Source organism: Pseudomonas sp. CP-1 (assembly GCF_021213715.1).
In the GTDB taxonomy this organism is placed as follows: Bacteria; Pseudomonadota; Gammaproteobacteria; order Pseudomonadales; family Pseudomonadaceae; genus Pseudomonas; species Pseudomonas aeruginosa.
The window spans coordinates 332,744-381,662 of the sequence record NZ_JAJQKY010000005.1; the positions used below are offsets into that span (position 1 = coordinate 332,744).

General features: G+C 64.1%; 58 protein-coding genes. 47 read left to right on the forward strand and 11 right to left on the reverse strand.

Annotated features, from left to right (window positions below):
- Positions 1 to 48: 48 nt before the first annotated feature.
- Both prtN and prtR read right to left on the reverse strand, forming a co-directional pair.
- Positions 49 to 363: a pyocin genes transcriptional regulator PrtN gene (gene prtN, locus LT948_RS13335; RefSeq protein ID WP_023092358.1), complete on the reverse strand. Its 315-nt coding sequence runs from the start codon at positions 361 to 363 to the stop codon at positions 49 to 51.
- Positions 364 to 462: 99 nt separating this feature from the next.
- On the reverse strand, positions 463 to 1,233 hold the full coding sequence (prtR, locus tag LT948_RS13340) for a transcriptional regulator PrtR (protein WP_023092359.1): 771 nt from the start codon (positions 1,231 to 1,233) through the stop codon (positions 463 to 465).
- A gap of 457 nt (positions 1,234 to 1,690) precedes the next feature.
- On the opposite strand from prtR, the gene LT948_RS13345 reads away from it, so the two are divergent.
- From LT948_RS13345 to trpC, 39 genes are all read left to right on the forward strand, one after another.
- Positions 1,691 to 1,891 carry a TraR/DksA C4-type zinc finger protein gene (locus LT948_RS13345; RefSeq protein WP_023092361.1) on the forward strand — a complete coding sequence of 67 codons (201 nt, stop codon included), beginning with the start codon at positions 1,691 to 1,693 and terminating at the stop codon, positions 1,889 to 1,891.
- 47 nt (positions 1,892 to 1,938) lie between these two features.
- Positions 1,939 to 2,298: a PA0613 family protein gene (locus tag LT948_RS13350; protein WP_023092362.1), complete on the forward strand. Its 360-nt coding sequence runs from the start codon at positions 1,939 to 1,941 to the stop codon at positions 2,296 to 2,298.
- 458 nt (positions 2,299 to 2,756) lie between these two features.
- Entirely contained in the window at positions 2,757 to 3,110 is a 354-nt protein-coding gene (locus LT948_RS13355) for a phage holin family protein (protein ID WP_003085137.1), read from the forward strand.
- Positions 3,111 to 3,131: 21 nt separating this feature from the next.
- On the forward strand, positions 3,132 to 3,647 hold the full coding sequence (locus LT948_RS13360; protein WP_021263056.1) for a hypothetical protein: 516 nt from the start codon (positions 3,132 to 3,134) through the stop codon (positions 3,645 to 3,647).
- Positions 3,644 to 4,201, forward strand: a complete 558-nt coding sequence (locus LT948_RS13365) for a phage baseplate assembly protein V (RefSeq protein WP_003121844.1) — start codon at positions 3,644 to 3,646, stop codon at positions 4,199 to 4,201. Before LT948_RS13360 ends, LT948_RS13365 begins: the two co-directional genes overlap by 4 nt.
- A gap of 152 nt (positions 4,202 to 4,353) precedes the next feature.
- Positions 4,354 to 4,680 carry a GPW/gp25 family protein gene (locus LT948_RS13370; RefSeq protein ID WP_003085143.1) on the forward strand — a complete coding sequence of 109 codons (327 nt, stop codon included), beginning with the start codon at positions 4,354 to 4,356 and terminating at the stop codon, positions 4,678 to 4,680.
- Positions 4,677 to 5,564 (forward strand): baseplate assembly protein, encoded by an 888-nt coding sequence (locus LT948_RS13375; protein WP_023092363.1) that lies wholly within the window; start codon positions 4,677 to 4,679, stop codon positions 5,562 to 5,564. Before LT948_RS13370 ends, LT948_RS13375 begins: the two co-directional genes overlap by 4 nt.
- Positions 5,557 to 6,090, forward strand: a complete 534-nt coding sequence (locus LT948_RS13380) for a phage tail protein I (protein ID WP_023092364.1) — start codon at positions 5,557 to 5,559, stop codon at positions 6,088 to 6,090. Before LT948_RS13375 ends, LT948_RS13380 begins: the two co-directional genes overlap by 8 nt.
- A 1-nt stretch (position 6,091) precedes the next feature.
- Positions 6,092 to 8,209, forward strand: a complete 2,118-nt coding sequence (locus tag LT948_RS13385; RefSeq protein WP_023092365.1) for a phage tail-collar fiber domain-containing protein — start codon at positions 6,092 to 6,094, stop codon at positions 8,207 to 8,209.
- 7 nt (positions 8,210 to 8,216) lie between these two features.
- Positions 8,217 to 8,657, forward strand: a complete 441-nt coding sequence (locus tag LT948_RS13390; RefSeq protein ID WP_016852415.1) for a hypothetical protein — start codon at positions 8,217 to 8,219, stop codon at positions 8,655 to 8,657.
- A gap of 42 nt (positions 8,658 to 8,699) precedes the next feature.
- Complete coding sequence (locus tag LT948_RS13395; RefSeq protein ID WP_023092366.1) at positions 8,700 to 9,860, forward strand: phage tail sheath subtilisin-like domain-containing protein; 1,161 nt, start codon at positions 8,700 to 8,702, stop codon at positions 9,858 to 9,860.
- Positions 9,861 to 9,872: 12 nt separating this feature from the next.
- Positions 9,873 to 10,376: a phage major tail tube protein gene (locus LT948_RS13400; RefSeq protein ID WP_033996005.1), complete on the forward strand. Its 504-nt coding sequence runs from the start codon at positions 9,873 to 9,875 to the stop codon at positions 10,374 to 10,376.
- Between the two features lie 14 nt (positions 10,377 to 10,390).
- Positions 10,391 to 10,735 (forward strand): phage tail assembly protein, encoded by a 345-nt coding sequence (locus LT948_RS13405; RefSeq protein ID WP_003085178.1) that lies wholly within the window; start codon positions 10,391 to 10,393, stop codon positions 10,733 to 10,735.
- Between the two features lie 169 nt (positions 10,736 to 10,904).
- Entirely contained in the window at positions 10,905 to 13,142 is a 2,238-nt protein-coding gene (locus tag LT948_RS13410) for a phage tail length determinator protein (RefSeq protein WP_023092368.1), read from the forward strand.
- Between the two features lie 9 nt (positions 13,143 to 13,151).
- A complete protein-coding gene (locus LT948_RS13415; RefSeq protein ID WP_023092369.1) occupies positions 13,152 to 14,024 on the forward strand; it encodes a phage tail protein in 873 nt (290 codons plus the stop codon).
- The gene (locus LT948_RS13420; RefSeq protein WP_003101635.1) at positions 13,999 to 14,205 is read left to right on the forward strand and encodes a tail protein X; all 207 of its coding nucleotides are present in this window, start codon (positions 13,999 to 14,001) and stop codon (positions 14,203 to 14,205) included. The genes LT948_RS13415 and LT948_RS13420 overlap by 26 nt, the downstream gene beginning before the upstream one ends.
- A 57-nt stretch (positions 14,206 to 14,262) precedes the next feature.
- A complete protein-coding gene (locus LT948_RS13425) occupies positions 14,263 to 15,252 on the forward strand; it encodes a phage late control D family protein (protein ID WP_023092370.1) in 990 nt (329 codons plus the stop codon).
- Between the two features lie 32 nt (positions 15,253 to 15,284).
- Positions 15,285 to 15,914, forward strand: coding sequence for a glycoside hydrolase family 19 protein (locus LT948_RS13430; RefSeq protein WP_003117966.1), 630 nt, complete (start codon positions 15,285 to 15,287; stop codon positions 15,912 to 15,914).
- Positions 15,911 to 16,273: a hypothetical protein gene (locus LT948_RS13435; protein WP_023092371.1), complete on the forward strand. Its 363-nt coding sequence runs from the start codon at positions 15,911 to 15,913 to the stop codon at positions 16,271 to 16,273. Before LT948_RS13430 ends, LT948_RS13435 begins: the two co-directional genes overlap by 4 nt.
- A complete protein-coding gene (locus tag LT948_RS13440) occupies positions 16,270 to 16,527 on the forward strand; it encodes a hypothetical protein (RefSeq protein ID WP_003137395.1) in 258 nt (85 codons plus the stop codon). The genes LT948_RS13435 and LT948_RS13440 overlap by 4 nt, the downstream gene beginning before the upstream one ends.
- Positions 16,528 to 16,842: 315 nt before the next feature.
- Positions 16,843 to 17,337: a phage tail tube protein gene (locus tag LT948_RS13445; protein ID WP_003113190.1), complete on the forward strand. Its 495-nt coding sequence runs from the start codon at positions 16,843 to 16,845 to the stop codon at positions 17,335 to 17,337.
- A gap of 11 nt (positions 17,338 to 17,348) precedes the next feature.
- Positions 17,349 to 17,696: a phage tail assembly chaperone family protein, TAC gene (locus LT948_RS13450; protein ID WP_004352265.1), complete on the forward strand. Its 348-nt coding sequence runs from the start codon at positions 17,349 to 17,351 to the stop codon at positions 17,694 to 17,696.
- Between the two features lie 29 nt (positions 17,697 to 17,725).
- Positions 17,726 to 17,980, forward strand: coding sequence for a hypothetical protein (locus tag LT948_RS13455; protein WP_003113188.1), 255 nt, complete (start codon positions 17,726 to 17,728; stop codon positions 17,978 to 17,980).
- 46 nt (positions 17,981 to 18,026) lie between these two features.
- Complete coding sequence (locus tag LT948_RS13460; RefSeq protein ID WP_023092372.1) at positions 18,027 to 19,865, forward strand: phage tail tape measure protein; 1,839 nt, start codon at positions 18,027 to 18,029, stop codon at positions 19,863 to 19,865.
- Positions 19,858 to 20,199 (forward strand): phage tail protein, encoded by a 342-nt coding sequence (locus LT948_RS13465; protein WP_003113186.1) that lies wholly within the window; start codon positions 19,858 to 19,860, stop codon positions 20,197 to 20,199. Before LT948_RS13460 ends, LT948_RS13465 begins: the two co-directional genes overlap by 8 nt.
- A gap of 7 nt (positions 20,200 to 20,206) precedes the next feature.
- Positions 20,207 to 20,902, forward strand: coding sequence for a phage minor tail protein L (locus LT948_RS13470; protein WP_003118922.1), 696 nt, complete (start codon positions 20,207 to 20,209; stop codon positions 20,900 to 20,902).
- Positions 20,903 to 20,904: 2 nt separating this feature from the next.
- The gene (locus tag LT948_RS13475; RefSeq protein WP_003129219.1) at positions 20,905 to 21,675 is read left to right on the forward strand and encodes a C40 family peptidase; all 771 of its coding nucleotides are present in this window, start codon (positions 20,905 to 20,907) and stop codon (positions 21,673 to 21,675) included.
- 54 nt (positions 21,676 to 21,729) lie between these two features.
- A complete protein-coding gene (locus LT948_RS13480) occupies positions 21,730 to 22,332 on the forward strand; it encodes a tail assembly protein (RefSeq protein WP_003117974.1) in 603 nt (200 codons plus the stop codon).
- 58 nt (positions 22,333 to 22,390) lie between these two features.
- Positions 22,391 to 26,005: a phage tail protein gene (locus LT948_RS13485; protein WP_023092373.1), complete on the forward strand. Its 3,615-nt coding sequence runs from the start codon at positions 22,391 to 22,393 to the stop codon at positions 26,003 to 26,005.
- A 286-nt stretch (positions 26,006 to 26,291) separates the two neighbouring features.
- The gene (locus LT948_RS13490) at positions 26,292 to 27,029 is read left to right on the forward strand and encodes a hypothetical protein (RefSeq protein WP_009315197.1); all 738 of its coding nucleotides are present in this window, start codon (positions 26,292 to 26,294) and stop codon (positions 27,027 to 27,029) included.
- Between the two features lie 23 nt (positions 27,030 to 27,052).
- The gene (locus tag LT948_RS13495; protein ID WP_009315198.1) at positions 27,053 to 28,144 is read left to right on the forward strand and encodes a pyocin knob domain-containing protein; all 1,092 of its coding nucleotides are present in this window, start codon (positions 27,053 to 27,055) and stop codon (positions 28,142 to 28,144) included.
- On the forward strand, positions 28,144 to 28,479 hold the full coding sequence (locus tag LT948_RS13500; protein WP_023085656.1) for a hypothetical protein: 336 nt from the start codon (positions 28,144 to 28,146) through the stop codon (positions 28,477 to 28,479). The genes LT948_RS13495 and LT948_RS13500 overlap by 1 nt, the downstream gene beginning before the upstream one ends.
- Entirely contained in the window at positions 28,460 to 28,690 is a 231-nt protein-coding gene (locus tag LT948_RS13505; RefSeq protein ID WP_003118928.1) for a hypothetical protein, read from the forward strand. The genes LT948_RS13500 and LT948_RS13505 overlap by 20 nt, the downstream gene beginning before the upstream one ends.
- A gap of 95 nt (positions 28,691 to 28,785) precedes the next feature.
- Positions 28,786 to 29,838 carry a pyocin knob domain-containing protein gene (locus LT948_RS13510; RefSeq protein ID WP_009315200.1) on the forward strand — a complete coding sequence of 351 codons (1,053 nt, stop codon included), beginning with the start codon at positions 28,786 to 28,788 and terminating at the stop codon, positions 29,836 to 29,838.
- Entirely contained in the window at positions 29,838 to 30,140 is a 303-nt protein-coding gene (locus tag LT948_RS13515; protein WP_003113177.1) for a hypothetical protein, read from the forward strand. The genes LT948_RS13510 and LT948_RS13515 overlap by 1 nt, the downstream gene beginning before the upstream one ends.
- Complete coding sequence (locus LT948_RS13520) at positions 30,137 to 30,367, forward strand: hypothetical protein (protein WP_003113176.1); 231 nt, start codon at positions 30,137 to 30,139, stop codon at positions 30,365 to 30,367. The genes LT948_RS13515 and LT948_RS13520 overlap by 4 nt, the downstream gene beginning before the upstream one ends.
- Positions 30,368 to 30,785: 418 nt before the next feature.
- A complete protein-coding gene (locus LT948_RS13525; RefSeq protein WP_023092374.1) occupies positions 30,786 to 31,391 on the forward strand; it encodes an aminodeoxychorismate/anthranilate synthase component II in 606 nt (201 codons plus the stop codon).
- Between the two features lies 1 nt (position 31,392).
- The gene (gene trpD, locus LT948_RS13530; RefSeq protein WP_003085203.1) at positions 31,393 to 32,442 is read left to right on the forward strand and encodes an anthranilate phosphoribosyltransferase; all 1,050 of its coding nucleotides are present in this window, start codon (positions 31,393 to 31,395) and stop codon (positions 32,440 to 32,442) included.
- Complete coding sequence (gene trpC, locus LT948_RS13535; RefSeq protein WP_003085205.1) at positions 32,439 to 33,275, forward strand: indole-3-glycerol phosphate synthase TrpC; 837 nt, start codon at positions 32,439 to 32,441, stop codon at positions 33,273 to 33,275. The genes trpD and trpC overlap by 4 nt, the downstream gene beginning before the upstream one ends.
- Before the next feature lie 61 nt (positions 33,276 to 33,336).
- On the opposite strand, the gene crp is transcribed toward trpC, so the two are convergent.
- A complete protein-coding gene (crp, locus tag LT948_RS13540; RefSeq protein WP_003085214.1) occupies positions 33,337 to 33,981 on the reverse strand; it encodes a cAMP-activated global transcriptional regulator CRP in 645 nt (214 codons plus the stop codon).
- A 271-nt stretch (positions 33,982 to 34,252) separates the two neighbouring features.
- Between crp and LT948_RS13545 the strand changes: the two genes are divergently transcribed.
- Positions 34,253 to 34,675 carry an OsmC family protein gene (locus LT948_RS13545; RefSeq protein WP_003085219.1) on the forward strand — a complete coding sequence of 141 codons (423 nt, stop codon included), beginning with the start codon at positions 34,253 to 34,255 and terminating at the stop codon, positions 34,673 to 34,675.
- 319 nt (positions 34,676 to 34,994) lie between these two features.
- Entirely contained in the window at positions 34,995 to 35,789 is a 795-nt protein-coding gene (gene speD / locus LT948_RS13550; protein WP_003085223.1) for an adenosylmethionine decarboxylase, read from the forward strand.
- Positions 35,790 to 35,843: 54 nt separating this feature from the next.
- On the opposite strand, the gene coq7 is transcribed toward speD, so the two are convergent.
- A complete protein-coding gene (gene coq7, locus LT948_RS13555) occupies positions 35,844 to 36,491 on the reverse strand; it encodes a 2-polyprenyl-3-methyl-6-methoxy-1,4-benzoquinone monooxygenase (RefSeq protein ID WP_003085224.1) in 648 nt (215 codons plus the stop codon).
- Positions 36,492 to 36,590: 99 nt separating this feature from the next.
- Positions 36,591 to 36,929, reverse strand: a complete 339-nt coding sequence (locus LT948_RS13560) for a histidine triad nucleotide-binding protein (protein WP_003085225.1) — start codon at positions 36,927 to 36,929, stop codon at positions 36,591 to 36,593.
- Positions 36,930 to 37,007: 78 nt separating this feature from the next.
- On the opposite strand from LT948_RS13560, the gene LT948_RS13565 reads away from it, so the two are divergent.
- The gene (locus LT948_RS13565) at positions 37,008 to 38,489 is read left to right on the forward strand and encodes an AAA family ATPase (RefSeq protein ID WP_003121853.1); all 1,482 of its coding nucleotides are present in this window, start codon (positions 37,008 to 37,010) and stop codon (positions 38,487 to 38,489) included.
- Between the two features lie 39 nt (positions 38,490 to 38,528).
- Here the strand turns inward: LT948_RS13565 and LT948_RS13570 are convergent, their stop codons facing one another.
- The 4 genes from LT948_RS13570 to hemJ form a co-directional block, all read right to left on the reverse strand.
- The gene (locus tag LT948_RS13570; RefSeq protein ID WP_023092375.1) at positions 38,529 to 39,329 is read right to left on the reverse strand and encodes an SDR family NAD(P)-dependent oxidoreductase; all 801 of its coding nucleotides are present in this window, start codon (positions 39,327 to 39,329) and stop codon (positions 38,529 to 38,531) included.
- 60 nt (positions 39,330 to 39,389) lie between these two features.
- On the reverse strand, positions 39,390 to 40,472 hold the full coding sequence (locus LT948_RS13575) for a DUF805 domain-containing protein (protein WP_103119296.1): 1,083 nt from the start codon (positions 40,470 to 40,472) through the stop codon (positions 39,390 to 39,392).
- A 121-nt stretch (positions 40,473 to 40,593) separates the two neighbouring features.
- The gene (locus tag LT948_RS13580) at positions 40,594 to 41,562 is read right to left on the reverse strand and encodes an NAD(P)H-dependent flavin oxidoreductase (RefSeq protein WP_003085244.1); all 969 of its coding nucleotides are present in this window, start codon (positions 41,560 to 41,562) and stop codon (positions 40,594 to 40,596) included.
- A 16-nt stretch (positions 41,563 to 41,578) separates the two neighbouring features.
- The gene (gene hemJ / locus LT948_RS13585; RefSeq protein WP_003085245.1) at positions 41,579 to 42,001 is read right to left on the reverse strand and encodes a protoporphyrinogen oxidase HemJ; all 423 of its coding nucleotides are present in this window, start codon (positions 41,999 to 42,001) and stop codon (positions 41,579 to 41,581) included.
- 290 nt (positions 42,002 to 42,291) lie between these two features.
- Here hemJ and argC point away from each other — a divergent pair, with 290 nt between their 5' ends.
- The 4 genes from argC (at position 42,292) to erpA (ending at position 44,896) form a co-directional block, all read left to right on the forward strand.
- Complete coding sequence (argC, locus tag LT948_RS13590; protein ID WP_003101649.1) at positions 42,292 to 43,326, forward strand: N-acetyl-gamma-glutamyl-phosphate reductase; 1,035 nt, start codon at positions 42,292 to 42,294, stop codon at positions 43,324 to 43,326.
- The gene (locus LT948_RS13595) at positions 43,326 to 44,045 is read left to right on the forward strand and encodes a DUF6776 family protein (protein WP_003085249.1); all 720 of its coding nucleotides are present in this window, start codon (positions 43,326 to 43,328) and stop codon (positions 44,043 to 44,045) included. Before argC ends, LT948_RS13595 begins: the two co-directional genes overlap by 1 nt.
- Positions 44,046 to 44,468 (forward strand): bactofilin family protein, encoded by a 423-nt coding sequence (locus LT948_RS13600; RefSeq protein ID WP_003120826.1) that lies wholly within the window; start codon positions 44,046 to 44,048, stop codon positions 44,466 to 44,468.
- A 77-nt stretch (positions 44,469 to 44,545) separates the two neighbouring features.
- Positions 44,546 to 44,896: an iron-sulfur cluster insertion protein ErpA gene (erpA, locus tag LT948_RS13605; RefSeq protein ID WP_003085254.1), complete on the forward strand. Its 351-nt coding sequence runs from the start codon at positions 44,546 to 44,548 to the stop codon at positions 44,894 to 44,896.
- A 53-nt stretch (positions 44,897 to 44,949) separates the two neighbouring features.
- On the opposite strand, the gene LT948_RS13610 is transcribed toward erpA, so the two are convergent.
- Both LT948_RS13610 and LT948_RS13615 read right to left on the reverse strand, forming a co-directional pair.
- The gene (locus tag LT948_RS13610; RefSeq protein WP_003085271.1) at positions 44,950 to 46,041 is read right to left on the reverse strand and encodes an anhydro-N-acetylmuramic acid kinase; all 1,092 of its coding nucleotides are present in this window, start codon (positions 46,039 to 46,041) and stop codon (positions 44,950 to 44,952) included.
- Between the two features lie 2 nt (positions 46,042 to 46,043).
- Positions 46,044 to 47,483 carry a peptidoglycan DD-metalloendopeptidase family protein gene (locus LT948_RS13615; protein ID WP_023092376.1) on the reverse strand — a complete coding sequence of 480 codons (1,440 nt, stop codon included), beginning with the start codon at positions 47,481 to 47,483 and terminating at the stop codon, positions 46,044 to 46,046.
- 188 nt (positions 47,484 to 47,671) lie between these two features.
- Here LT948_RS13615 and tyrS point away from each other — a divergent pair, with 188 nt between their 5' ends.
- Positions 47,672 to 48,871 (forward strand): tyrosine--tRNA ligase, encoded by a 1,200-nt coding sequence (gene tyrS, locus LT948_RS13620; protein WP_023092377.1) that lies wholly within the window; start codon positions 47,672 to 47,674, stop codon positions 48,869 to 48,871.
- The last annotated feature ends 48 nt before the right edge of the window (positions 48,872 to 48,919 follow it).

Below are 48,919 nucleotides of genomic sequence, written 5' to 3' on the forward strand. Positions count from 1 at the left end.
AGGCGGAGCATGGTGTCGCTCCCTACGATGCTGGCAACGGCGGGCCGCTCAGGATGCGACGCTATCCGCACCTGGCTGTGCTCGACGGGCGCTTCCGGCTTGGTTCGCGCGCTGGTCGACGTAGGCGGCGAGGTGATCGAGGGCCACGAACTGCATGGCCTTGTGGCTATCGTCGAGGGTCGTCACTGGCAGGGCGATCCGCCCGCATGCCAGGGCCTTGCTGAAGTTTTCCTTGTTCAGGTTGCGAAACCAGCGTTCGCGAACCTGCTCCAGCGGCACCAGGACGTCGCCGAAGATGCGGTAGACCAATTCCACGGTTTCCTGGCGTGGAATCGGAGTGCTAGGGGCGATGGATGGCTGCATGGTATTCCCTCCTGCGGCTGCACGTCGTTGAGGGAAATATAGCTCAGGTTGTTTTCTTGTTCAATAGCTGAAGTTGTAGAGCGGGCGAGCGCCAGGCGCTCACCGCACCAGGGACGGGCCGCGCCGGTGGCGTACGGTGGACCACCAGAAGACCCAACCGATCATGCTGATCTGGCGGCTGCGCATGTCCTCCGGCGAGTACTCCTCGTCCGGATATTCCTCGCGGTTGAAGCTGCGCAGGCGAATGCCGCCGCCGGGCAGGCGATAGACGAACTTCACCCGCAGCATGCCGTCATGTTCGAGGGCGTAGATCTCGCCATCGGTGATATGGGTGGTGGCGGTGTCCACGCCGATGGTGGAGCCATCCATGATCAGCGGTTCCATGCTGTTGCCGGTGAGTTGGGCGCAGATCGCCGCCGACGGATCGACGCCCGAGGCACGCAGCGTGGCATAGGAAAAACGCAGCTTGCGCCCCTCTATCTCGCGTACCGCAGTGCGTCCGGCGCCGGCGGACATCTCCACTTCCTTGTACAGCGGCAGTTCCACTTCGTCTTCGTCCAGCGGTGTGTCGCTGTCCCACGGATGCAGCGGTTCCAGCACCAATGGGCTGCCATCGGCCACGGACACGGCACTGCGCGCGGCTGGAGTGCCTTCGCCGGTCTGCAGCCAGACCGGCGAGACGCCCAGGGCCGCCGCGATCTCGATCAGCTTGCGGGTGCTCTGGGCCTTGCCCGAGGTCAGCTTGTGAATGGTGTTCTGCGAAACCCCTGCCGCTTCGGCGAGGGTTTCCTGCTTCAGGTTGCGCATCGCCATGGCCTGCTTGAGGCGAGCGGCGAAGCTGTCGGGCGGGATCTGGCTGCTCTTGTCCATGCTCGGCAATCTACAGACCGATGGATTCTCTGTAAAGAGCCTAGGTGTTGACGATAAATAGCTTTGGTTGTAATTTCTCTTCCGTCAGAAAGCGGAAGGGGTGAGTTCCACAACTTCCCACCCGCCTTTCAGAGATTTCACATGGGTGCAGGGACGCACCCGGTTGTCGGCGACCGACGATGCAGGTGCCGACTGCTTGGGTGCCGGGGCCACGGGAAAGCGCTCCGGCACCTGGAGGGCCGGAGCGCCGTCCATGCAGACGCTCCGTCCCGCTCATTCATTCTGTCGCCGACCTGCTTCAGGTACGGCGGCGTCGTACAGGGAGTCATTGCCATGTCGCGAGATACGCACTCGCCATTTCCGCGCAGAGGAACGCAGGTCGCCGAACCGGCGCCGCGCATCTGTCATGTTCCATCCATTCGGCCGTCGGGCGTCGGGCACGCCAGGGAGGCTTTCCATGGCTGACCTTGCCGATCACGCCAACGAACTGGTCCTGGCTCGCCTCGACGGCCTCCTGGCGGCGCGCCCGGCGCTGGCCATCCGCGAGTCCGCGGAAGACTGCGAGGACTGCGGCGAGCCCATTCCCCAGGCGCGCCGCCGGGCGGCATCGGGTTGCAGTCGCTGCATCGACTGCCAGGACCGCCACGAGCGCCGTTGAACCGACCTCATGTCGAGCCCTCGCGGGCAGTGAAAGGAGACACGACCGTGATCAAAGCCATCGATGAAATGCTCAAGCTCTGGGCCGAGGAAATGCACGCGCCAGGCAGCAACGGAGGCGGCTACGCCGGCGGCAACCTGATCGCCATGCTGATCGCCAGCAAGGGCGAGGTGGTCCGCGGCCACCGTGGCAGCCGGGTGATCCTCGACCGTGTGGCGGAGGTCGATCGCCTGGTAAATCGCCTACCCGAGGAACTGAAGACCGTGGTGGTGGAGCACTATCTCAATCGCGACAGCTTCCCCGAGCAGAAGTACCACCACTGCGGTTGCAGCCGCAACACCTTTTATCTGCGCCTGCATGTGGCGCACCAGGGTATCCAGGACGGCCTGTTGCGGCGGGCGGCCTGAGTTCCTGGACCGGATCCTGGTCCCCCCTGGAATTTTCCAACCGGCCTTCGGGCCGGTTTTTTTATGCCTGTCGCCCATGGAGGCGGCGAGCCCCATGCACAGCAGCGGACCCTGCACGGTAGAGGCGGGGACGGGCTGGCGGATCCATCCTTTTCGTCAGTCGATGCCGGGCTTTTCCATATCGGAAGTGGGTACGCACTTGCCCGGATGCCTGGCGAAGGTTCCCAGGGCGGTATATCACCCTCATATCGTGGTGCGTCTCCCTCCTATTGCAGTGGATTGTCGAGAAGGCATTGCCGGGCTGGGAATCGGGCGGTAAAAAGTAGTCATTCTTGTAAAGGTGCGTCCCCAGGGAGGCACTCGTGAAGCACCGGAACCCGGCCCTGGCGCCGGGTTTTTTATTGCCCGGGAAAACGTTCGTGCGGACGTGCCCGGCGCTGCCTGCCAAGGAGGGACTCATGGGCAACGAACCGCAGACACTGACGGAAATGCCGCTCTGGGTACTGATCCTGCTCGCCGCGCTGGGCGGCGTCAGCGGCGAGATGTGGCGTGCCGACAAGGCCGGTCTCGGCGGCTGGGCCTTGTTGCGGCGCCTGGCGCTGCGCTCCGGCGCGTCGATCGTCTGCGGCGTGGCGGTGATGCTGTTGGCGTTGGCTTGCGGCGCCGCGCTGCTGTTCGCCGCGGCGCTGGGCAGCCTGACCGCCGCGGCCGGCGCGGAGATCGCCGTCGGCCTCTACGAACGCTGGGCCGCCCGGCGCCTGGGGGTTTGCGAGCTGCCCGAGGAACAGTCGGGCGACCGTGGCCCGCATTGAAACTGATCGAAGGAGTCAACCATGCCTGAACAGGCTGTCACGCTCGAGGCTCTGTACGCGGCCATCGAGCAGGTACTGCGTGAGCGTCTGCCGGAGGCGCAGTTGATCGGCTTCTGGCCAGGCGTGCCGGAAAATACCCCGGCGGTTTCCCTGGAAATAGCCGAGCTACTGCCCGAGCGCGATCCCGGTACCGGCGAGAGCGCCCTGCTGTGCCGCCTGCAGGCGCGGATAATGGTGCCGCCTGATGGCGATCGCCAGGCGGTATCCATTGCTTGCGGAATCGTTCGGACATTGCGCGAGCAGACCTGGAACCTGTCTCTGGAACCGGCGCGCTTCGTACGCTCGGCCGTCGACGGCAGTCGCGAGGAGCTGAAGAGCCTGCGTGTCTGGCTGGTCGAGTGGACGCAGTCGCTGCGTCTCGGAGACCCGGAGTGGGCCTGGGAGGACCAGCCGCCGGGCAGCCTGATGCTGGGCTTCGACCCGCAGACCGGCCCCGGCCATGAGCCGGACTACTTCGCTCCGGAGGCGTTGGCATGAGCTATGTCAGTGCGGAGCATGACCGCATGCTCGCCGCGATGATCCTGCCCTGCGTGGTGGTCGCCGTGGACCTGGCAGCGGCGCGGGTACGGGTGCGCTCCGGCGACTGGACCAGCGGCTGGCTGCGCTGGCACTCCCTGGCAGCCGGCAAGGTTCGCCACTGGCGTGCGCCGAGCATAGGCGAACAGGGGATACTGCTCAGCCCGTCGGGCGGAGTGTCAATGGGTACCTTTATTCCCGGTCTGTACGGCGATGCGGGCACGGCGCCGGACAACAGCGCCAGCAGTGAGACCTGGCGTTTCGACGACGGCGCCTCGTTGAGTTACGACTGGGCTGCGCATCGCTACCGCGTCGAGCTGCCCAGCGGCACCGTGGAAGTGAGGGTCGGCGCCAGCGAGGTGCGGGTCAGCGACGGGGCGGTCAGTCTCAAGGCGCCGAAGATCAGCCTGGAAGGACCGGTGGAGATCGCCGGGACACTGACGGTCAGCGGAGACATCCTCGGCGGCGGCTCGATCATCGACACCGCCGGCAACAGCAACCACCACACCCATTGAACATACGACGGGGCTGCCGAAGGGCGGTCCGTCGAACATTCAACCGGCCCGCGCGAGCGGGCCTTTTCGTTTGCGGAGTTCGCCATGGGCAACACTCACAGCCATTCGGAGCCAGGCGCGGCCTGTCTCTGCCGGAGCGGGAGGGCAGGGCGATGATCGGGATGGATCGCCGTAGCGGGCTACCCCTGTCCGGCCTGGCTCATCTTAAACAGTCCGTCGAGGACATCCTGACCACCCCGTTGGGCAGCAGGCGCATGCGCCCCGAGTACGGCAGCAAGCTGCGGCGGATGGTCGACATGCCGGTGAGCGAAGGCTGGAAAAGCGCCGTGCAGGCCGAGGTAGCCCGTTCCCTGGGGCGCTGGGAACCGCGCATCGCATTGTCTGCCGTGCGAGTCGTCGCGGTCGTCGATGGCCGCGTGGATCTGCTCCTGAGCGGCGTGTTCGAGGGCGAGAACATCAATATGGAGGTCTCGGCGTGATCATCGATCTTTCCCAGTTGCCGGAGCCAGAGGTTATCGAAAACCTCGATTTCGAGACGATTTACCAGGAGCTGTTGGGCGACTTCCGCGAAGCCATGGCTGGTGAATGGACAGCGGAGGTGGAGTCCGATCCGGTTCTCAAGCTTCTGCAACTGGCGGCCTATCGAGAACTGCTGCTGCGGGCGCGGATCAACGATGCGGCGCGGGCGGTGATGCTGGCATACGCCAGCGGTGCCGATCTCGACCAGATCGGTGCCGGCTTCAATGTGCAGCGTTTGCTGATCAGGCCCGCTCAGCCCGAGGCGGTACCGCCGGTGGAGGCGCAGTACGAGAGCGACAAGTCGCTGCGCAATCGCATCCAGCTCGCGTTCGAGCAGCTATCCGTCGCAGGACCGCGGAATGCCTATATAGCCCATGCGCTGGGCGCGGATGGAAGGGTGGCGGATGCCTCTGCGACCAGTCCGGCGCCCTGCGAAGTGCTGATCAGCGTGCTCGGGGTGGAAGGCAACGGGCAGGCACCGGAAGCGGTGTTGCAGGCAGTGCGCCTGGCGCTGAACGTGGAGGACGTGCGTCCTGTCGCGGATCGGGTAACGGTGCGCTCGGCAGGCATCGTTCCCTATCAGGTCAAGGCGCAGCTCTACCTGTTTCCCGGTCCCGAGGCCGAGCTGATCCGTGCCGCCGCCGAGGCTTCGCTGCGCGACTACATTTCCGCCCAGCGCCGCCTGGGCCGCGACATCCGGCGTTCGGCCCTGTTCGCCACCCTGCATGTCGAAGGCGTGCAGCGCGTCGAACTGCAGGAGCCTGCGGCCGACGTGGTCCTGGATGAAACCCAGGCGGCCTATTGCACGGGGTACGCGATCACCTTGGGAGGCGTCGATGAGTAGCCGCCTGCTGCCGCCAAACAGGAGTTCTCTGGAACGCTCTCTGGGTGATGTATTGCCTGCCGAGCTGCCGGTGCCGCTTCGTGAGCTTAACGATCCGGCACGCTGTGAGGCGGCCTTGCTGCCCTACCTGGCCTGGACGCGCTCGGTGGACCGCTGGGACCCGGACTGGAGCGACGAGGCCAAGCGCAATGCGGTAGCGACGTCCTTCGTCCTGCACCAGCGCAAAGGCACGCTGACCGCGTTGCGCCAAGTGGTCGAGCCAATCGGTGCGCTGAGCGAGGTCACCGAATGGTGGCAGCGAAGCCCGACCGGCGTGCCGGGGACCTTCGAGATCACCGTGGACGTCAGTGACCGTGGCATCGACGAAGGCACCGCACTGGAGCTGGAGCGCTTGCTCGATGACGTCCGCCCGGTGAGTCGACACCTGACCCGCCTGGACCTGCGCATCACCCCGGTAATCCGGTCCCGTCACGGACTGGCCGTGACCGACGGCGACACCCTGGAAATCTTCCCCTGGAAACAGTGACATGACGACCAATACTCCGAAATACGGTGGCCTGCTCACCGACATAGGTGCCGCTGCGCTGGCTGCGGCCAGCGCAGCAGGCAAGAAATGGCAGCCGACTCATGTGCTGATCGGCGATGCCGGCGGTGCGCCGGGCGACACGCCGGATCCATTGCCTTCGGCGGCGCAGAAGAGCCTGATCAACCAACGCCATCGGGCCCAGCTGAATCGGCTGTTCGTTTCCGACAAGAACGCCAATACCTTGGTTGCCGAGGTGGTGCTTCCAGTTGAGGTAGGTGGCTTCTGGATCCGCGAGATCGGCCTGCAGGATGCCGACGGCAAGTTCGTCGCGGTATCCAACTGCCCGCCCAGCTACAAGGCAGCAATGGAAAGTGGCAGTGCGCGGACCCAGACCATTCGGGTGAACATCGCACTCTCCGGGCTGGAGAATGTCCAGCTGCTGATCGACAACGGCATCATCTACGCCACTCAGGACTGGGTGAAGGAAAAGGTCGCTGCCGATTTCAAGGGCCGCAAGATCCTGGCTGGCAATGGCCTGGTCGGTGGGGGCGATCTTTCTGCCGACCGCAGCATTGGCCTGGCGCCTTCCGGCGTGACGGCGGGCAGCTATCGCTCGGTCACGGTGAACGCCAACGGGGTGGTCACCCAGGGCAGCAATCCGACCACCCTGGCCGGCTATGCGATCGGAGATGCCTATACCAAGGCCGATACCGACGGAAAACTGGCGCAGAAAGCGAACAAGGCCACCACCCTGGCCGGCTATGGCATCACCGATGCGCTGCGAGTCGATGGCAACGCCGTGTCATCCAGCAGGCTGGCCGCACCGCGCAGCCTGGCAGCCAGTGGCGATGCCTCCTGGTCGGTGACCTTCGACGGCAGTGCCAATGTTTCTGCGCCGCTGAGTCTTTCCGCTACCGGTGTGGCGGCGGGCAGCTATCCGAAGGTGACCGTGGATACGAAGGGAAGGGTGACTGCTGGAATGGCGCTGGCGGCGACGGACATTCCCGGGCTGGATGCTTCGAAGCTGGTCAGCGGGGTGCTGGCCGAGCAGCGTTTGCCTGCCTTTGCGCGTGGTTTGACTACCTCGGTTGGGTCGACGAGCGATCCGAACGTCGTAATGGTTCCACTGATGCTGACTAATCACGCGAACGGACCTGTTGCAGGGCGGTATTTCTATATCCAGTCAATGTTCTATCCGGACCAGACCGGAAACGCTTCGCAGATAGCCACCAGTTACAATGGCACTGCGGAGATGTATATGCGTTTCGCTTACACCATGCCTGTGGAGCAGAACCCGGCGAACAGGGTCTGGTCGCCTTGGCAACGTTGTGACCTGGGAGGTGCATTCACGAAGACGACTGACGGATCCATTGGAAATGGCGTCAATATAAACAGCTTCGTCAATTCCGGATGGTGGTTGCAATCGACATCGGAATGGGCGGCGGGTGGAGCTAACTATCCCGTGGGGCTGGCCGGTTTGCTGATTGTCTACCGCGCACATGCAGACCATATCTATCAGACCTACGTAACACTCAACGGAAGCACATATTCGCGCTGCTGCTATGCGGGCTCTTGGCGTCCGTGGCGGCAGAACTGGGACGATGGAAACTTCGATCCGGCCAGCTACCTGCCAAAGGTGGGATTTACCTGGGCGGCTTTGCCGGGTAAGCCGGCAACTTTCCCGCCCTCAGGGCATAACCACGATACCAGCCAGATCACCTCCGGCATCTTGCCTCTCGCTCGTGGTGGCCTTGGCGCCAATACAGCGGCCGGAGCACGCAACAACATTGGTGCCGGAGTGCCGGCCACGGCGAGCCGGGCGCTCAATGGTTGGTGGAAGGACAACGATACCGGTCTGATCGTCCAGTGGATGCAGGTGAACGTAGGAGATCATCCCGGTGGAATAATCGATCGTACCTTGACGTTCCCGATCGCATTCCCTAGCGCCTGTCTGCATGTCGTACCGACTGTCAAGGAGGTGGGGCGACCAGCGACGTCCGCATCGACCGTTACGGTCGCCGATGTCAGCGTCAGCAACACGGGATGTGTGATCGTTTCCTCCGAGTACTACGGACTGGCTCAAAACTATGGCATCAGAGTGATGGCTATCGGCTATTGAGGTGAAAATGATTTTTTTCCATGCCGCCACGGGCGGCTTTTATTCGAAGGAAATTCATGGGTCCCGCATGCCTCTGGAGGATGAAATGCATCCTCTCGAAGACGCCGAGTACCAGGCTCTTCTTCGTGCGCAGAGCGAAGGGAAACGAATTGTCACGGACCACACCGGTCGCCCTATCTGCGTCGATCCGCCGGCTCCGGCCAAGGACATTCTCGTCCAACGGGAACGCATCTGGCGCGACCGGCAGTTACAGCTCACCGACGGGCCTCTCGCTCGGCATCGTGACGAGCAGGACCTGGGAAAAACTACGACTCTGAGCCAGGAGCAGCTTCGTGAGCTAACTCTCTATCGCGCCGTTCTTCGCGACTGGCCTATTGCCGCGGAGTTTCCCGACCTGAACGCAAGGCCCGAGCCGCCTGCCTGGCTCCAATCGCTCATCACCCCCTGAACCCCGCCTCGTGCGGGGTTTTTCATTAATGGAGATCTACCTATGAGTTTCTTCCACGGCGTTACGGTAACCAACGTCGATATCGGTGCGCGCACCATCGCGCTGCCGGCCAGCTCCGTCATCGGCCTCTGCGATGTGTTCACGCCGGGGGCGCAGGCAAGCGCCAAGCCCAACGTTCCGGTGCTGCTCACCAGCAAGAAGGACGCCGCCGCGGCGTTCGGCATCGGCTCGTCGATCTATCTGGCCTGCGAGGCCATCTACAATCGTGCCCAGGCCGTGATCGTTGCGGTGGGCGTGGAAGCCGCGGAGACTCCCGAGGCCCAGGCCAGCGCCGTCATAGGTGGTGTCAGCGCCGCCGGCGAGCGCACCGGACTGCAGGCTCTGCTAGACGGCAAGAGCCGCTTCAATGCTCAGCCGCGTCTACTAGTTGCGCCGGGTCATTCGGCCCAGCAAGTGGTGGCCACCGCCATGGACGGGCTGGCCGAGAAACTGCGGGCCATCGCCATTCTCGATGGTCCCAATAGCACCGACGAGGCGGCCGTCGCCTACGCCAAGAACTTCGGCAGCAAGCGCCTGTTCATGGTCGACCCGGGCGTGCAGGTTTGGGACAGCGCCACCAATGCCGCACGCAAGGCCCCGGCTTCGGCCTACGCCGCCGGCCTGTTCGCCTGGACCGACGCCGAGTACGGCTTCTGGTCCTCGCCGTCGAACAAGGAGATCAAGGGCATCACCGGCACCAGCCGTCCGGTGGAGTTCCTCGACGGTGATGAGACCTGTCGCGCCAACCTGCTCAACAACGCCAATATCGCCACGATCATTCGCGACGATGGCTATCGCCTGTGGGGCAATCGCACCTTGTCCAGCGACAGCAAGTGGGCTTTCGTCACCCGCGTTCGGACCATGGACCTGGTGATGGATGCGATCCTCGCCGGGCACAAGTGGGCGGTGGACCGCGGCATCACCAAGACCTACGTGAAGGATGTCACCGAGGGCCTGCGCGCCTTCATGCGCGATCTGAAGAACCAGGGCGCGGTGATCAACTTCGAGGTCTATGCCGACCCGGACCTGAACAGCGCCAGCCAGCTGGCCCAGGGCAAGGTGTACTGGAACATCCGCTTCACCGATGTGCCGCCTGCCGAGAACCCCAATTTCCGTGTCGAGGTGACCGACCAGTGGCTCACCGAAGTTCTGGATGTCGCCTAAGGAGCGCCCGTGATGATTCCGCAAACCCTGACCAATACCAACCTGTTCATCGACGGCGTGAGCTTCGCCGGTGACGTGCCATCCCTGACCCTGCCCAAGCTGGCTGTGAAGACCGAGCAATACCGTGCCGGCGGCATGGATGCGCCGGTATCCATCGACATGGGCCTGGAGGCGATGGAGGCCAAGTTCTCCACCAACGGTGCCCGCCGAGAAGCACTGAATTTCTTCGGCCTGGCCGACCAGAGCGCTTTCAATGGCGTGTTCCGCGGCTCCTTCAAGGGCCAGAAGGGCGCCAGCGTGCCAGTGGTGGCTACCCTGCGCGGCCTGCTCAAGGAGGTCGACCCGGGCGACTGGAAGGCCGGCGAGAAAGCCGAGTTCAAGTACACCGTTGCGGTCAGCTACTACAAGCTGGAAGTCGATGGCCGCGAGGTCTACGAGATCGATCCGGTCAACGGTGTCCGCGCGATCAACGGTGTCGACCAGTTGGCCGGCATGCGCAACGACCTCGGCCTGTAAGAGGAGCTCCGGACATGACCCAAGAGAATCGACTGCCGGGCTGGCTGACGCTGGATGCTGACGCCGCCCTCGTTCGTCTCTCGCGTCCGGCACAGTGCAACGGGGTCAGCGTCGACACGCTGACCCTGCGTGCACCCACCGTGCGTGATATCCGCCTGGCCGGCAAGGTGGCCGGCGACGATGCCGAGGAGCGCGAACTGCAACTGTTCGCCTCGCTGGCGCAGGTCAGCCGCCAGGACCTGGAGGGGCTGAAGCTGAGCGACTACCAGCGGCTGCAAGGCGCCTACTTTCGCCTGGTGCAAGACGACACGGACGACACCTTCGCGTATGCGTCAACTGGCGAGGCGCCTGGCCATTGAGCTGGGCTTCCAGGCCAGCGAACTGGAGCGCATGACCCTGGGCGACCTGCTCTGGTGGCTCGCCGAGGGCGAGGAGTGAGCGACGGCGCCGTCCGCCAGGCGAGCGGCGCCCGCGCTACTTCAGTAGGTCCGCGGAGGCGGACATCGATAACAGACGAGACGAACCGTCATGAGTAAAGACATGGACCTGGTGGTCTCCATCGGCGGCATCGCCGACCCCTCCTTGGGCAAGGCATTCGAGACCGTCAAGGCACGGCTCGACAGTCTCCAGGAACGTGCCCGCCAGGCGTCCAGCCTGAGGGATGTGCTGGGAGACGCCATACGCCTGGAGCGAGAGCTCGCCGATATGCGCAAGGTCGGGGATCGCGGCGTTGCTGAGCATGCCCGGCAGCTTGGCGAACGCCAGGAGCAACTGAAGCGACTCGGCATCGAGGCCAGGGCCGCGGGCGATGCCTACGCTCGACTGGGCGAGATGCAGCGTGGCCTGGATATGCAGGTCCGCGGCCTGCAACGGCTGGAGCAGGCCAGCCAGGCAATGCCATTGGCTAGCGCATTTTCCGGACTGGTCGTGGAAGCCAGCAAGACGGCTGCCGGTTATCAAGCGCGGTTGCGCGACCTGGCGATCCGCAACGGCCTGGACGCCGGCCGGGAGCCAGCCTTGGCATCCCTGATCCAGGACAGTGCCAGCCAGAGCGGCCTGGGACGCACGGCGACGCTGGACATGCTGGAGCACTTGAACGCCACCGGCATGGGGTTCGCCGCCGCGCAAATGAATCTGGGACTGGCGGGTCGCTTCGGCTTTGGCCAAGGGATTGCTTCAGCCGAGGCTGCGGGGCTGGTTCGAGCGTTGCAACTGGCCCAGGGTTCGGACTCGCCAGAGCAATTGTCCGCCTCCCTCGACCGCCTGGTCGTCCTGGGTAAAGGCAGAGTCGGCAGTGAGGCCCTGGCGCGTCGCCTGCCTGCCTTGTTGTCAGCGCTGGGCAATGCGGGAGAGGCCACGGCCGGCGATGTCGGTGCACTGGGTGCCTTGCTGGAGATTCAGGCAAAGAACACCACGCCGGACAAAGCGGACGTGCGGATGAAGGCCTGGCTGGAGTTCGTCGGCAGCGGCAGCTTGAAACGCGCTTATGGCCAGGACTACGACCGGGACCTGGAAGCGCTGCGCAAGGACGGAGCGAGTCTGCTGGAGGCCAACCTGGAGCTGGCTGCGCGCTATCGGGATAAGGGCGGCAAGCTCAGCGCCGGTGAGGCGTCGCCGGCGCTTGAAGCCTATCGAGCGTCGCGCGGCGAGTTCCAGGGCTTGCTCGAATCCCAGCAGTCTTCCGTAGGCTCTTCGGAGCGCGATGCGCGGCGTCGCGAGGGGATGTCCCAGGAGCTGTGGAAGGCTTCCAGCGACAGTTGGGAGAGGGCGCAGACCGCTTTGGGCAGCGCCCTGAATCCATATCTGGACAACCTGGCCAAGGGGAGCGCGGTACTCGGCGAGTCGACTGCGGAACTGCTCGAAGCCTATCCGCGGACGACGGCCGGTCTTACCGCCGCCGCAGGTGCGGTGTTATCCGGGTATCTCGCCTACAAGGGAGGGCGCGGCGCTATCGACGTGTTGCGTGGCGGTCGGCTCGGTCGGCGAGGGACCGCTGCCGTCGGCGACCTGATCGAACGGGGTGCAGGCCGGGTATCGGGTGGTAGCGAAATACAGCGCGTGTTCGTTACCAACTGGCCGGTGCCGGGAGGCGACTCTACGCTGGAGTCCGCGAGGAGGCCAGCACAACGAAAGCGCGGTCAAACACCACGCAGGAAGAGAGGCAAGGGCGGTGGGGTGAAGGCCCGCTCCCTTCCATCCCTTGGCTTCTCGGCTGGAGGAGGCTTGGGGGCGATGGCAGGAAAGCTGCCGCGCCTGTCGCGTTTGCCCATACGCAACGCGCCGCTGCAAGTGGCCTCGTCGTTGATCGATGTTGCTGAGGTCTACTCCAGCGACCTGTCGGAGAGCGAAAAGACCGTTGCCTATGGCGAGGCAGGTGGCTCCCTGGCTGGTTCCCTGGCTGGCGCCGCTCTGGGAGCGAGCATCGGCTCGGTGGTGCCGGTGGTCGGTACGCTGATCGGTGGATTGGTTGGCGGCGCTATCGGCGCCTGGGGCGGTAGCGAACTGGGGGGGCGCCTGGGGCGCAGTCTGGCTGGCGATCCGCCGGCGGCCTCGGACAACAAGCCGGCGGTGCCCGCACCACAGGCCGAGCCCGTCGCGGCTGCGCCCAACTGGACCTTCGCGCCGCAGATCAACCTGACGGTGCAAGGCAACGTACACGAGCCGCAGCGCCTGGCCGACGAGTTGCTGCCCTACCTGCAACGCATGCTTGTCGACTTCGCCGACGAGCGGCAGCGGCGCAGCCTCTACGATCCGGCGATGGTCTAAGGAGTCCCCATGGCATATCTGGAACAATTGCAGGCCGGCCTGAGGTACCTGGGTCGCGCCGGCGAGTCCGGACGCAAGAGTCTGGACAAGGTGGTCGCTCCGGTGAACGGCGCGATCAGCGAGATCCGCGGCGCAGCCGCGGAGCTGGAGAACCTGCCCGGCGTATCGCCGGAAATGGCTGCCCGGCTGCAGCGTGCCATGCGCGGCATCGGCCAGGCGCAGGGCAAGGTGAACCGCGTGGTCTCCACCTATGACCGGGCGAGCCGGGCGTTGCTTGGTATCGACGAACGCCTGGATGCGCTGAAGGTCCAGGTGAACAGTGCCGCGCAGGCGGTCGGCAAGGTCGCTGGCGACATCAGTCCGACGCTGGCGGGGGTGCTGCCGTCGTGGCTGCTGGCACCCTCGGCGACGCCCCCGAGCGAGGCCGCAGCGCCCTTGCCGCACCTGCTGGTATTGCAGCCGCTGACCGCCAATGCCCAACCGTTCTACTTCAACCTGAATACTGCCGCCTTCGACGCCCTGCAGCGCAACAGTGCCTACAACTGGAGCGAGCAGGTGCGCCTGGGCCGGCGGCCGGCACTGCAGAGCGTCGGCATGGGCGAGGAGAGCATCCTGCTCAAGGGTGCGGTATTCCCGCTGCGTCGACAGGTAGGCAACCAGGAAAAGGTTGTCGGTCTGGAGCAGCTCGAAGCGCTGCGCCGGTTGGCGGAGCGGCGTGAGCCGCTGATCCTGAGCAGCGGCTACGGCGAGGTGCAGATGGGCCTCTGGTGTCTGGTGCGGATCAGCGAGAACCAGAGCGCCCTGCTGGGCAACGGCGCTCCCCGCAAACAAACCTTCGACCTGGAGTTCAAGCGCTATGGCGACGACCTGCCGAACCGCTGACGGCGACATGCTGGACAGCCTCTGCTACCACGTCTATGGCCATCTGTTGGGCTGCGTCGAGGCGACCCTCGACGCCAATCCCGGGCTGGCCGATGAGCAGCAGCCATTCCGCGCCGGCTTGCTGATCAGTTTCCCTGACATGCCGGTGGTCAATGTCGAACAGGTGCGCCTGTGGGATTGATCGACCGCTCAACCGCAACCCCGCCTTGGCGGGGTTTTTCTTTTCTGGAGAGATCAGGTGCAACCGAGTTTCCGTATCGTTGCCGACGGCACCGACGTCACCCAGCGGCTGAATGACCGCCTGCTCAAGCTGACCTTGCTGGACAAGCCGGGCATGGAGTCCGACAGCCTGACCTTGAGGCTCGACGATCGCGATGGACAGGTGGCCGTACCCAGGCGCGGTGCGGTGCTGGAGGTTCATCTCGGCTATGCCGGCGAGCCACTGATGCGCATGGGGCGCTTTACCGTGGACACCCTGCAGTGGGCTGGTCCGCCGGACTGCCTGACCGTCACTGCCAAGGCCGGCGACATGCGCGGCAGTGGCAAGACGATACGCAGCGGCGGTTGGGAGGGCACTACCCTGGCTCAGGTCTGCCGCGATGTTGGCGCACGCAACGGCTGGCGCGTGGAGTGTCCGTTGCAGGTGGCGATCGCCCGGGTCGACCAGGTCAATGAGTCCGACTACCACTTCGTCACCCGTCTGGCGCGCCAGTACGACTGCACCGCCAAGCTGGCCGAGGGCATGCTCATGGTGCTGCCGCGACAGAGCGGGCAGAGCGCCACGGGGCGTCGGATCGAACCTTTGGTGTTGGGCCGTGCTGACGTCGGTAGCTTCGACGTTACCGTCGACGACCGCAGCCTGATGAGAGCGGTGAAGACCCGCTACCAATTGCCCGGCAGCGGCGAGGTCAAGAGCGTCGAGTTGAAGAACCCGAAGGCACCGGCTACGGCTATGGGCGAGCATGTCGACCGGCATCTCTATGCCAGCCGTGGAGAGGCCGAGCAGGCGGCGAAGGCTCGCCTGGCGAGCTTCAGCCGCTCCAGCGCCAGTGTGCGCCTGGAACTGCCAGGGCGTGGCGACCTGTTCGCCGAGCGCAGCCTGCTGCTCCAAGGCTTCAAGGCGGGAATCGACGGCGAGTTCCTGATCGACTCGGTGGAGCACACCTACAGCTCCAGCGGATGGACCACTGTCGTGCAATGCAACGGCGGCCGAGGCGGCAAGGGGTGACGCCTGAACCCCATCGGAGTGCAGGAGGATCGATGAAACTGACCGAGCAGCAATTGCTGCGCATTTTTCCCAACGCCCGCCTCGTCGCGGGCGTTTTCGTTGCGGCGTTGCAACGGGCCATGGACGAGAGGGAGATCGACACACCGGCGCGGCGTGCCGCGTTTCTCGCCCAGGTCGGCCACGAAAGCAGCCAGTTGACCCGGCTGGTGGAGAACCTCAATTACAGCGCCCAAGGCTTGGCGGCGACCTGGCCGAGCCGCTATCTCGGCCCCGACGGGCAGCCCAACGCGTTGGCCTTGCGGCTGGCGCGCAATCCGCAGGCGATTGCCGACAACACCTACGCCACGCGCAACGGCAATGGCGACGAAGCGTCCGGCGATGGCTGGCGCTTCCGTGGGCGTGGCTTGCTACAGATCACCGGGCGTGCCAACTACCGGTTGGTCGGCGAGGCCCTCGGCGAGCCGCTGGAAGCCGAGCCCTGGCGCCTGGAGCAGCCCGTGCCGGCGGCCCGCAGCGCCGCCTGGTGGTGGGCCGGTCACGGGCTCAACGAGCTGGCCGACCGCGGCGAGTTCGCTGCCATCACCCGCCGCATCAACGGCGGCCTGAATGGCCAGGCGGAGCGCCTGGCGTTGTGGCAGCGGGCCAGGGTGGTGCTGTCATGAGCCGGCTCGCTCTGCTCCTGCCGGCCGTGTTGCTGGTCCTGCTGGCCGGCGCCTTGCTCGGCGGCGGCCTGGTTGCCCGCCACTATCGTCCGCAACTGGAGGAGGCCCTGGGCCAACTCACTGCCAGCCGTGTCGCCAGCGGCCAGCTCGAGGCTTTGCTCGATGAGCAGCAGCGAGCGCTGGCGGCGGTACGGGCGAGCGCCGAGAGGCGCGCGAAGGACGCCGAGCAGGCACTCGGCGAGGCCAGGGCGCAGGCCGCGGAGCAGTATGCCGCGGCCGTGCGTCTGCTCCAGGAACCCGACATTGGCGCGGACTGCCAGGCGGCAGGTGCGGCGATCGACCGGGAGCTGGGACTATGACTCGTCTCCTGCTGGGGCTTTGTCTGCTTTTCGCGGGCTGCGCAGCCTCGCCGACGACACCTCGCCCCGTGCGCGTCGAGGTTCCCCTGGCAGTGCCTTGCCGTGTACCTGACGTGCGCCCGCCGAGCTGGGCCAGCGCCACGTTGCAGGCTGGCGATTCGCTGCAGGCCAAGGTTCGCGCATTGCTCGCCGAGCGCCGCCAGCGGCAGGGCTACGAACTCGAATTGCAGGCGGCGTTGCGTGCCTGCCGCTGAGACACTGGGCGCATATGGACGTCGATGGACGTGTGTCCGGCGCATATTGCCGTGTATTGATTCCGCAGCGTTGTCGAGCCAGGAATCGGCCGGTACAACGTAGTCATGCTTGTACAGGTGTGTCCCCCCAGGGATGCCACCTGCAACCTCAGAGCCCGGCCCGTGTGCCGGGCTTTTTCGTTTGCATCCGACAACGGCTCGGGACGTGGAGGCTCCTCGCCGACCGCGTACCGCGCCACGGCCGACCGTCCTGGGGACGGGGCCAGACGACCCGCCTGGTGCGGGTCTTTTCATGTGCATAAAGGAGAGTTTTCCATGTCCATCCTGACTCAAGGTACCCAGATCTACGCCCTGGTTCCGCCGGTATCCGGTACCGGTGCCGCTACCGTCCTGGAGATCGAAGGCGTGACCTCGTTCAACCCGGGCGGCAATCCGGCCGACCAGATCGAAGACCCGTGCCTGAGCGACACTTCGCGCAAGTACAAGAAAGGCCTGCGCACCCCTGGCCAGGCGACCCTCGGCATCAACGCCGATCCACGCCTGGCCAGTCACGTTCGGTTGTTCCAGCTGTCCGAGAAAGATGGCGAGACGAGCGTCAAGTGGGCCATCGGCTGGTCCGACGGAATCGACGTAAAGCCGACCGTCAGCACCGAAGGCGACGATTTCGTGTTGCCGCCGGCGCGCACCTGGTTCACCTTCGAAGGCTACGTCAGCGACTTCCCCTTCGATTTCGCCAGCAACACGCTGGTCGCTACCCAGGCCACCATCCAGCGTTCCGGCGCCGGCAAGTGGACGCCGAAGTCGGCTTGAGGAGCGCGTAGATGAATCTCAACGAACTTCGTGCGGCGGGCGGTTTCATCGAGTCGGCGCTGGTGCGCAAGGAGATTAGCTGGACCCGCGTTCCCGCCGGCAGGAAGAAGGCGGTCAGCGACACCTTCCAGGTGTTCGTCCGACGCAACAGTTTTGGCGCGGTGGAGCGCCTGTTCTCCGCCGAAGGCGACCAGCAGAGCCGCAACGCGCGCTACCTCGCCGAATGCATTCGCCTGGGCGAGACGGGAGAGGAAAGCCTGACCTACGAACAGGCCTACGACCTCGACCCGGCGCTGGGCTTCCTGCTGCTGCAGGCGGTCGGTGAGGTCAACCGGGTCGAGGACGCGGAAAAAAACTGACCCCCGCCGACGAGGTTTGGCACGAGCTGGTGCTGAACGGCGTCGGCGGGTCGACCATTGCCGAGGCCAAGGAGCGGCTCAGCTACGCCGAGTACCGCGCCTGGGTCGCCTACCTGAACAAGCGCGGCTCGCTCCATCCGGGACACCGGCTGGAGCTTGCGCTGGCTCGGATCGCTGCGTTGCTCGGGCATGCGCTGGGAGCGGACGCCGATCCCGACGCGTTCCGTCCGCATATGGCTCTCCAGCCCCTTTCGCTGCATCAGGCGATGGATCAATGGGCATGACAGGCCACCCCGCTGCGGCGGGGTCTTTTTCTGGAAGACATGAATCATGGCCACGAATACCGACGGCAGCCTGACGCTCGACCTGGTCCTTCGCAGCGAAGGGTACAGGGCCGGGATGGACAAGGTTGGCAGGATCAACGATCAGAAAATGCGTGCCATGGAGGCGCGCGCGGAAAAAGCTGGCAAGGCTATCGGCAAAAGCCTGGACAGTTCGGCACTGATTGCCAGCAGCGTGCTGGACCAGGCGCTGGACATGCTGGGCAGGACCAGTCGCCAGGCGGGTCAGGCCAAGAAGCCTGTGCAGAGCGCCCAGGACAAGGTACTGGCCGAGTGGAAGACCCGGCAGAAGGAACTGGGCGAAGCCTGGAAGAGCTATCGCGAACCACTCCAGGATCTGTCCAAGCTCAACGAAGCACTACTGAAGAACTCTTCCGACAAGCTCGACAAGGCGCTGCTCAATCTCAGCGAGACCGGCAAGCTGTCGCTTGCCAACGTGGGCAAGGCCGCCTACGCCGATGCCGCGCGCCTCGCCTCGCGGCAGATGACGCTGATGCTGCTGGACGGGCTGTTTGGCTGGGTCGCCAGCGTTGGTACCGAGAAGCCCAAGGTCGACGACAAGGCGGGCAAGGGACAGGCGAAGGCCGGCGACGACGAGAAGGAACAGCCGTCGCTCCAGTCGCAGGTCTTCAAGCAGTGGCTGTTGCAGATGAACAGTGTCTGGGGCGCCTACCGCGCGCCGCTGCAGGATATCTCCGGGATGACCGACGAGCTGTTCAGGAATGCGTCGGAGAAGCTCGAGAAGTCGCTGTTCAATTTCGCCACTACCGGAAAGCTGTCCTTGAGCAACTTCGCCAAGACGGTGATCGACGATGTCGCCCGGATCGCCGCGCGGCAGCTTTCAATGCTCGCCCTGGACGGATTGTTCGGCTGGATGAATGGCAAGGCCGGCATCACCGAGGCGCAACTGGCCAGCCAGAAGCCCTATACCTCGCTACTGGAAAAGGCCCGCGCAGCTGCGGGACAAGCGGCTGCGGGCTCTCCCGCGGCCCAGGGTACCGCGCCAATGCCGGCAGCGGCGATGGATGTCGGCGCGATGGTGGCCACTGCTTCCGGGCAGACCGGGGACGGTTCCAAGGTATCGGCTGGAGGGGCTTCGGCGAGCGCTGGCAAGCCGGTGGGCAGTTGGGTCGAACAGATGGACGCCTCCTGGGCGAGCCTGCGCGACCAGGCGCAGGACGTCTCGGGAATGATGGACATGCTGTTTACCAACGCTTTCACCAATATGGAGAACGCCCTGTTCACCTTTGCCACCACGGGCAAGCTGTCGTTCAAGGATTTCGCCGACTCGGTGATCCAGGATATGGCGCGGATCGCCGCGCGGCAGGCGACGCTGCAGATCATTGGCGGCATCGTCGGTGCGGTCAGCGGGTTCTTCGGTAGCGGCGCAACGGCGGGCTCGCGGATTTCCGACTATACCGGCTCGGACATGGCCAATTGGGTCAGCAAGCAACGCGCCGGAGGCATGCCTGGGTTCGCCAGGGGCGGTGCCTTCAACGATGGCATCCAGAGCGCGCCGGCGCTGTTCAGCATGGCCGGCGGTCGTCCGGCGCTGATCGGCGAGCGTGGGCCGGAAGCCATCATGCCGCTGAGTCGCGGTTCCGATGGCGTGCTCGGCGTGCGCGCGCTCGGCGGCGGCGAGGGGGGCAACGTCTTCAATTTCTCCACCAGCGTTAGCCTGGGCGGCGGCCGCGAGGGCGCGGCGACGGCCAGCGGCGACGACGGTACGGGACAGCAGCTGGCGGGAATGATCAACGATGCCGCGCGCAACGTGGTGGCGCAGGAGCTGCGCCCCGGCGGCCTGGTATGGAGGATGGTGAATGGCTGATCTGGAACGCTTTACCTGGGACATCTCGATCGATTCCGCCGGCCAGGCGAACCAACTGGTACGCCAGGTGCAGTACGGCGGCGGCTACAGCCAGGCGCTCGGTGACGGGCTGAACAACCTCAGCGAGACCTGGCAGGTTTCGCGTACCGGCGATCTCGCGCTGATCGGCCCGATCCGCGATTTCCTCAAGCGCCACGGCGGCTACCGCTCGTTCCTCTGGACCTTGCCCACTGGCGAACCGGTACGGGTGCGCGCCCAGGGCTGGCAATTGCGGCCGCGCGGCAACGGCGTGTTCACCCTGAACACTACCTTCCAGCAAGTCTTCAATCCGTGAGGTAAGCATGACCATCACAGCCGATGACCAGGCCCTCGAGCCTGGGGCGCTGGTGCGCCTGTTCGACCTGGATTGCACCGGGTTCGGCGGCGAGATGCTGCGCTTCCACGGCCACCTGCAGCAGGGGCCGATCCACTGGCAGGGCAACGCCTACCAAGCTTGGCCGCTGGAGGCGCGCGGCTTCGAGCAGCGCGGCGACGGCCGGGCCAGTTCGCCGACCCTTAGCGTGGGCAACATCGACGGCAGCATCAGCGCGCTCTGCCTGTTCTTCGATGGCCTGGTAGGCGCGCGCCTGACCGTGCGCGAGACCTATGCGCACTACCTGGATGCGGCCAACTTCGCCGAAGGCAACCCGCAGGCCGACCCCTCCCAGGAGCGCCTGAACATCTGGTTCCTCGAGCAGAAGACCGCCGAGAACAGCGTCCAGGTGACCTGGGAGCTGTCCGCTCCGCCGGACTTCCAGGGCCAGCAGATCCCGGCGCGCCAGATCACCTCGCTGTGCCACTGGTGCATCACCAACGAGTACCGCGGGCAGGACTGCAACTACACCGGCACGGCGATGTTCGATGCCGACGGCAATCCGGTGGACGATCCGGCGCTGGACCGCTGCGGCGGCCGGGTCAGCGATTGCAAGCTGCGCTTCGGCGCGGACAACCCGCTGTCCCACGGCGGCTTCGCCGGCGCCGGCCTGGTCAGGATGTGAGCATGGAACTGAGCCGCAGCCTGCAGCGGGCCATCGCCGCACACGCCGCCCGCGAGCATCCGCGCGAATGCTGCGGGCTGATCGTTCGCGGTGCGCGTCAACGCCGCTACGTGGCCTGTCGCAACGCAGCCGGATCGCCCAGCGAGCACTTCGTGATCGATCACCAGGACTGGTGCGCTGCCGAGGACCAGGGCGAGGTCCTGGCCATCGTCCACAGCCACCCGGACGTTCCGGCCACGCCGAGCATGGCCGATCGGGTCAGTTGCGAACTGCATGGTCTGCCCTGGGTGATCCTGTCCTGGCCGGAAGGCGATGTCGCGCATCTAGCGCCGGAGGGCTATCGGGCGCCGCTGCTCGGCCGCGAGTTCGCCCACGGCGTGCTCGACTGCTGGAGCCTCTGTCGCGACTGGTACCGCCGCGAGGCAGGTCTGGAGCTTCCGGACTATCCGCGCCGCGACGGTTGGTGGGAAACCGGCGAGAGCCTCTACGAGCAGCACTATGCGGCGGCTGGATTCCGGCCGGTGCCGCTGGCCGGAATCCGCCGCGGCGACATGCTGGTGATGCAGGTCGGGAGGGCGCTGCACCCTAACCACGCGGGCATCTACCTGGGCAATGACTGGCGTCTGGACAGCGAGCCGGTCCAGGCGCTCGGCGGCGACGGACCGTTCCTGCTGCACCACCTGTACGGACGGCTGTCGACCCGAGACGTGTTCGGCGGACCCTGGATCGAACGCACGCGCCTGGTCTTGCGGCACACGCGGATGCCGCAGTGAACGACATATTCAAGCGAGCCGTCGGAATCGGCTCTTCACGAGAGGAACAGGTCCATGAGTGACACCCTGAGTCAGGGCCTCACCACCATCCGTCTGTACGGGGTTCTGGGCAAGCGCTTCGGCCGCATGCACGGTCGGTTGTTGGAAAGCGGCACGGTACGCGAGGCGATGAGCGCCCTGAAGCACACCATGGAGGGATTCGAGACGTTCATGCGCGAGGCGGAATCGAAAGGGCTGACCTTCGCCGTGTTCCGTGGGCGTACCAACCTGTCCGGCGAGCAACTGGACATGCGCGGACGAGAGGATATCCGCATCGTGCCGTTGGTGATCGGGAGCAAGCAGGCGGGGCTTTTCCAGACGATTCTGGGGGCTGCCTTGATTGTCGTGGGTGGATTCACGACGTTCTTCTCCGGTGGAACCAGTTCGTTCCTGGTAACCGTTGGAGTCAGCATGTTGGCGGGCGGCGTCATGCAGATGCTCAGCCCCCAACCCAAGGGCCTGAAGGGCCGCGAGGCCCCCGAGAACGCCCCCAGCTATGCCTTCGGCGGCCCGGTCAACACCATCGCCCAGGGCCATCCGGTCGGCGTGCTCTACGGCAAGCGCCGCATCGGCGGCGCGGTGATCAGCGCCGGCATCTATGCCGAGGACCGGCTGTAGCCGGCAACGCCGTAACAGGCCCGCCATGCGCGGGCGTTTTTTTGCCTGAAGGAACGTCATGAACAAGACCATCACGGGCCACAAGGGTGGCAGCAAGAAGCCGCGCCAGCCGGTGGAGATGCCGGACTCGGTGCGCTCGATCGCGCGGGCGAAGATTCTCCTGGCACTGGGCGAAGGCGAGTTCGACGGTGGCGTCGACGGCCGTTCGATCTACCTGGACGATACGCCGCTGCTGGCGGCGGACGGCTCGGTGAACTTCCCCGGAGTGACCTGGGAGTTCCGTCCGGGCTCGGTGGACCAGGAACACATTGCCGGTGTGCCCGCCGTGGAAAACGAACTGGCGGTCGGCGTCGAACTCAAGAGTGACGCGCCCTGGGTCCGCGCGGTGAACAACACCCAGCTCTCGGCGGTGCGCCTGCGCCTGTCCTGGCCGGCCATCCAGCGCCAGCAGGAAAACGGTGACGTGGTCGGCTACCGCATCGACTACGCGATCGACATCGCCGTCGACGGCGGTGCCTGGCAGGAAGCGCTGAAGGCTTCGCTGGACGACAAGTCCACCAGCCGCTACGAGCGCTCCCACCGTGTCGACCTGCCGGAGGCGCGGAGCGGCTGGCAGGTGCGCGTGCGCCGCCTGACGCCGAACCAGAACAACAACCGCGTCGCCGACACCATGCGGGTGGAGGCGATCACCGAGGTGATCGACGCCAAGCTGCGCTATCCGAACACCGCGCTGCTGTTCGTCGAGTTCGATGCCAGCCAGTTCCAGAGCATTCCGCAGATATCGGTGGAAGCGCGCGGCCGGCGGGTGCGGGTGCCGAGCAACTACGATCCGCAGACCCGTAGCTACAGCGGCACCTGGGACGGCTCGTTCAAGTCGGCCTGGACCAGCAACCCGGCCTGGCACTGGTACGACATCGTGTTGCACAAGCGCTTCGGCCTCGGTCGGCGGATCGACGCGAGCATGGTCGACAAGTGGTCGCTGTACCGCATCGCCCAGTACTGCGACCAGTCGGTGCCCGACGGCAAGGGCGGCCAGGAGCCGCGCTTCAGCTGCAACCTGTACCTGCAGAGTCGCGCCGAAGCCTGGACAGTGCTGCGCGACCTGGCAGCGATCTTCCGCGGCATGTCCTACTGGTCCGGCGCGGAAATGGTGGCGGTCTCCGACATGCCGGAGGACGAGGCCTACACCTTCTCGCCGTCGAACACCGTGCGTGGCGACGACGGCAGCCACTTCAACTACAGCAGCAGCCGCCAGCGCGATCGCCACACCCTGGCCCTGGTCAACTACGACAATCCGGGCAACGGCTACCAGAGCCAGCCGGTAGCGGTGAACAATGATCGCGCGCAGCGCCGCTACGGCATCAGCCAGTTGGAGATCACCGCGATCGGCTGCACCTCCGAGGGCGAGGCGCAGCGGCGTGGCCAGTGGGCGCTGCTGACCGAGGAGCTGGAGCAGGACGCGGTGACCTTCCGCACCGGCATGGATGGCCGTGGGCTGGCGCCGGGGAAGATCATCGCCGTAGCCGACCCGGTCAAGTCCGGCAAGCAGATCGGCGGACGCCTGAGCGCGGTGGATGGCCGCGCGCTGACCCTCGACCGCGACGTCGAGGCCCGACCCGGCGATCGCCTGCTGGTCAACCTGCCGAACGGCAAGGCCGAGGCGCGCAGCGTCCAGTCGGTGGTAGGCCGCGTGCTGACCGTGACCGCCGCCTATTCGGAGACGCCTCGGCCCCAGGGGCAGTGGGCGCTGCAGAGCAACAGCCTGACCACCCAGCGCTTCCGCATCATGAGCATCACCCGGCCGGAGGACAATCTTTTCGAGATCACCGCGCTGCAACACAACGCGAGCAAGTTCGACGCCATCGACAACGGTGCGCGCATCGAGCTGCCGCCGGTCACCAGCATTCCGCCGGGCGTGCAGGCGCCGCCGCAGAACGTGCGGATCAAGGCTTTCACCAAGGTCGACCAGGGGTTGGCGGTGACCAGCCTGTCGGCCTCCTGGGATGCCGCGCCGAACGCGGTGGCCTACGAGGCCGAATGGCGCAAGGACTCGGGCAACTGGGTGCGGGTGCCGCGAACCTCGGCGCTCGGTTTCGACGTGCCGGGCATCTATGCCGGTCGCTATCTGGTGCGGGTACGCGCCTTGAACGTGATGGAGGTCGGCTCGGTCTACGCCAGCAGTGTGGAGACCGCTCTTGAGGGCAAGACCACGCCGCCGCCGGCGCTGGCCTACCTGCGCTGCGTGGCCGGCCCCTGGCGCATCGGCCTGGAGTGGGGGTTCCCGGCCAGCGGCGCAGCGGACACCGCCTACACCGAGATCCAGCAGTCCGCCACGCCCGGCGGCAGCGAGGAGACCGCACGGGCGCTGGGCCTGTTCGCCTACCCAGGCAATACCCACCTGGTATCGCCGATACCGGCCGGCGAACGGCTGGCGTTCCGCGGTCGCTTGATCGACCGTAGCGGCAACGTCGGCGCCTGGTCGAACTGGGTCACCGGCACCAGCTCCAGCGACGCCAGCGAATACAACCAGTTGATCACCCAGGAGTACGTCGAGTCGGCGCTGGGCCAGCAGTTCTTCTCCGATATCGAACGGATGCAGGTGGATATCGGGGGCTTGCAGAAGCAGGTCGGCGACCTCGCCGACGTTCTGCTGTACGACCCGGCCAAGGTCTACGCGAAGAACGACATGGTGCGACAGGGGCAGCGGTTGTACCAGGCACTGAAGGCTGTGCCGGCGAAGACGGCGCCGCCGAACGCGGCCTACTGGTCCGATATCGGCCAGTCGCTGGAAACCGCCAACGGGCTGGCGCAGCAGGTGGCGAGCCATACCACTGAAATCAGCGAACTCGACGGCAGCCTTACCGCCCAGGCATCGCGCCTTGGCGTACTGCAGGCGGCGACCCGTGACGACGCGGATGACGGCAATGGCGCCATGGCCGATGCCCTGCGCGGCTGGAAGACCGTTGCCCGGGCAGCCCAGGAGGAAACCGTACGGGCCACCGAAAACGAGGCCCAGGCCACTCGCACGACGCTACTGGAGGCGCGCACCGCCGATGCCGAAGGGCGAATCGCCACGGTGGAACGGGTCGCGACCAGCGATCGCCAGGCCACCGCGCAACGTCTGGACCAGCTCTCGGCCTCGATCGGTGGCACCGCCGCCAGCCTACAGAGCGAACAGACCGCCCGCGCTAACGCCGACAGCGCCCTCGCACAGCGGATCGACACCGTGCAGGCGCGTACCGACACCAACAGCGCGGCGATCCAGACCACCTCCCAGGCGGTCACCTCGCTGGATGGCAACGTCAAGGCGATGTACAGCGTGAAGCTCCAGGCGCATGCCAACGGACAAAAGTATGCGGCGGGGTGGCAGCTGGGGTTCGACAGTGGGACCAGTGTGTCAACCATGGCGTTTCAGGCGGATCGGTTTATCTGGTTCGACAGTTCGAGTGGGGCAACGGTAGCGCCGGTTTCAATAGTTAACGGGCAGATGTTTATCAAGAGCGCCCTGATTCAGGACGGAGCGATAGATAACGCGAAAATTGGAAATGTCATTCAGTCAAATGCAATATCAAATAATGGTATGCCGATATGGAGGCTGGATAAATCAGGTACTTATACAGTGCGAGACAGTGCAGGCCAAGTCAGAGTTGAGATGGGGCTTCTACAGTCATGAGTATCTATGGGTTACGTATCTATCGAGAGAATGGGGATGTCGCTGTCGATATAACTGACAGGGCGTTGCGGGTTGTATATTCCAGGCGGGTCGATGCAGTTTCGAAAGGAGAAGCTGCCACGCCCGGCTTTGGCCCGAACAATGCTTCAGTCTATGTGATTGGTGATCAGTACAATAAGCGTCCGGTCTGGGCCCGAATGGGTGATGGCGTTGTTCAATGGGGCTACGAGGATTGGTGGCCCTCACTATTTCACACTTCTGGAACCTTATATGTGGTGGCCAAGGTATGAGTGAGTATGGGGTCTTGGTAAGGAATGGCCTGGGGCAGACTGTAATAGATGGAGAGTTTCATAATCTTTCTCTTCTGTTGGAAAGAAATATTGAAGTCGAGACAAGTCAGTGGTTCTCACTGGATTTTCCATATGCGGTTACCTCAGCTGCACCTCCTGTTCTAGCAGTTCAAGCTTGGAAGAATAAATTTCTTTACTTCGACTCAGTACAGTATCGAGGCGGGCCAGGAAACTGGACAGGCGCCAGTCTGAGTTTTTCGGGGTATGGAGCACATACATCCGGCTCCGTAAGAGTTCGAGTCTATGCCTATGCATTGCCTTTGCTGAGAGGATATGGGCTTCGTGTTCGAAACTCGGCGGGAAGTGTCGTTTTCGATTCTCTAAGACTTCCCTTGGTTTTTAGTGCGGAACTGGGCGGGGCGCCAGAAGATTGGGTTAGGGTATCTGGGGAACCGATTATAGGAGCTGGCCGCATAGACATATATCGCCCAGCGACATGGGGGCAGCCTGCCGATAGCTACATTGCAGTAGGCATGGCGCTTGACGTGGAATTTGGCAGAGTGGCGGTATCTGGTGGCACGGCCAACGCAATTATTTATATACGCTGGGGTTTCACTGAGGAGGGAGTGCCAAGGCTTATGCAGCATGCATATACCGGGCTTCCAAGTTCTTATCCTGGAATTCCAGCTGCTGTTTATTATGCTATGCCTTCAATTCCAATAATAAAGGCTTGAGTTGATTTTTGGGAGATAATGCTATGGCTTGGCATTCGAAAGGTTCGGTTTCCGTCACGCTGAATTCCGAAGCGGTGTTAGGAAGCGCTACTGATTTTATCGCCAATGTGCGAACCGGCGATGCGTTCCGTGGCCCTGACGGCCGGTGGTACGAAATCACCAATGTGACCAGTGCAACGGTTATTTCTATCAAGCCCAATTATCAGGGCGCGACCGCTAGCGGCCAAGTTTATGCGGTTGTCCCAGTACATGGTTATTCAAAAAACTTGGCAGACCAATTCCGCGATATCAACAACCAGTGGGGAGCCACCCTGGCAGGGATCAAACCCTGGGCGGTGTCCTCGACGGGCCAGCAGGCGCAGGCCGACATGGGAATCTCGGCTGTTGGTCGGGCCCTGAACAATGCCTCGACGCCGGCCAACGCCTTGAGTTACCTGGGGGGCGTCGCGCCCAATCAGATGGGCTGGGCTGGCAACGCGATGAATACGGCGGACCTCGATTTGCTGACCGTCTCGGGGCTATACGCTCATGGCACGGCGGTGCCTTCGCCGGTGAACAATGCCCAGGGTTATGTCTTGCATATGCAGCACGGCAACCCGGACTTCGCCGTCCAGCAGTGGTACCAGTTGAATTCCGCCACTGGCCAGTACATGCGGATCAAGGCCGGGGGTAACTGGTCGCGCTGGGTGTTGCAGTACAGCCAGTTCAACCTTGTCGGACTGGCGAGCTTCGATGCATCGAACAATCCATCCGGCGCCATCATCCAGCGCGGCGGGACTGTCGGTTTCAACGAGTATGTACGCTACGCCGACGGAACCCAGATCTGCTGGGGCAACACCACTACCAATGTGGGAGCCACCATGGCCTACCAGCCGGCTGGTACGTTGTCGTTCTATATCACTCCGGTTGCTTATTCGTGGGGGTTCCCGGTCTCGTTCTCCCGGCCTCCGTCTGTCATGGTCAACCCGATGAGAGCAGCAGGAAACAACGCTTCCCGTCCCTGGGGTTCGACGATGTCGGTCACCGAAACGCTGTTTTCCTGGTACGGCTACGACACCGCCAGCGTGGCCAGCGGGATGGCCGCCAGCTATGTCGCCATGGGGAGGTGGAATTGATGAAGCTGTTGTTGAAACCTTTGTTGCAGCAGGGCATCACGCCTGACAGGGAACGTCTCAGCGATGTCCAGGTGCGAGGGTCGGTGTTTATCCTGGATGGCGTCGAATACGATTTCGGAAGAATGCAGCCTGGCGGGTACCTGCCTCCGGAGGCATACCATGGTACGCCATTCATTGATATTCGCTTCGTGGACGGCGACCGCCTGTACCTGCACTACATCCACCAGGTGACCTCTGAAGTGATGATGCAGTTTCCCAGGGAGGTCGAGTCAATTCCGGTCGACCAGGATGGAAAAGTCGAGGTAGCGTTCAGCTATGAACATCCAATGGGATAAGTACGTCAGCCCTGCAAAGGCCGCGGCAGATGTGCGCGATCAGGCCTTGGCCAGTGCTCAGGCCAAGCGCCTTCTGGCCTATCGGGAAGAAAGCGATCCGCTCAAGACCGAAGCCGAGTTCGATGCGATCAAGGCCGGCGTCGAGCCGGACTATGGCGCCTGGATCGCCAAGGTGGAAGAGATCAAGTCACGATACCCGATGCCTGAATAGCCGAACTCCAGGCTCGCCTGGGCGTCAGCCCTGTGGTTCCGAACTAACCCTATCAAGCCCGCCGACTGCGGGTTTTTCATTATCTGGAGAACGTCATGCCTTGGTATTCCACAGGCACGGTTTCCGTCGTCCTCAATTCGGACACGGTGACCGGCAGCGGCACCGCCTTCAGCGCCAATGCGCGCGCCGGCGATGCCTTCAGAGGGCCGGATGGCCGTTGGTACGAGATCGGCAACGTCACCAGCGCCACCGTGTTGACCATCAAGCCCGCATATCAAGGAGCTACCGCCAACGGGCAGGCATATTCGATCACCCCGGTGCAGGGGTACTCGAAGACACTGGCGGATCAGTTCCGTGACCTCAGCAATCAATGGGGTTCCCTCCTGGCGGCAGTGAAGCCTTGGGCGATAGCGTCTACCGGTTCGCAGGCGCAGGCTGACATGGGGATCACCGAAGTTGGCCGTGCTATCAATGGAGCCTCTACCGTAGGCAATGCATTGGGGTTTTTGGGAGGTGTTTCCAAGACCCAAGCCCCCATGGCCCTGGATATGGACACGGTGAACGAAAGCGGATGGTTCTCGATAACCCCCAATACTTACAACGTGCCTCTCGGAAACAACAATATCAGCGGTGTGAACGGCCATGTCGCTCTGTCGATGGTATTCGACGCCAGTACCCGCTATCAGCTGTTCTTCGTGAGAAATACCAACCTCCCAGAGGTTTGGTACAGGAGCTGTACCAATGGAACCTGGAAGGAATGGGTCAGGTTTTATACGACAGACAATATCGTGGGGACCGTAACGAGGCGACTTGTTACGGGTAAGCCCACCGGGGCTGTGATGGAGAGCGGGACAACTTCCAACGGCTGGTACGTTCGCTTTGCGGATGGTACCCAGATGGCAGCGGCAAGATCCGAACCGGGCCTTTCGTTTGGAGCTAACGTGATACAGCTACCAGCTGCCTTCGTTACGGGCTTCAATACCGGGGTGACCTGCAATTGGATTCCCTCCAGCGGATGGCCTGCCACTGCAGGGCAGGGGGTTCGTGGAGCCTATCTCAACGGTAGCAGCTCTGTTTCTTTCGCGACGGCGCAGGCACTGGGGGCTAACGACACCATTACGGTGATGGCTGTGGGGAGGTGGTACTGATGCGTATCGAACTCAGTCCGGTTGTAGTCCTGCCCGAGGACTCGACTGATATGGATGTCATGGTTTCCGGAGATTCGATAGCCGTCTCGGGTGTCATGTACGACTTCTCGCAGTTACCGGAGGGGGGATATCTGCCAGCCTCTGCCATCCATGAGGGGCCTTTTTCCGGGAGGGTTACCAGGGCAGGCGGAGAGATATGCCTGACATTGGTGTTTCCCATCCGGGGGAGCTACAGCGAAGCTGCCAAATTCCCTGTCCCCATCCATATCGTTGAAGACGGAACCGTGGAGTTGCCCAAGTGATCGATTGGAAAATGATGAAAACACCGGATCAGGTTTCCAGAGAGCGGGTTCAGCAAGAATATGATGCTGTGTTGGCCAGACGTGCCGAGGCCTACCGTTTGGAAAGCGATCCGATCAAAACGGAAGTGGAGTTCGATTCGATCCGTGCAGGTGTGGAGACGGATTACAGCGCCTGGCTTGCCAAGGTCGAAGAGATCAAGGCTAGATATCCGCTCCCGCGCATCTGACCTGGCTGATGGACGCAAGCCTGCCTCGTGTAGGCTTCGCCATTTTAGATCGCTACTGTCGGGCCTCTGCTTGGTAAACAATTTCCGCTTCTTAAGCCTCTTTCTTCCGACATCCCGCTGTTGCACCCATCCTCCCCACTGGGCTATGTTCCCCAACATGGCTCCGTGAGACCGCTATCGTGATCCACCTCAGCAGCATCATCACCTCCCTCATCAAGGCATTCGCCCGTTGGCGCTGGCGCGCCTGACTTCTTCTTCGCCGGCCTGGCCGGTCCGTCTCCCTGCGTCCCCCGTTTTCCACAGGCATAATGCCGACGATCCACTCTCCCTTACCTGCGCGAGCGCGCCGGGAACCGGGTGTGGCGAAAGCCGGGTGATGCGATTCGCATAAGAATGAAATCAAGAGGTTACAGCCAGCATGCTGCTGATGATCGATAACTACGACTCCTTCACCTACAACCTGGTGCAGTACTTCGGCGAGCTCAAGGCCGAGGTCAAGGTGGTGCGCAACGACGAACTGAGCGTGGAACAGATCGAGGCCCTGGCGCCCGAGCGCATCGTCCTTTCCCCCGGTCCCTGCACCCCCAACGAGGCCGGCGTCTCGCTGGCCGTGATCGAGCGCTTCGCCGGCAAGCTGCCATTGCTCGGTGTCTGCCTTGGCCACCAGAGCATCGGCCAGGCCTTCGGCGGCGAAGTAGTGCGGGCGCGGCAGGTGATGCACGGCAAGACCAGCCCGATCCACCACAAGGACCTCGGCGTGTTCGCCGGCCTGGCCAATCCCCTGACGGTGACGCGCTACCACTCGCTGGTGGTGCAGCGAGAGAGCCTGCCGGAGTGCCTGGAGATCACCGCCTGGACCCAACATGCCGATGGATCGCTCGACGAGATCATGGGCGTACGCCACAAGACCCTGAATGTCGAGGGCGTGCAGTTCCATCCCGAGTCCATCCTCACCGAGCAGGGCCACGAGTTGCTGGCCAACTTCCTCCGCCAGCAGGGCGGCGTGCGTGGGGAGGGCAACTGAGATGGATATCAAGGGAGCCCTCAATCGCATCGTCAACCAGCTCGACCTGACCACCGAGGAAATGCAGGCGGTCATGCGCCAGATCATGACCGGGCAGTGCACCGACGCGCAGATCGGCGCCTTCCTGATGGGCATGCGGATGAAGAGCGAAACCATCGACGAGATCGTCGGCGCGGTGGCGGTGATGCGCGAACTGGCCGACGGTGTGCAGTTGCCTACGCTGAAGCATGTGGTCGACGTGGTCGGCACCGGCGGCGATGGCGCGAACATCTTCAACGTATCCTCGGCGGCGTCCTTCGTGGTCGCCGCCGCTGGCGGCAAGGTCGCCAAACACGGTAACCGCGCGGTCTCCGGCAAGAGCGGCAGCGCCGACTTGCTGGAAGCCGCCGGCATCTACCTGGAACTGACCTCCGAACAGGTGGCGCGTTGCATCGACACCGTCGGCGTCGGGTTCATGTTCGCCCAGGTCCACCACAAGGCGATGAAGTACGCCGCCGGTCCGCGCCGCGAACTGGGCTTGCGGACTCTGTTCAACATGCTTGGCCCACTGACCAACCCGGCGGGAGTCAGGCACCAGGTGGTCGGGGTGTTCACCCAGGAACTGTGCAAGCCGCTGGCTGAAGTGCTCAAGCGTCTCGGCAGCGAGCATGTGCTGGTGGTGCATTCGCGCGACGGGCTGGACGAGTTCAGTCTGGCCGCGGCGACCCACATTGCCGAGTTGAAGGACGGCGAGGTACGCGAGTACGAAGTGCGTCCCGAGGACTTCGGGATCAAGAGCCAGACCCTGATGGGGCTGGAGGTCGACAGTCCGCAGGCCTCGCTGGAACTGATCCGCGACGCTTTGGGGCGGCGTAAGACCGAGGCCGGGCAGAAGGCCGCCGAGCTGATCGTGATGAATGCCGGCCCGGCACTGTACGCTGCCGATCTGGCGACCAGCCTGCACGAGGGCATTCAACTGGCCCACGATGCCCTGCACACCGGGCTGGCACGGGAGAAGATGGACGAACTGGTGGCCTTCACCGCCGTTTACAGAGAGGAGAACGCACAGTGAGTGTGCCGACGGTTCTGCAGAAGATCCTCGCCCGCAAGGCCGAGGAGGTCGCCGAGCGCCGAGCGCGCGTCAACCTGGCCGAGGTCGAGCGGCTGGCGCGTAGCGCCGATGCGCCGCGCGGCTTCGCCAATGCCCTGCTGGAGCGGGCCAAGCGCAAGGAGCCGGCAGTGATCGCCGAGATCAAGAAGGCATCGCCGAGCAAGGGCGTGCTGCGCGAACACTTCGTCCCGGCGGAGATCGCCCGCAGCTACGAGGCGGGTGGCGCGGCGTGCCTGTCGGTGCTCACCGACGTGGACTTCTTCCAGGGCGCCGATGCCTATCTGAAGGAAGCGCGGGCCGCCTGTGCGCTGCCGGTGATCCGCAAGGACTTCATGATCGATCCGTACCAGATCGTCGAGGCGCGGGCGATCGGTGCCGACTGCATCCTGCTGATCGTCTCGGCGCTGGACGACGTGCTGATGGCCGAACTGGCGGCGACTGCCAAGTCGGTCGGTCTCGACGTACTGGTCGAAGTGCATGACGGCACCGAGCTGGAACGTGCACTGAAGACCCTGGACACGCCGTTGGTGGGCATCAACAACCGCAACCTGCACACCTTCGAGGTGAGCCTGGAAACCACCCTCGACCTGTTGCCGGAAATTCCCCGCGACCGCCTGGTGGTCACCGAGAGCGGTATTCTCAACCGGGCCGACGTGGAGCTGATGGAAGTCAGCGAGGTCTACGCCTTCCTGGTTGGCGAGGCGTTCATGCGGGCCGACGATCCTGGCCTCGAGCTGAAGCGCCTGTTCTTCCAGGAGCGTGGCGGCGTGGTGCTGGGCGCCGATCCTGACTGATCCGCGCTGTCGAACCCCATGAAAAAGGCCGGTTGTGACCGGCCTTTTTCATGGGGGCTGTTCAGCGGGTGCCGAAGACCACCATGGTCTTCCCTTTCACATGCACCAGGCCCTGCTCCTCCAGGCTCTTCAGCACGCGTCCGACCATTTCCCGCGAGCAGCCGACGATCCGGCCGATCTCCTGGCGGGTGATCTTGATCTGCATGCCGTCCGGGTGGGTCATGGCGTCCGGTTGCTGGCACAGGTCCAGCAAGGTGCGGGCGACGCGTCCGGTGACGTCGAGGAAGGCCAGGTCGCCCACCTTGCGGGTGGTCTTGCGCAGGCGGTCGGCCATCTGGCTGCCGAGGGTGTAGAGGATCTCCGAGTCCTGCTGCGACAGTTCGCGGAACTTCGCATAGCTGATCTCGGCGACTTCGCATTCCACCTTGGCACGAACCCAGGCGCTGCGTTCCTGTTCGCTGCCTTCCTTTTCGAACAATCCCAGCTCGCCGAAGAAATCACCGCTGTTGAGGTAGCCGATGATCATTTCGCGGCCGTCGTCGTCCTCGATGAGGATGGTGACCGAACCCTTGATGATGAAGAACAGCGTTTCGCAGCGATCGCCGGCATAGATGATGGTGCTCTTTGCGGTGTAGCGGCGGCGGTGACAGTGTGCGAGCAGCTTGTCTAGGTGTTTGAGTTTGGGTGTGTGGGTAATAGCTACCATGCCCGAGTCCCGAAAGAATAAAGAATATGCCTGACGTACAAGGCGATGTTTTTTTGAGTTCTTATGGAGAGACCTGCCAGGGCCCGGGAGCTCAGCGGAGAGCTCCCCCCAACCGGGCAGATCAGGAAGTGTGCCAGTAAACCGCGTCCAGCTTAACAGACGGACCATGAAGGTCGATGTGATTTTGCGACGCAGCTATCAGGACTGTGATCCCGTACTGTCCTTGGGCCCTGTGCTAAGCTGGCGCCCTTTGCCGGCGGGAGTCTGAACGATGAAAGCGCGTATCCAGTGGGCGGGCGAGGCGATGTTCCTCGGCGAGTCCGGTAGCGGCCACGTGGTGGTCATGGACGGTCCGCCGGACCATGGCGGACGCAACCTCGGGGTGCGCCCTATGGAGATGGTCCTGATCGGCCTCGGCGGCTGCACCAACTTCGATGTGGTCAGCATCCTGAAGAAGGCGCGCCAGCCGGTGGAGAGCTGCGAAGCCTTCCTCGAGGCCGAAAGGGCCGACGAGGAGCCCAAGGTGTTCACGAAGATCCACGTGCACTTCGTGGTCAAGGGCCGCGGTCTCAAGGAGGCCCAGGTCAAGCGCGCGGTGGAGCTGTCGGCGGAGAAATACTGCTCGGCGTCGATCATGCTCGGTCGCGGCGGGGTGGAGATCACCCACGACTACGAGATCGTCGAACTCGGCTGAGACGACATCCGGTCATCATAAAAGGGGCGCAAACTCTGGCGGAGGCTTGATTGGCTCTGCATAATGCGCCCCTTTTTTCGTGCCGCGCGATTCCGTCGGGCGGCCGTTCAGTTCGGAAGATTCTTCCGCTCTGATAGACGTTTCCCGAGCCATCCCGGTCGGGTGACCAATGGCGCCAGCCGGCGCCCGTGCAACTCAACAAACCACAATCGCCATCGCGAAGAGGTGTTAACCGTCCTACGCAGGTGCGTCGTTCGCATCTGACGGGCATGCCCCAACCCTGCGGCAGAGCCGCAAGCAACCGAGAGAGTTCCCCACGGTGAAAAGCAAACTCAAGCTCCACGGGTTCAACAACCTGACGAAGACCTTGAGCTTCAACATCTACGACATCTGCTACGCCGAGACGCCCGAAGACCTCCAGGCCTACGTGCAGTACATCGACGAAGAGTATGACGCGGAGCGTCTGACGCAGATTCTTACCGATGTTGTCGACATCATCGGCGCCAATATCCTGAACATCGCGCGTCAGGACTACGACCCCCAGGGCGCCAGCGTGACCATCCTGATCTCCGAGCAGCCGGTCACTCCGACCGACAGCCAGATCGAAGAGTCCCCGGGCCCGCTGCCGGACACCATCCTGGCGCACCTGGACAAGAGCCACATCACCGTGCATACCTACCCGGAAATCCATCCGGTGGACGGCATCGCGACCTTCCGCGTGGACATCGATGTGTCCACCTGCGGAGTGATCTCCCCGCTGAAGGCCCTGAACTACCTGATCCACCAGTTCGACTCGGACATCGTCACGGTCGACTATCGGGTCCGCGGCTTCACCCGCGACATTGAGGGGCGCAAGCATTTCATCGACCACGAGATCAACTCGATCCAGAACTATCTCTCCGACGACACGCGCGAGGCCTACCAGATGACCGACGTGAACGTGTACCAGGAGAACCTGTTCCACACCAAGATGCTGCTCAAGGACTTCGAACTGGAGAACTACCTGTTCGGCGACGCTACCCGGACGCTCTCGACGGAGCAGCGCGAGCAGGTCACGGAACGGCTCAAGCACGAAATGCTGGAGATCTTCTACGCGCGCAACATGCCGCGCTGATCGCACACGAGAAAGAAAAAGCCCGCTTCGAGCGGGCTTTTTCATGCGTGCGATTCAGATGCGGTAGGTGCTCTTGGTCATCACCTTCGCCAGCAGGCTCATGCCCAGCTTCACCGGTGCCGGGAAGCGCAGGCCGCCGGCGGCCAGGGCGTTGCTCGAATGCTGTTCCTCGTCGATACGCATCTGCTCGAGGATGGCACGGGATTTCCGATCCTCCTGGGGAATCTGCGCCAGGTGTTCGTCCAGATGCTTGCACACCTGGTCTTCGGTGGCGGCGACGAAGCCCAGGCTGACCCGGTCGCTGACCAGCCCGGCGGCGGCACCGACGCCGAAGGACAGGCCGTAGAAGATCGGATTGAGGACGCTGGGACGGCTGCCCAACTGGCGGATGCGTTGCTCGCACCAGGCCAGGTGGTCGATCTCCTCCTCGGCGGCTTCCTCCATCGCCTCGCGGACCTCGGGCAGCTTGGCGGTCAGCGACTGGCCCTGGTACAGCGCCTGGGCGCAGACCTCGCCGGTGTGGTTGATGCGCATCAGGCCGGCGATATGGCGGGTGTCTTCCTCGCTCAGTTCGCCATCGGGTTCCACGATGGCCGGCGACGGTCGCGCCGGCTGGCCGCTGAACGGCAGCAGGGTGCGCAGGGCGGAGTCGGCCTGCAGCAGGAAACGGTCGATGGGCGAATAGTGGCGGTCGGCGGACATGGCGCACCTCCGGAAACGAAAGATCGCACCAGTTTACCGGAAGTGCGCTGATAGCAGGATGTTGCGGACGGGCTGCGATGTCGCAGCGCCAGCAGGGACTCAGCCCGGCGGCCAGTGCATCTGGCGTTGACCCAGCACGTGCATGTGGATGTGGTGCACGGTCTGCCCGCCAAGGTCGTTGCAGTTCATCACCACACGGAAGCCTTCCTCGCAGCCCTGCTCCCGGGCCAGGCGCTGGGCGGTGAAGAGGATATGGCCTGCCAGCGGCCGGTCTGCCTCGGTCAGGTGCTCGAGGGTGGGAATGTGCCTTTTCGGGATGACCAGGAAGTGCACCGGCGCCTGCGGGCCGATATCGTGAAACGCGACAACTTCCTCGTCTTCGTAGAACTTGCGCGCGGGAACTTCCCCCGCCACGATCTTGCAGAACAGACAGTCCATGGGCGATTCCTCCGGCCTCGGGTGCTTTCCCGAGTGTAGCGGTGCCCGTCGCGACCGCCCAAGCGTGAAGGAGCCGCAGTGAAGAACGACATACACGACCTCGGCCTGGTCCTGGATTCCCGGGTCAAGCTGATCCTGATCGAGTCCTGGGACGAGCCGAAGGTGATGGAAACCCTCACCGGCCTGGCGGTCAGGCGCGGCCTTGGCCTGTATGCCTGGTCGGTGACCGAGGGCGTGCAGCGCCTGGGCTTCGGCGGCGAGCCGCTGGGCGGGGAGGAGAGCCGCGACCCGGTCGCGGCGTTGCGCTTGATCAAGCACGATCAGCAGGCGAATCTCTACGTGCTCTGCGACCTGCATCCTTTCCTTGGCGACAGCCCGACCCTGGTGCGCCTGCTCAAGGAAATCGCCATGGCCGAAGGCAATCATCGACCGACCGTGGTGCTGGTGTCCCATGCGCTGAAGCTGCCGGCCGAAGTGCAGCGCTTCGCCGCGCGGTTCTCGCTGTCCCTGCCCAGCGAGGACGAACTGCTCGGCATCGTCCGCGAGGAAGCGACGCGCTGGAGCGAGCGCAACCGTGGTGCCCGCGTGCGCACCGACAACCGCACCCTGCAGCAGGTGGTGAAGAACCTGCGTGGGCTCAGCCATGCCGAGGCGCGGCTGCTGGCGCGCAACGTGATCTGCAACGATGGGGCGATCACCCAGGAGGACCTGCCCGAGCTGAACCGCACCAAGTTCCAGCTACTCGACCTGGAGGGCGTGCTGAGCTTCGAGTACGACACCGCGCGCTTCGCCGAGGTCGGCGGGCTTGCCGCGCTCAAGCGCTGGCTCGGCGAGCGTCAGTCGGCGTTCCTCGCCGGCAAGCCTGGCGACCAGCCGAAGGGCATGATGCTGGTCGGCGTGCAGGGCGCCGGCAAGAGCCTGGCGGCCAAGGCGGTGGCCGGCCTCTGGGGCTTGCCGTTGCTGCGTCTGGATTTCGCCTGTCTCTACAACAAGTACTTCGGCGAAACCGAGCGCAACCTGCGCGAGGCGCTGCGCCTGGCCGAACAGATGGCGCCCTGCGTGCTGTGGATGGATGAAGTGGAGAAGGGCATTTCTGGCGGCGACCAGGACAACGGCGTCAGTCAGCGCGTGCTGGGTACCCTGCTGACCTGGATGGCCGAGCGCGAGGCGCCGGTCTTCATGGTCGCCACCGCGAACGCTATCGACCGCCTGCCGCCCGAACTGATCCGCAAGGGACGCTTCGACGAATTGTTCTTCGTCGACCTGCCGACGCCGGAGGTTCGCGCCGAGATCTTCCGCATCCATCTGCAACGCCGCGAGCTGGAGCCGGCACAGTTCGACCTCCTTCTGCTGGCGGCTGCCAGCGAGGGTTTCAGCGGGGCGGAGATCGAGCAGGCGGTGGTGGCGGCACTGTACGCCGGGCAGGCGCGACAGCAGGCGGTGGATCAGGAGCTGTTGCTCAGGGAGCTGTCGCGAACCTCGCCGCTGTCGGTGCTGATGGCGGAAAAGCTCGCCGCGCTGCGGACCTGGGCCAAGGGGCGGGCGGTGCCAGCAGACTGAGCCGACGGCTAACCTCGTTGCCCTGCGAGGAGAGGCCGATCAACCCCGTGGGACGGAGGGTACCGCCGAGGCGTTGATCCGCGCGGCGAGTCGGCGCACCAGCCAGCGTGGCGCCAGGCGTGGGCTCAGCGCCAGCAGGCGATTGCGCCAACCGGGGACGATCAGGGCGCGGTTCTTGTCCAGCCCGCGCAGGGCCTGCAGCGCGACTTCCTCCGGGGTCATCATCAGCTTGCTCCGGTCGAGCCTGCCGAGCCGCATCCCGGCTTCCCGGAAGAATGCCGTACGGGTTGGCCCAGGGCACAGCACCGAGACCTTGACGCCGCGCCCTTTCAGTTCTTCCCGCAAGCCTTCCGAGAAGTGCAGGACGTAGGCCTTGCTGGCGTAGTAGTTGCTCATCCAGGCGCCGGGCTGGAAGGCGGCCACCGAGGCGATATTGAGTATCTGGCCACCGCCCTGCGCCGCCATGCGGGCGCCGAGGGAGTGGCAAAGGCGGGCCAGGGCCAGGATGTTGAGTTCGATCAGCTCCTGTTCCCGCGCCCATTCCTGGTCGATGAAGGGGCCGGAGGTACCGATCCCGGCATTGTTAACCAGCAGGTCGATCTGTCGTTCGCCCTGTTCCAGTTCGTGCAACAACCCTGACAGTTGCAGCGGCTCGGAAAGATCGCAGGTGCGGAACAGCACTTCCACGCCGAAACGCTGCGCCAGCTCATAGGCGATGCTCTCCAGCGCGTCGCGCTGGCGCGCCACCAGGATCAGGGCGCGACCGCGCCGGGCCAGGGCTTCGGCTAGGGCCAGGCCGATACCGCTGGAAGCGCCGGTGATCAGGGCATAACGGGGCATTCGAGACTTCTCCGAAACGGACGGGGAATTGGACCCCGCCCGTCGCGAGGGGTTGCGTGGCTACTGTTGGTCGTCGTCTTCCATGGCCTCTGCCGCCGCCGTGGCGGCTTCATCGGCTTCGGCCGCCGCTGCGGCGGCCTGCTCGTCCGTGGTGTACGGGTCGGCTGGAGCGCTGGCGCCGCCGTCATAGTTCGCGCGCTCCAGGTAACCCTGGTAGGACGGCAGGGCGATGGCGGCGATGATACCGACTATCGGCAGCAGGATGATCAGACTGGCCAGGACTTTCACCCCGGTGCTGTTCGCCGGCGGCGGCGGACCGTAGCGGTTGGCGCCGGTGCTGCCGGGCAGGACCAGCATCAGGATGCCGAACACGCTGCCGACGAAGGGGACGAAGTTGAGCAGCCAGAGCCAGCCCGACCAGCCGAGGTCATGCAGGCGCTGCACGCCGATCATCACGGCAATGACGATGAAGGCGATCGAGGCCAGGGCGGTGACGGCCACGCCGACGGTTTCGCCGAGCAGGAAGCCCAGGCCCATGATGACGAGGAAGCACAGCGTCATCGCCATCGACCAGCCGAGATAGCGCAGACGTCCGATCCGGCCGTTGGTGGTGAACACGTTCAGCTCGCCGAACTCGGGGAGGGCTTCGCCGACCTGGGCGCTGGGTGGTGTGTAGGGAGACGCGCCCGCGCCCGCGGCCGTGGAGGCCGCAGGCGCGGCGTTTTCGCCGAGCTGCGCCTGGCGCGCCAGGTACTTCTCGATGATGATGCCGCAAGCCGAACATTCCGCTCCGCTGGGCTGTTCATGGCCGCATTTCGGGCAAGTCATGGGAGGCAGGTCTTGCGCTGGGGTTTCCTCCGCGACCTGGGGGTTGTGATCGGGCGTTTCCACCAGGCTCAGGCTGGCCGCCAGGTCGACTTCCTTGTAGGCATTGGCGCCGGCCTGGCGCAGGGCGGTCAGGTAACGCTCCGCCTCGGCCTCTGGAAGTTCGCGTTTCAGCACCACCGGGCGACCGCCGAAGAGGGCGTCGATCTTGCCCGGTTCGCTCTTGAACAGGCGGGCGAGATTGTCCTTCACGGTTTCGAGCGATGCGTCGGGCATCAGCTCGCCGGAGAAGACGATCTTGAAGCGTTGGTCGGTCATGCAGGCATCCTTGTCAGCTGGGGTGAGAGAAATGCAGCCGACAGCCTAATCGGCGGCCTTGGCGCCCACAAGCGCGAGATGAGAACTCCCGCACAAGCCGGGGCGCCGTGACCCGGCGGTTTCAGCGCGGCCAGCGGTTGGCCAGGCTATCCATGTTCCGCAGGGCGTCTCGATATTCCCGGTCGAGGCGGGCGACCAACTCGTCGACGCCGGGCAAGTCGTCTATGTTGCCCGCGCCCTGGCCGGCGGACCACACGGTCTTCCAGGCCTTGGCCTCGTCGTTCACCGGCTTGAGTTTCTCGCCGTAGTTCATGTCTGCCTTGTCGGTCAGGCGCTTCAGATCGTAGCCGGCGGCCTCCAGGCTTTGCCGCATGAAGCTGGCCGGTACGCCGGACACCGCCGGGGTGTGCACGATGTCGGCGGCGCGTGCCTCCAGGATCATCTGCTTGTAGGCGTCGGAGGCATTGCTCTCGCGGGTGGCGATGAAGCGGGTGCCGAGATAGGCCAGGTCGGCGCCGAGCATCTGTGCGGCGAGAATCTCGTGGCCGTGGTTGATGCAGCCGGCCAGCAGCAGAGTCTTGTCGAAGAACTGGCGGATTTCCGCGACCAGCGCGAAAGGGCTCCAGGTCCCGGCGTGGCCGCCCGCGCCGGCCGCCACCGCGATCAGACCGTCGACCCCGGCCTCGGCGGCCTTTTCGGCGTGGCGGCGGGTGGTGACGTCGTGGAATACCAGGCCGCCGTAGCTATGCACAGCGTCTACCACTTCGCGCACTGCGCCGAGGCTGGTGATGACGATCGGTACGCGGTGCTCGACGCAGATCCGCAGGTCGGCCTGCAACCGCGGATTGGTGTTGTGGACGATCAGGTTCACCGCATAGGGCGCGGGATTGTCCAGCGCTTGCAGGCCGGCCCCGATTTCCTCCAGCCAACCCTCGAAGCCGCTGCTCTCGCGCTGGTTGAGCGCCGGGAAGCTGCCGACGATGCCGCTGCGGCAGCAGGCCAGCACCAACTGCGGGTTGGATACCAGGAACATCGGCGCGGCCACCATCGGCAGTCGCAGGCGTTGGTCGAGCAGGGCGGGCAAGGACATGGACAGGACTCCTGGGTCAGAAAGGTTTGAGCACCACCAGTAGGACGATCAGCAGCAGGAACAGTACAGGCACTTCGTTGAACCAGCGGTAGAACACATGGCTGCGCCCCGGCTCGCCGCGGGCGAAGCGCTTGAGCATGGCGCCGCAGGCGTGGTGGTAGCCGATCAGCAGGACCACCAGGGTCAGCTTGGCGTGCAGCCAGCCTTGGCTCAGCCAGCCGGGGGTGAGATAGAGCATCCAGAGGCCAAGGACCAGGGTGGCGAGCATCGAGGGCATCATGATCCCCCGGTAGAGCTTGCGCTCCATGACGCAGAAGCGTTCCCGGCTGGTCTGGTCCTCGCTCATGGCGTGGTAGACGAACAGGCGCGGCAGGTAGAACAGGCCGGCGAACCAGCAGACTACGGCGATGATATGGAAGGCTTTGAGCCACAGGTACATCAGGACATCCTCTTGATCACGGTGCCCCGATAGTAGAGGGATGGCTGGAACGCGTCACCCTGGCGGCTTGCCGCTGTCTGATTTGCCGGCAGATATGGCCGCATAACAGGTAGGAACATTCGGATAGGGCCTCGCAGCAATTTCTGCCCGACGACCCCGCGGGCTAGACTGCCGACCGAAGGGCCGAACCGGTCGCAAAGCCGGACGCCCAGCGCTGTTCATGCCGGCGCTCGGCTCTTATCATTGGCCTCTTTTGGCTAGCTTGCCTCAGCGCGCGGAGTGATGGACAGATGATCAAGGTCGGCATCGTTGGCGGTACGGGTTATACGGGCGTGGAACTGCTGCGCCTGCTGGCGCAGCATCCGCAGGCCCGGGTGGAAGTGATCACTTCGCGTTCCGAGGCGGGGGTGAAGGTCGCCGACATGTACCCGAACCTGCGAGGTCATTATGACGACCTGCAGTTCAGCGTGCCGGACGTGCAGCGCCTCGGCGCCTGCGACGTGGTGTTCTTCGCCACGCCGCACGGCGTGGCGCACGCGCTGGCTGGCGAACTGCTGGACGCCGGGACCCGGGTCATCGATCTGTCCGCTGACTTCCGCCTGGCGGACGCCGAGGAGTGGGCGCGCTGGTACGGCCAGCCGCATGGCGCTCCGGCGCTGCTCGACGAGGCTGTCTACGGCCTGCCGGAAGTGAACCGCGAGAAGATCCGCCAGGCCCGCCTGATCGCCGTGCCGGGTTGCTACCCGACCGCGACCCAACTGGGCCTGATCCCGCTGCTGGAGGCCGGCCTGGCCGACGCCTCGCGGCTGATCGCCGATTGCAAGTCCGGGGTCAGCGGCGCCGGTCGGGGCGCCAAGGTTGGCTCGCTGTTCTGCGAGGCGGGCGAAAGCATGATGGCCTACGCGGTCAAGGGGCATCGGCATCTCCCGGAAATCAGCCAGGGCCTGCGTCGGGCCTCCGGCGGCGACGTCGGGCTGACGTTCGTACCGCACCTGACGCCAATGATCCGCGGTATCCATGCAACCCTCTATGCCCATGTCGCGGATCGCTCGGTCGACCTCCAGGCGCTGTTCGAGAAGCGCTACGCCGACGAACCCTTCGTCGACGTGATGCCGGCCGGCAGCCATCCGGAGACCCGCAGCGTGCGTGGCGCCAATGTCTGCCGAATCGCCGTGCATCGCCCCCAGGGCGGCGACCTGGTGGTGGTGCTGTCGGTGATCGACAACCTGGTCAAGGGCGCCTCGGGTCAGGCGCTCCAGAACATGAACATCCTGTTCGGGCTGGACGAGCGCCTGGGCCTCTCGCATGCGGCCCTGCTCCCCTGATGTCCGGCTGGGAACTCCAGTTCCGTGATCCACGGCGGGCCTGGCTGGTCCGCCTCGGGGTGGGTGCGCTGCTGCTGGCGGTTCCGCTGGCGTTTCTCGGCGGTCGCTGGTCGACCGGGGCGGACGCCGCTCGCAGCGAGGCCGATGCGCAACGCCAGGAAACCCTGATCGGCGAGCAGAAGGCCGAGCTGGAGCGCCTGCGTACCGAAATCGAGGTGTTGCGCAGCGGAGAACGCCTCAGCCAGCAGGCCACCGAACAGAGCCGGCAGACCATCAAGCTGCTTGAGGACCAGGTGTTCAAGCAGCAACAGGACATCGCGTTCTACAAGGGGGTAGTCGCGCCGGCCAGCAAGGCGGATGCGCTGGAAATCCGTGCCTTTGAGGTGCAGGGCACGGACGACCCGCAGCGCTTCCGCTATAAGGTGATGCTCAGCCGCCTGGGCAGGGACGACCGCAAGCTGGATGGGCGGCTGAAAGTCCGCATCAGCGGCAAGCTGGCGCGCAAGGACGCTACCTACGACCTCGAACAGCTCTCGCCGGAACTGGGCAAGACAGGGCTGTCGATTTCCCTCCGGCATTTCCAGTCGATCCCAGAAGGGGGGCGTTTCGCCGAGCTGGAGCTGCCGAAGAACTTCATCCCGAAGCTGATCGACGTACGTGCGGAGCTAAATGGCCAGTCCAAACCGCTACAGCGCCGTTTCGATTGGCCGAAGCAGTGAGTGAGCATTATGTGGAGCAAGAACAAAGGCCGGGCCGACGTCCAGCGTTTCACCGGGCAGACCAGCCTGATCGCCAGCGGCGCCGAACTGGTCGGTGACATGAACCTCAAGGGCGCGGTGCAGATCGACGGCACCGTCCGCGGAGCGTTGCAGGCGCACGAAGGGCTGGTGCGGGTCAGCGCCGGCGGTCGAGTCGATGGCGAAATCCGGGCCCCCCATGTGATCATCGACGGTCAGGTGGATGGCGACATCCATGCCATCGAACGCCTGGAGCTGGGGGCCCAGGCCCGGGTGAAGGGCAATCTTCACTATGGGCTGATCGAAACCGCCATGGGGGCCCAGATCGAGGGCCGCCTGTGCCCGATGACCGAGGCCAGTCCGCGCCCGCTGGAACTGCCTGCCAGCGTGGAAACTGTGGATTAGTTGACCATTTTTCTGGGACAAGAGGATAATGGGCGTAATGTTGTAACGCACGGCCTCAAGCCGGGAGATTCGGAAACATGAGCATCGAGACCTTCACCCCTACGCCCCTGCTCTTTACCCCAGGCGCAGCCAACAAGGTGAAGACGTTGATTGACGAAGAGGGCAATCCTCGCCTGAAACTGCGTGTATTCGTCACCGGCGGCGGTTGCTCGGGCTTCCAGTATGGCTTCACCTTCGACGAAGATATCGCCGATGACGATACCGTGATCGAGCGCGATGGCGTGGGCCTGGTGGTGGACCCGATGAGCTTCCAGTACCTGGCGGGCTCGGAAGTCGACTACCAGGAAGGCCTGGAAGGTTCGAGGTTCGTCATCAAGAACCCGAACGCCGCCACGACTTGCGGTTGCGGACAGTCGTTCTCGATCTGACGTCGATGGGGCCGCTACGAAAACGCCGCGCTTATATGCGCGGCGTTTTCGTTTCAGGCGGGATACAGCGCGCCCAGAGTTCTGGGACCGAGCGCACCGGTCACATCAGGGCAGTTGCCGGGCAGGCGCTCGAGAAACCGATGGGCTAGCCAGGCGAATGCCATGCCCTCCATCCAGGCAGGGGGAATGCCGTATTCGTCGGTACTGGCGACCCGAGCTTCGGGCATCAGCAGGGCCAGGCGCTTCATCAGCGCCGTATTGAAGGCGCCGCCGCCGCATACCAGCACCTCTTCGCAGTCCGGCTGGGCGTCCAGCAGCGATTCGCTGATGCTGCGCGCGCTCAGTTCCAGCAGGGTTGCCTGGATATCCGCTGCCGGCAAGGCAGGGTGACGAGCCAGGTGCTCCTGCAGCCAGGACAGGTTGAAGCGCTCGCGCCCGGTGCTCTTGGGGCCACGCGCGGCGAAGAACTCATCCGCCAGCAGGCTTGCCAGCAGTGCGTGGTTCATCTGGCCGCTGGCGGCCCACGCACCGTCCCGGTCGAAATGTTCGCCGCGTTGGTGATGAATCCAGGCGTCCATCAGCACGTTGCCCGGGCCGCAGTCGAAGCCGCGTACCGGCTTTCCGGGGCTGAGCAGCGAAACGTTGCTGAAGCCACCGATGTTCAGGACCGCCCTGGAGGCGTCATCATCGCCAAACAGCGCCTGATGGAAGGCCGGTACCAGCGGGGCGCCCTGGCCGCCGGCTGCGACGTCGCGGCGGCGGAAGTCGGCGACGACATCGATGCCGGTCAGCTCCGCCAGCAGGGCGGGGTTGCCGATCTGCACCGTGAAGTGGCGAGCGGGTTCATGTCGGATGGTTTGACCGTGACTGCCGATGGCACGGACTTCGTCGGGGCTCATCTGCTGCTGGAGCAGCAGTTCGCGCACGCCCTGTGCTGCAAGGGCGACCCAGCGTTGCTCGACTTCGGCGGCGCGGGCGATTTCATCGGGACCGGGGACGCACAGGGCGAGGATGTCTTCGCGCAGCCCGGCCGGCATGGGTAGGTAATGGGAAGCGAGCAAGGTGGTGCGATCACCTTGCTCGATCAGGACGATGTCCATGCCGTCCAGGCTGGTTCCGGACATCAACCCCAGGTAGCGCGGCACGATCAGCGCTGCTTGTTCAGGGCCAGGAGGGTTTTCTTCTCCTGATCCATGCGCGCGATCATCGGCTGGGTCTGCGCCATGAAGCGCTTGCGATCTGCGCCACCGAGCGGGTCCGCCATGGGCAGCTTGGCACTCAGCGGATCGACGTGACGGCCATTGATCTGGAATTCGTAGTGCAGGTGTGGGCCGGTGGCCAGGCCCGTCATGCCCACGTAACCGATGATCTGGCCCTGCTTCACGCTGGTACCGGCGCGGATACCCTTGGCGAAGCGGCTCATGTGTCCGTAGATGGTCCGATAGCGCTGGCCGTGCTGGATCACCACGGCGTTGCCGTAGCCCCCCTTGCGTCCGGCTTCGAGGATCTTGCCGTCTCCGGTGGCCTTGATCGGTGTGCCGATGGGGGCAGCGTAGTCGACGCCCTTGTGCGCGCGGATCTTGTTCAGGATCGGGTGGCGGCGGCCCAGGGAGAAGCGCGAGCTGATGCGGGCGAAATCCACCGGCGTACGGATGAATGCCTTGCGCATGCTGGAGCCGTCGGCGCGGTAGTAGCTGGTATTGCCCTGCTTGTTGGTATAGCGCACGGCGGTGTAGGTCTTGCCACGGTTGACGAAGCGGGCGGCGAGGATATTGCCGGTCGCCACTTGCTTGCCGTTGACCTTGTGCTGTTCGTAGATCACGTCGAACTCGTCGCCTTCACGCAGATCGAGGGCGAAGTCGATGTCGTAGCCGAAGATGTTCGACAGCGACGTGACCAGGTTATAGGGCAGGCCGGCGTTACGACCGGCAACGAACAGCGAGCTGGTGATGCGGCCATGGGCATAGGCGGTATGCAGGTCGATCTGGGCCTTCTCGCGTTTGAAGGAGTAGCCCTTGTCGGTCTTGTCCAGGCCGATGGTCTCGAGTTCGCTCTGCTTGACTCGCAGCGCCTGCAGCTCTCCTTTGGGGTCGAGCTTGAGCTTGATCTCCTGGCCGACCTTCAGATGGGTGAAGCGCTTGGCATCCTTGCTGCTGGTCAGCATGTCGTGCATGGCCGAGGTGGAAAGGCCTGCCTTGGTGAATACGGTCGACAGCGTATCGCCACTGGCGACGGTGATGGTCTTCCACTCGGGATCGACGGGCTTGGTGTCGGCATCGGCTACAGATGCGCCCGGCTTGTCCGAGTCTTGCTCGGCGGTGTTGTCGTCGGAGGCGCCTTCTACCTGAGCGAAAGGCGTGCCTTCGTCGCTGGAATTGGTGACCGATTGCGGCAGGAGGTCGTCTTTCTCCTGAGGGAGGCGATCGGTGTTGCTTTCAAGCTCCAGATTGAGCGTGGTCCTCTTGGCCTCGACTTCGCTCGAGGGGAACACCAGTAGTGCCAAACTGAGGAGCGCTGCAACACCGCTGGCGGCCAACAAGTGGCTTTTCGGGTAATACGGCGGCGCTTTCTGATCGGATTGCGTCATGGCGTGATTGGTGTTTTTGGATTGTGAATAAATAACTGCCTAAAATATAACCAAAATCTCCTTGAATCAAGCCAAAAGTCGCGTCTGGCCTGGCTCCGTCCCCCTGACGGTCGGCAAAATTTGTTTTTAGTCTGCGATCTTGTATGGTTGGTTCCCTTTCGATTTTGGCAATTGGGCAGAACCTGTAAATGAAGTCGGTTGAAGAGCAGCTGGCGCTGATCCAGCGCGGTGCAGACGAGATCCTGGTAGAGGCGGAACTGTTGGCCAAGCTGAAGCGTGGCCAGTCCTTGCGGATCAAGGCCGGCTTCGACCCGACCGCTCCCGATCTGCATCTTGGCCATACCGTGCTTATTAATAAGCTGCGCCAGTTCCAGGACCTGGGACATCAGGTGATCTTCCTCATCGGCGACTTCACTGGGATGATCGGTGACCCCAGTGGGAAAAGTGTTACCCGTCCTCCCTTGACGCGCGAGCAGGTTCTGGAGAATGCGGAGACGTACAAGTCCCAGGTCTTCAAGATCCTCGACCCGGCCAAGACCGAAGTAGCCTTCAATTCCACCTGGATGGACCAGCTGACCCCGGCTGACTTCATTCGTCTTGCCTCTCAGTACACCGTTGCGCGCATGCTGGAGCGCGATGACTTTAGCAAGCGCTATGCCAGCAATCAGCCCATCGCTATCCATGAGTTCCTCTATCCGCTGGTCCAGGGCTATGACTCCGTCGCGCTGAAGGCGGACGTCGAGTTGGGTGGCACCGACCAGAAGTTCAACCTGCTGATGGGGCGCGAGCTGCAGCGTGCCTATGGTCAGGAGGCCCAGGTGATCCTGACCATGCCGTTGCTGGAAGGGCTGGATGGCGTGAAGAAGATGTCCAAGTCGCTGGGCAACTATATTGGTATCCAGGAAGCGCCGGGTGTCATGTACAGCAAGCTGGTCTCCATTCCTGACACGCTGATGTGGCGTTACTTCGAACTGCTCAGCTTCCGTTCCCTGGATGAGATCGATAGCTTCCGCAAGGATGTCGAGGCGGGCGCCAACCCGCGCGACATCAAGATCAAGCTGGCCGAGGAGATCGTCGCCCGCTTCCATGGCGAGGAGGCGGCGGCGAGCGCACACAAGTCGGCCGGCAATCGCTTGAAGGAGGGCGAGCTGCCGGAAGATCTGCCGGAGATCGAGCTGTCGTCCCCCGAGGATATGCCCGTTGCCTCTGTCCTTAATAAGGCGGGGTTGGTGAAGAATGCGGCGGCGGCTCGCGATCTCCTGGGTGCCGGCAGCGTCAAGGTGGATGGGCAGGTCGTCGACCGCACCTTCATGCTGGCGCTGGGTGAGACCCGTGTGTTCCAGGCAGGGAAGAAGGCTTTCGCGCGCATCACGCTGAAAGCTGAATAATTCTTTCAAATAAGTGTTGACGCCAGTTTCTATCTCCCTATAATGCGC

Excerpts from the sequence above, each read along its gene's own strand:
- prtN (WP_023092358.1), bottom strand. The coding sequence starts at position 363 with ATGCAGCCATCCATCGCCCCTAGCACTCCGATTCCACGCCAGGAAACC.
- prtR (WP_023092359.1), bottom strand. The coding sequence starts at position 1,233 with ATGGACAAGAGCAGCCAGATCCCGCCCGACAGCTTCGCCGCTCGCCTC.
- LT948_RS13345 (WP_023092361.1), top strand. The coding sequence starts at position 1,691 with ATGGCTGACCTTGCCGATCACGCCAACGAACTGGTCCTGGCTCGCCTC.
- LT948_RS13355 (WP_003085137.1), top strand. The coding sequence starts at position 2,757 with ATGGGCAACGAACCGCAGACACTGACGGAAATGCCGCTCTGGGTACTG.
- LT948_RS13360 (WP_021263056.1), top strand. The coding sequence starts at position 3,132 with ATGCCTGAACAGGCTGTCACGCTCGAGGCTCTGTACGCGGCCATCGAG.
- LT948_RS13365 (WP_003121844.1), top strand. The coding sequence starts at position 3,644 with ATGAGCTATGTCAGTGCGGAGCATGACCGCATGCTCGCCGCGATGATC.
- LT948_RS13370 (WP_003085143.1), top strand. The coding sequence starts at position 4,354 with ATGATCGGGATGGATCGCCGTAGCGGGCTACCCCTGTCCGGCCTGGCT.
- LT948_RS13380 (WP_023092364.1), top strand. The coding sequence starts at position 5,557 with ATGAGTAGCCGCCTGCTGCCGCCAAACAGGAGTTCTCTGGAACGCTCT.
- LT948_RS13385 (WP_023092365.1), top strand. The coding sequence starts at position 6,092 with ATGACGACCAATACTCCGAAATACGGTGGCCTGCTCACCGACATAGGT.
- LT948_RS13390 (WP_016852415.1), top strand. The coding sequence starts at position 8,217 with ATGATTTTTTTCCATGCCGCCACGGGCGGCTTTTATTCGAAGGAAATT.
- LT948_RS13395 (WP_023092366.1), top strand. The coding sequence starts at position 8,700 with ATGAGTTTCTTCCACGGCGTTACGGTAACCAACGTCGATATCGGTGCG.
- LT948_RS13400 (WP_033996005.1), top strand. The coding sequence starts at position 9,873 with ATGATTCCGCAAACCCTGACCAATACCAACCTGTTCATCGACGGCGTG.
- LT948_RS13405 (WP_003085178.1), top strand. The coding sequence starts at position 10,391 with ATGACCCAAGAGAATCGACTGCCGGGCTGGCTGACGCTGGATGCTGAC.
- LT948_RS13410 (WP_023092368.1), top strand. The coding sequence starts at position 10,905 with ATGAGTAAAGACATGGACCTGGTGGTCTCCATCGGCGGCATCGCCGAC.
- LT948_RS13415 (WP_023092369.1), top strand. The coding sequence starts at position 13,152 with ATGGCATATCTGGAACAATTGCAGGCCGGCCTGAGGTACCTGGGTCGC.
- LT948_RS13420 (WP_003101635.1), top strand. The coding sequence starts at position 13,999 with ATGGCGACGACCTGCCGAACCGCTGACGGCGACATGCTGGACAGCCTC.
- LT948_RS13430 (WP_003117966.1), top strand. The coding sequence starts at position 15,285 with ATGAAACTGACCGAGCAGCAATTGCTGCGCATTTTTCCCAACGCCCGC.
- LT948_RS13435 (WP_023092371.1), top strand. The coding sequence starts at position 15,911 with ATGAGCCGGCTCGCTCTGCTCCTGCCGGCCGTGTTGCTGGTCCTGCTG.
- LT948_RS13440 (WP_003137395.1), top strand. The coding sequence starts at position 16,270 with ATGACTCGTCTCCTGCTGGGGCTTTGTCTGCTTTTCGCGGGCTGCGCA.
- LT948_RS13445 (WP_003113190.1), top strand. The coding sequence starts at position 16,843 with ATGTCCATCCTGACTCAAGGTACCCAGATCTACGCCCTGGTTCCGCCG.
- LT948_RS13450 (WP_004352265.1), top strand. The coding sequence starts at position 17,349 with ATGAATCTCAACGAACTTCGTGCGGCGGGCGGTTTCATCGAGTCGGCG.
- LT948_RS13460 (WP_023092372.1), top strand. The coding sequence starts at position 18,027 with ATGGCCACGAATACCGACGGCAGCCTGACGCTCGACCTGGTCCTTCGC.
- LT948_RS13465 (WP_003113186.1), top strand. The coding sequence starts at position 19,858 with ATGGCTGATCTGGAACGCTTTACCTGGGACATCTCGATCGATTCCGCC.
- LT948_RS13470 (WP_003118922.1), top strand. The coding sequence starts at position 20,207 with ATGACCATCACAGCCGATGACCAGGCCCTCGAGCCTGGGGCGCTGGTG.
- LT948_RS13475 (WP_003129219.1), top strand. The coding sequence starts at position 20,905 with ATGGAACTGAGCCGCAGCCTGCAGCGGGCCATCGCCGCACACGCCGCC.
- LT948_RS13480 (WP_003117974.1), top strand. The coding sequence starts at position 21,730 with ATGAGTGACACCCTGAGTCAGGGCCTCACCACCATCCGTCTGTACGGG.
- LT948_RS13485 (WP_023092373.1), top strand. The coding sequence starts at position 22,391 with ATGAACAAGACCATCACGGGCCACAAGGGTGGCAGCAAGAAGCCGCGC.
- LT948_RS13490 (WP_009315197.1), top strand. The coding sequence starts at position 26,292 with ATGAGTGAGTATGGGGTCTTGGTAAGGAATGGCCTGGGGCAGACTGTA.
- LT948_RS13495 (WP_009315198.1), top strand. The coding sequence starts at position 27,053 with ATGGCTTGGCATTCGAAAGGTTCGGTTTCCGTCACGCTGAATTCCGAA.
- LT948_RS13500 (WP_023085656.1), top strand. The coding sequence starts at position 28,144 with ATGAAGCTGTTGTTGAAACCTTTGTTGCAGCAGGGCATCACGCCTGAC.
- LT948_RS13505 (WP_003118928.1), top strand. The coding sequence starts at position 28,460 with ATGAACATCCAATGGGATAAGTACGTCAGCCCTGCAAAGGCCGCGGCA.
- LT948_RS13510 (WP_009315200.1), top strand. The coding sequence starts at position 28,786 with ATGCCTTGGTATTCCACAGGCACGGTTTCCGTCGTCCTCAATTCGGAC.
- LT948_RS13515 (WP_003113177.1), top strand. The coding sequence starts at position 29,838 with ATGCGTATCGAACTCAGTCCGGTTGTAGTCCTGCCCGAGGACTCGACT.
- LT948_RS13525 (WP_023092374.1), top strand. The coding sequence starts at position 30,786 with ATGCTGCTGATGATCGATAACTACGACTCCTTCACCTACAACCTGGTG.
- trpD (WP_003085203.1), top strand. The coding sequence starts at position 31,393 with ATGGATATCAAGGGAGCCCTCAATCGCATCGTCAACCAGCTCGACCTG.
- crp (WP_003085214.1), bottom strand. The coding sequence starts at position 33,981 with ATGGTAGCTATTACCCACACACCCAAACTCAAACACCTAGACAAGCTG.
- LT948_RS13545 (WP_003085219.1), top strand. The coding sequence starts at position 34,253 with ATGAAAGCGCGTATCCAGTGGGCGGGCGAGGCGATGTTCCTCGGCGAG.
- coq7 (WP_003085224.1), bottom strand. The coding sequence starts at position 36,491 with ATGTCCGCCGACCGCCACTATTCGCCCATCGACCGTTTCCTGCTGCAG.
- LT948_RS13560 (WP_003085225.1), bottom strand. The coding sequence starts at position 36,929 with ATGGACTGTCTGTTCTGCAAGATCGTGGCGGGGGAAGTTCCCGCGCGC.
- LT948_RS13570 (WP_023092375.1), bottom strand. The coding sequence starts at position 39,329 with ATGCCCCGTTATGCCCTGATCACCGGCGCTTCCAGCGGTATCGGCCTG.
- LT948_RS13575 (WP_103119296.1), bottom strand. The coding sequence starts at position 40,472 with ATGACCGACCAACGCTTCAAGATCGTCTTCTCCGGCGAGCTGATGCCC.
- LT948_RS13580 (WP_003085244.1), bottom strand. The coding sequence starts at position 41,562 with ATGTCCTTGCCCGCCCTGCTCGACCAACGCCTGCGACTGCCGATGGTG.
- hemJ (WP_003085245.1), bottom strand. The coding sequence starts at position 42,001 with ATGTACCTGTGGCTCAAAGCCTTCCATATCATCGCCGTAGTCTGCTGG.
- argC (WP_003101649.1), top strand. The coding sequence starts at position 42,292 with ATGATCAAGGTCGGCATCGTTGGCGGTACGGGTTATACGGGCGTGGAA.
- LT948_RS13595 (WP_003085249.1), top strand. The coding sequence starts at position 43,326 with ATGTCCGGCTGGGAACTCCAGTTCCGTGATCCACGGCGGGCCTGGCTG.
- erpA (WP_003085254.1), top strand. The coding sequence starts at position 44,546 with ATGAGCATCGAGACCTTCACCCCTACGCCCCTGCTCTTTACCCCAGGC.
- LT948_RS13615 (WP_023092376.1), bottom strand. The coding sequence starts at position 47,483 with ATGACGCAATCCGATCAGAAAGCGCCGCCGTATTACCCGAAAAGCCAC.
- tyrS (WP_023092377.1), top strand. The coding sequence starts at position 47,672 with ATGAAGTCGGTTGAAGAGCAGCTGGCGCTGATCCAGCGCGGTGCAGAC.